The sequence below is a fragment of the Brachybacterium atlanticum genome, from assembly GCF_025669985.1.
GTDB classification, from domain to species: domain Bacteria; phylum Actinomycetota; class Actinomycetes; order Actinomycetales; family Dermabacteraceae; genus Brachybacterium; species Brachybacterium conglomeratum.
This window is the reverse complement of sequence record NZ_JAKJJW010000002.1, coordinates 113,095-168,596: the sequence shown is the minus strand read 5'-3', so window position 1 is coordinate 168,596 and position 55,502 is coordinate 113,095. Positions and strand designations below refer to the sequence as shown.

General features: G+C 73.7%; 54 protein-coding genes (2 of these 54 only partly in view). 34 read left to right on the top strand and 20 right to left on the bottom strand.

What is annotated here, in order from left to right; all coding sequences use genetic code 11:
* The 3 genes from L3K22_RS01880 to L3K22_RS01870 all read right to left on the bottom strand — a co-directional run.
* On the bottom strand, window positions 1–305 hold the beginning of the coding sequence (locus L3K22_RS01880; RefSeq protein WP_263309896.1) for a carboxylesterase/lipase family protein. It extends 1,582 nt beyond the left edge of the window; 305 of the gene's 1,887 nt are visible here — the first part of the coding sequence; the start codon lies at window positions 303–305; the stop codon falls past the left edge of the window.
* A 125-nt stretch (window positions 306–430) separates the two neighbouring features.
* Window positions 431–1,075: a dihydrofolate reductase family protein gene (locus L3K22_RS01875; protein WP_263309895.1), complete on the bottom strand. Its 645-nt coding sequence runs from the start codon at window positions 1,073–1,075 to the stop codon at window positions 431–433.
* 136 nt (window positions 1,076–1,211) lie between these two features.
* The gene (locus L3K22_RS01870; protein WP_263309894.1) at window positions 1,212–1,421 is read right to left on the bottom strand and encodes a CsbD family protein; all 210 of its coding nucleotides are present in this window, start codon (window positions 1,419–1,421) and stop codon (window positions 1,212–1,214) included.
* Window positions 1,422–1,764: 343 nt separating this feature from the next.
* Between L3K22_RS01870 and L3K22_RS01865 the strand changes: the two genes are divergently transcribed.
* On the top strand, window positions 1,765–2,841 hold the full coding sequence (locus tag L3K22_RS01865) for a 3-deoxy-7-phosphoheptulonate synthase (protein ID WP_263309893.1): 1,077 nt from the start codon (window positions 1,765–1,767) through the stop codon (window positions 2,839–2,841).
* 21 nt (window positions 2,842–2,862) lie between these two features.
* On the opposite strand, the gene L3K22_RS01860 is transcribed toward L3K22_RS01865, so the two are convergent.
* Window positions 2,863–3,618, bottom strand: a complete 756-nt coding sequence (locus L3K22_RS01860; RefSeq protein ID WP_259812653.1) for an SDR family oxidoreductase — start codon at window positions 3,616–3,618, stop codon at window positions 2,863–2,865.
* A 149-nt stretch (window positions 3,619–3,767) separates the two neighbouring features.
* On the opposite strand from L3K22_RS01860, the gene L3K22_RS01855 reads away from it, so the two are divergent.
* From L3K22_RS01855 to L3K22_RS01825, 7 genes are all read left to right on the top strand, one after another.
* The gene (locus L3K22_RS01855; protein ID WP_259812654.1) at window positions 3,768–4,529 is read left to right on the top strand and encodes a DUF5701 family protein; all 762 of its coding nucleotides are present in this window, start codon (window positions 3,768–3,770) and stop codon (window positions 4,527–4,529) included.
* Window positions 4,530–4,571: 42 nt separating this feature from the next.
* Complete coding sequence (locus L3K22_RS01850; protein WP_259812656.1) at window positions 4,572–5,381, top strand: DUF6226 family protein; 810 nt, start codon at window positions 4,572–4,574, stop codon at window positions 5,379–5,381.
* Window positions 5,378–5,518 (top strand): hypothetical protein, encoded by a 141-nt coding sequence (locus L3K22_RS01845; protein WP_259812658.1) that lies wholly within the window; start codon window positions 5,378–5,380, stop codon window positions 5,516–5,518. The genes L3K22_RS01850 and L3K22_RS01845 overlap by 4 nt, the downstream gene beginning before the upstream one ends.
* 113 nt (window positions 5,519–5,631) lie before the next feature.
* Window positions 5,632–7,335, top strand: coding sequence for a carbon starvation CstA family protein (locus tag L3K22_RS01840; RefSeq protein ID WP_263309892.1), 1,704 nt, complete (start codon window positions 5,632–5,634; stop codon window positions 7,333–7,335).
* Window positions 7,332–7,595, top strand: a complete 264-nt coding sequence (locus L3K22_RS01835; RefSeq protein ID WP_010549912.1) for a cory-CC-star protein — start codon at window positions 7,332–7,334, stop codon at window positions 7,593–7,595. Before L3K22_RS01840 ends, L3K22_RS01835 begins: the two co-directional genes overlap by 4 nt.
* Entirely contained in the window at window positions 7,586–8,629 is a 1,044-nt protein-coding gene (locus L3K22_RS01830) for an ArsA family ATPase (RefSeq protein ID WP_263309891.1), read from the top strand. Before L3K22_RS01835 ends, L3K22_RS01830 begins: the two co-directional genes overlap by 10 nt.
* Window positions 8,630–8,684: 55 nt before the next feature.
* On the top strand, window positions 8,685–9,725 hold the full coding sequence (locus L3K22_RS01825) for a LacI family DNA-binding transcriptional regulator (RefSeq protein WP_263309890.1): 1,041 nt from the start codon (window positions 8,685–8,687) through the stop codon (window positions 9,723–9,725).
* Window positions 9,726–9,729: 4 nt separating this feature from the next.
* Here the strand turns inward: L3K22_RS01825 and L3K22_RS01820 are convergent, their stop codons facing one another.
* The 3 genes from L3K22_RS01820 to L3K22_RS01810 form a co-directional block, all read right to left on the bottom strand.
* Window positions 9,730–11,214, bottom strand: a complete 1,485-nt coding sequence (locus L3K22_RS01820) for a DHA2 family efflux MFS transporter permease subunit (protein WP_263309889.1) — start codon at window positions 11,212–11,214, stop codon at window positions 9,730–9,732.
* 161 nt (window positions 11,215–11,375) lie between these two features.
* Window positions 11,376–12,089 carry a response regulator gene (locus L3K22_RS01815; RefSeq protein WP_263309888.1) on the bottom strand — a complete coding sequence of 238 codons (714 nt, stop codon included), beginning with the start codon at window positions 12,087–12,089 and terminating at the stop codon, window positions 11,376–11,378.
* Window positions 12,086–13,369 carry a sensor histidine kinase gene (locus L3K22_RS01810; protein ID WP_263309887.1) on the bottom strand — a complete coding sequence of 428 codons (1,284 nt, stop codon included), beginning with the start codon at window positions 13,367–13,369 and terminating at the stop codon, window positions 12,086–12,088. Before L3K22_RS01810 ends, L3K22_RS01815 begins: the two co-directional genes overlap by 4 nt.
* A 102-nt stretch (window positions 13,370–13,471) precedes the next feature.
* Between L3K22_RS01810 and L3K22_RS01805 the strand changes: the two genes are divergently transcribed.
* The 5 genes from L3K22_RS01805 (at window position 13,472) to L3K22_RS01785 (ending at window position 19,811) form a co-directional block, all read left to right on the top strand.
* Entirely contained in the window at window positions 13,472–14,221 is a 750-nt protein-coding gene (locus L3K22_RS01805; protein WP_263309886.1) for a GAP family protein, read from the top strand.
* A 113-nt stretch (window positions 14,222–14,334) separates the two neighbouring features.
* Window positions 14,335–15,234, top strand: coding sequence for a substrate-binding domain-containing protein (locus L3K22_RS01800; RefSeq protein WP_263309885.1), 900 nt, complete (start codon window positions 14,335–14,337; stop codon window positions 15,232–15,234).
* A complete protein-coding gene (locus L3K22_RS01795; RefSeq protein WP_263309884.1) occupies window positions 15,224–16,531 on the top strand; it encodes an alpha/beta fold hydrolase in 1,308 nt (435 codons plus the stop codon). Before L3K22_RS01800 ends, L3K22_RS01795 begins: the two co-directional genes overlap by 11 nt.
* Window positions 16,532–16,689: 158 nt before the next feature.
* Window positions 16,690–18,030 carry an exo-beta-N-acetylmuramidase NamZ family protein gene (locus tag L3K22_RS01790; RefSeq protein WP_263309883.1) on the top strand — a complete coding sequence of 447 codons (1,341 nt, stop codon included), beginning with the start codon at window positions 16,690–16,692 and terminating at the stop codon, window positions 18,028–18,030.
* 35 nt (window positions 18,031–18,065) lie between these two features.
* Window positions 18,066–19,811, top strand: coding sequence for a glycoside hydrolase family 3 protein (locus L3K22_RS01785; protein WP_263309882.1), 1,746 nt, complete (start codon window positions 18,066–18,068; stop codon window positions 19,809–19,811).
* A gap of 55 nt (window positions 19,812–19,866) precedes the next feature.
* On the opposite strand, the gene L3K22_RS01780 is transcribed toward L3K22_RS01785, so the two are convergent.
* Window positions 19,867–21,141: an MFS transporter gene (locus L3K22_RS01780; RefSeq protein WP_263309881.1), complete on the bottom strand. Its 1,275-nt coding sequence runs from the start codon at window positions 21,139–21,141 to the stop codon at window positions 19,867–19,869.
* A 131-nt stretch (window positions 21,142–21,272) separates the two neighbouring features.
* Between L3K22_RS01780 and L3K22_RS01775 the strand changes: the two genes are divergently transcribed.
* From L3K22_RS01775 to L3K22_RS01760, 4 genes are all read left to right on the top strand, one after another.
* A complete protein-coding gene (locus tag L3K22_RS01775; RefSeq protein ID WP_263309880.1) occupies window positions 21,273–21,893 on the top strand; it encodes a helix-turn-helix domain-containing protein in 621 nt (206 codons plus the stop codon).
* Window positions 21,890–22,447: a DUF488 domain-containing protein gene (locus tag L3K22_RS01770; protein WP_263309879.1), complete on the top strand. Its 558-nt coding sequence runs from the start codon at window positions 21,890–21,892 to the stop codon at window positions 22,445–22,447. Before L3K22_RS01775 ends, L3K22_RS01770 begins: the two co-directional genes overlap by 4 nt.
* Window positions 22,444–22,659, top strand: coding sequence for a hypervirulence associated TUDOR domain-containing protein (locus L3K22_RS01765; RefSeq protein ID WP_053916486.1), 216 nt, complete (start codon window positions 22,444–22,446; stop codon window positions 22,657–22,659). Before L3K22_RS01770 ends, L3K22_RS01765 begins: the two co-directional genes overlap by 4 nt.
* A 352-nt stretch (window positions 22,660–23,011) precedes the next feature.
* Window positions 23,012–23,512, top strand: a complete 501-nt coding sequence (locus L3K22_RS01760; protein ID WP_263309878.1) for an FBP domain-containing protein — start codon at window positions 23,012–23,014, stop codon at window positions 23,510–23,512.
* Here L3K22_RS01760 and L3K22_RS01755 read toward each other — a convergent pair.
* The 7 genes from L3K22_RS01755 to L3K22_RS01725 all read right to left on the bottom strand — a co-directional run bounded on the left by L3K22_RS01755 (window position 23,496) and on the right by L3K22_RS01725 (window position 33,913).
* Complete coding sequence (locus L3K22_RS01755; RefSeq protein ID WP_263309877.1) at window positions 23,496–24,149, bottom strand: nucleoside/nucleotide kinase family protein; 654 nt, start codon at window positions 24,147–24,149, stop codon at window positions 23,496–23,498. The two genes, L3K22_RS01760 and L3K22_RS01755, sit on opposite strands and share 17 nt — an antisense overlap.
* Window positions 24,139–27,435 (bottom strand): UvrD-helicase domain-containing protein, encoded by a 3,297-nt coding sequence (locus tag L3K22_RS01750; protein ID WP_263309876.1) that lies wholly within the window; start codon window positions 27,433–27,435, stop codon window positions 24,139–24,141. The genes L3K22_RS01755 and L3K22_RS01750 overlap by 11 nt, the downstream gene beginning before the upstream one ends.
* Window positions 27,432–30,107, bottom strand: coding sequence for a PD-(D/E)XK nuclease family protein (locus L3K22_RS01745; protein WP_263309875.1), 2,676 nt, complete (start codon window positions 30,105–30,107; stop codon window positions 27,432–27,434). Before L3K22_RS01745 ends, L3K22_RS01750 begins: the two co-directional genes overlap by 4 nt.
* A gap of 24 nt (window positions 30,108–30,131) precedes the next feature.
* A complete protein-coding gene (locus L3K22_RS01740; RefSeq protein WP_263309874.1) occupies window positions 30,132–31,190 on the bottom strand; it encodes a DoxX family protein in 1,059 nt (352 codons plus the stop codon).
* Window positions 31,191–31,283: 93 nt separating this feature from the next.
* Complete coding sequence (locus tag L3K22_RS01735; protein ID WP_263309873.1) at window positions 31,284–32,429, bottom strand: SPFH domain-containing protein; 1,146 nt, start codon at window positions 32,427–32,429, stop codon at window positions 31,284–31,286.
* A gap of 46 nt (window positions 32,430–32,475) precedes the next feature.
* A complete protein-coding gene (locus tag L3K22_RS01730; protein WP_263309872.1) occupies window positions 32,476–32,964 on the bottom strand; it encodes a glutathione peroxidase in 489 nt (162 codons plus the stop codon).
* A 37-nt stretch (window positions 32,965–33,001) separates the two neighbouring features.
* Entirely contained in the window at window positions 33,002–33,913 is a 912-nt protein-coding gene (locus tag L3K22_RS01725) for a PfkB family carbohydrate kinase (RefSeq protein ID WP_263309871.1), read from the bottom strand.
* Between the two features lie 29 nt (window positions 33,914–33,942).
* Between L3K22_RS01725 and L3K22_RS01720 the strand changes: the two genes are divergently transcribed.
* On the top strand, window positions 33,943–35,817 hold the full coding sequence (locus tag L3K22_RS01720; RefSeq protein WP_263309870.1) for a penicillin-binding transpeptidase domain-containing protein: 1,875 nt from the start codon (window positions 33,943–33,945) through the stop codon (window positions 35,815–35,817).
* Here the strand turns inward: L3K22_RS01720 and L3K22_RS01715 are convergent.
* Together L3K22_RS01715 and L3K22_RS01710 are read right to left on the bottom strand one after the other, a co-directional pair.
* Complete coding sequence (locus tag L3K22_RS01715; protein ID WP_263309915.1) at window positions 35,811–36,260, bottom strand: nucleoside deaminase; 450 nt, start codon at window positions 36,258–36,260, stop codon at window positions 35,811–35,813. The genes L3K22_RS01720 and L3K22_RS01715 overlap by 7 nt on opposite strands.
* A 59-nt stretch (window positions 36,261–36,319) precedes the next feature.
* Window positions 36,320–38,377 (bottom strand): NADPH-dependent 2,4-dienoyl-CoA reductase, encoded by a 2,058-nt coding sequence (locus L3K22_RS01710; RefSeq protein ID WP_263309869.1) that lies wholly within the window; start codon window positions 38,375–38,377, stop codon window positions 36,320–36,322.
* A 71-nt stretch (window positions 38,378–38,448) separates the two neighbouring features.
* Between L3K22_RS01710 and L3K22_RS01705 the strand changes: the two genes are divergently transcribed.
* On the top strand, window positions 38,449–39,069 hold the full coding sequence (locus L3K22_RS01705; RefSeq protein ID WP_263309868.1) for an isochorismatase family protein: 621 nt from the start codon (window positions 38,449–38,451) through the stop codon (window positions 39,067–39,069).
* Here L3K22_RS01705 and L3K22_RS01700 read toward each other — a convergent pair.
* Window positions 39,020–40,684 carry an HNH endonuclease signature motif containing protein gene (locus tag L3K22_RS01700; RefSeq protein ID WP_263309867.1) on the bottom strand — a complete coding sequence of 555 codons (1,665 nt, stop codon included), beginning with the start codon at window positions 40,682–40,684 and terminating at the stop codon, window positions 39,020–39,022. The two genes, L3K22_RS01705 and L3K22_RS01700, sit on opposite strands and share 50 nt — an antisense overlap.
* A 551-nt stretch (window positions 40,685–41,235) precedes the next feature.
* On the opposite strand from L3K22_RS01700, the gene L3K22_RS01695 reads away from it, so the two are divergent.
* On the top strand, window positions 41,236–42,402 hold the full coding sequence (locus L3K22_RS01695; protein ID WP_263309866.1) for a DUF8462 domain-containing protein: 1,167 nt from the start codon (window positions 41,236–41,238) through the stop codon (window positions 42,400–42,402).
* Window positions 42,399–42,899, top strand: a complete 501-nt coding sequence (locus L3K22_RS01690; protein WP_263309865.1) for a DUF1648 domain-containing protein — start codon at window positions 42,399–42,401, stop codon at window positions 42,897–42,899. Before L3K22_RS01695 ends, L3K22_RS01690 begins: the two co-directional genes overlap by 4 nt.
* 7 nt (window positions 42,900–42,906) lie before the next feature.
* On the opposite strand, the gene L3K22_RS01685 is transcribed toward L3K22_RS01690, so the two are convergent.
* Window positions 42,907–43,974 (bottom strand): MerR family transcriptional regulator, encoded by a 1,068-nt coding sequence (locus tag L3K22_RS01685; RefSeq protein WP_263309864.1) that lies wholly within the window; start codon window positions 43,972–43,974, stop codon window positions 42,907–42,909.
* 145 nt (window positions 43,975–44,119) lie between these two features.
* On the opposite strand from L3K22_RS01685, the gene L3K22_RS01680 reads away from it, so the two are divergent.
* The 8 genes from L3K22_RS01680 (at window position 44,120) to L3K22_RS01645 (ending at window position 49,471) form a co-directional block, all read left to right on the top strand.
* A complete protein-coding gene (locus L3K22_RS01680) occupies window positions 44,120–45,160 on the top strand; it encodes a GNAT family N-acetyltransferase (protein ID WP_263309863.1) in 1,041 nt (346 codons plus the stop codon).
* 93 nt (window positions 45,161–45,253) lie between these two features.
* Window positions 45,254–46,474, top strand: coding sequence for a YncE family protein (locus tag L3K22_RS01675; RefSeq protein ID WP_263309862.1), 1,221 nt, complete (start codon window positions 45,254–45,256; stop codon window positions 46,472–46,474).
* On the top strand, window positions 46,471–46,923 hold the full coding sequence (locus L3K22_RS01670; protein WP_263309861.1) for an SRPBCC family protein: 453 nt from the start codon (window positions 46,471–46,473) through the stop codon (window positions 46,921–46,923). The genes L3K22_RS01675 and L3K22_RS01670 overlap by 4 nt, the downstream gene beginning before the upstream one ends.
* Complete coding sequence (locus L3K22_RS01665) at window positions 46,920–47,471, top strand: DnaJ family domain-containing protein (RefSeq protein WP_263309860.1); 552 nt, start codon at window positions 46,920–46,922, stop codon at window positions 47,469–47,471. Before L3K22_RS01670 ends, L3K22_RS01665 begins: the two co-directional genes overlap by 4 nt.
* Before the next feature lie 42 nt (window positions 47,472–47,513).
* Window positions 47,514–48,245 carry a VOC family protein gene (locus tag L3K22_RS01660; protein WP_263309859.1) on the top strand — a complete coding sequence of 244 codons (732 nt, stop codon included), beginning with the start codon at window positions 47,514–47,516 and terminating at the stop codon, window positions 48,243–48,245.
* Complete coding sequence (locus L3K22_RS01655) at window positions 48,242–48,613, top strand: DoxX family protein (protein WP_263309858.1); 372 nt, start codon at window positions 48,242–48,244, stop codon at window positions 48,611–48,613. Before L3K22_RS01660 ends, L3K22_RS01655 begins: the two co-directional genes overlap by 4 nt.
* 48 nt (window positions 48,614–48,661) lie before the next feature.
* Entirely contained in the window at window positions 48,662–48,859 is a 198-nt protein-coding gene (locus tag L3K22_RS01650) for a hypothetical protein (RefSeq protein WP_263309857.1), read from the top strand.
* Between the two features lie 18 nt (window positions 48,860–48,877).
* Complete coding sequence (locus tag L3K22_RS01645; protein WP_263309856.1) at window positions 48,878–49,471, top strand: carbohydrate ABC transporter permease; 594 nt, start codon at window positions 48,878–48,880, stop codon at window positions 49,469–49,471.
* Window positions 49,472–49,499: 28 nt separating this feature from the next.
* Here the strand turns inward: L3K22_RS01645 and L3K22_RS01640 are convergent, their stop codons facing one another.
* Window positions 49,500–50,999 (bottom strand): amidohydrolase, encoded by a 1,500-nt coding sequence (locus tag L3K22_RS01640; RefSeq protein WP_263309855.1) that lies wholly within the window; start codon window positions 50,997–50,999, stop codon window positions 49,500–49,502.
* Between the two features lie 97 nt (window positions 51,000–51,096).
* On the opposite strand from L3K22_RS01640, the gene L3K22_RS01635 reads away from it, so the two are divergent.
* The 5 genes in view from L3K22_RS01635 to L3K22_RS01615 are tightly spaced (at most 33 nt apart) and all read left to right on the top strand, a layout consistent with a single transcriptional unit that may run on beyond the window.
* On the top strand, window positions 51,097–52,026 hold the full coding sequence (locus L3K22_RS01635; RefSeq protein WP_263309854.1) for an ABC transporter ATP-binding protein: 930 nt from the start codon (window positions 51,097–51,099) through the stop codon (window positions 52,024–52,026).
* Entirely contained in the window at window positions 52,023–52,850 is an 828-nt protein-coding gene (locus tag L3K22_RS01630; RefSeq protein ID WP_263309853.1) for an ABC transporter permease, read from the top strand. Before L3K22_RS01635 ends, L3K22_RS01630 begins: the two co-directional genes overlap by 4 nt.
* Window positions 52,851–52,873: 23 nt before the next feature.
* Entirely contained in the window at window positions 52,874–54,034 is a 1,161-nt protein-coding gene (locus L3K22_RS01625) for a sensor histidine kinase (protein WP_263309852.1), read from the top strand.
* Window positions 54,031–54,654, top strand: coding sequence for a response regulator transcription factor (locus L3K22_RS01620; RefSeq protein WP_263309851.1), 624 nt, complete (start codon window positions 54,031–54,033; stop codon window positions 54,652–54,654). The genes L3K22_RS01625 and L3K22_RS01620 overlap by 4 nt, the downstream gene beginning before the upstream one ends.
* Window positions 54,655–54,687: 33 nt before the next feature.
* Window positions 54,688–55,502: the 5' portion of a Na+-dependent transporter gene (locus L3K22_RS01615; RefSeq protein ID WP_263309850.1), read on the top strand. It continues 124 nt past the right edge of the window; the window shows 815 of its 939 coding nt (coding positions 1–815); its start codon is at window positions 54,688–54,690; the stop codon falls past the right edge of the window.

Sequence of the window (55,502 nt, the reverse complement as noted above, 5' to 3'; positions counted from 1 at the left end):
CCCGCCGGCGGGTGGGCAATCACGGCCGTGGTGAGGACGAGGGCGGCCCCGGCCAGTCCCGCGAGAACGCGCACGAGGGCCCGTGATCTGCGCAGGCCGTGCAGCAGCGCCGCCAGGCACAGGAGCGCCGTCAGGGTGAGGAGCCCTCCCCACCACGGCGTCCGGTTGAGCCAGCCCAGCGCGGCCGCACCGAGGGCGGCCGCGACGAGCAGGGCGACCTCCAGCGGAGACCGCGCGATCGGGCGCAGCAGCTCCCGCGGGCGCCGCGCCGTCGGGGCGGGCCCTCCGTCCTCTCGCTCGTGCATGGCTCGCCCTCCTGGTCGGTGCGCTGGCCTCGGTGTGAGGCGCGGACCCCTCAGTGAAGAGCCTGTTGCGAGAACAGGGTCAACTCGAGCAGGAGGTCTGCTCCACCCGTGCTCCGGGCAGCTCGTCACCGGCGCCAGAAGAAGCAGTGCTCGACCCCGCTCGGCGCCGCGATCCGTTCGAGGTGGAAGCGGTCCGCGAGCTCCTCGGGCCGCTCCCACAGACGCAGCCCGTGGACGTACTCGATCGGTGAGATCGCCACGTGCATCTCGTCGACGAGATCGGCGTCGAGGAACTCCCGCACGGTCGTGACGCCTCCGCCGATCCGCACGTCCTTGCCGGCCGCGAGCTCGAGCGCCCGCTCGAGGGCCTGCTCCGGGCCGGCGTCGAGGAAGTGGAACGTCGTCGCGCCGACGGTGAGCGGCTCCCGCTCGTGATGGGTGAGCACGACGACGGGGGTGCGGAAGGGCGGCTCCTCGCCCCACCAGCCGATCCAGCCGTCGTCGGTCCAGGGGCCGCGCTGGGGCCCGAACTTGTGCCGACCCATGATCTCGGCCCCGATGCCAAGCGAGAAGGCGCGGGTCAGGTGGTCCTCGAGGCCGCGGGACCCGCCGGGCTCGGTGCGGCCGGGGAAGCTCGCGGTCTCGAAGGCCCAGCCCATGAGCTCGCCAGGGTCGACGTGGCCGAAGGGTCGCTCGAGGGTCTGCTCCTCACCGGCACCGATGCCGTCGAGGGAGACGCCGAAGTTCTGCACACGCACGCGCGGGGTCATGGGGAATCCTCTTCGAAGGGGTCTCCATGGTGCGCGGTGCGACGAGCCGTGTCACCCCCGCCCCGAGGCACGACACCGGCGGCTCCCCCGCGAGGGAGCCGCCGGTGCTCTCAGCGCGAGGTGGGCGCCGAGCAGATCAGTCCCGCTCGTCCTTGCCGAGCAGGCCGTCGACCGCGCCCTTGACGGTGTCCCGGGCGTCCTGGAGCTTGTCCTTGACGTCGGCCCTGCCCTGCTGGGCCTGACCCTCGGCCTCGGTCGCCCTGTCGCCGGTGAGCTTGCCGAGACCCTCCTTGGCCTGGCCGCCCAGCTTGTCCTTGGCATTCTCGAACTTCTCGTCGGTGCTCATCGCTGACCTCCTGTGTCGAGGGGGCGCACTCGATCTCGTGCGTCGTGCCGAGTCTAGAGCGGCGATGCCGCGCAAGGCCGACCTCCTGGTCGGAACCCCGAGGCCGTACAGGGCGCGGTCCGTCGGCGGATCCGTCGACCACCACGGTCCCATGCCGTGTACGCTTCCCCGCATGCAGAAGCGTTGGCAGTTCTATGCGATGTCGGCTCCGGAGGGGCCGGCCGCCGTGTAGCGCAGCCAACCCTCTCCAGAGCCGACAAGGGCAGAGCATCCGCTCTGCCCTTCGCCGTTCCCGGCGGGCTCTGCACAGCGGGTCCGCCCCTCCCAGGACAGGACCCCACCGATGACCCTTCTCACCGCCGCTCCCGCCGTCGACCGCCACGTCGCGTCCATCACGGCGCTGCCCTCCCCGTCCGATCTCCTCGCCGAGCAGCCGCTGGACCCTGTGCTCTCCGCCCAGGTCGCCGCGCACCGCGAGCAGGTCCGCGACGTGCTCAGCGGGGTCGACGACCGTCTGCTCGTGGTCGTCGGACCCTGCTCGATCCACGACCCGGAGGCCGGGGCCGACTACGCGAGCCGTCTCGCCACGCTGCGCGCCGAGCTGCAGGACGATCTGCTGCTGGTGATGCGCACCTACTTCGAGAAGCCGCGCACCACCGTCGGCTGGAAGGGACTGATCAACGACCCGCACCTCGACGGCTCCCACGACATCGCGGCCGGGCTCCGCGCCGCACGTGCGTTCCTGCTCGAGGTCACCGCCCTCGGCCTGCCCTGCGCGACCGAGTTCCTCGAGCCGATCAGCCCGCAGTACATCGCGGACCTGGTCAGCTGGGGCGCGATCGGGGCCCGCACCGCCGAGTCGCAGATCCATCGCCAGCTCGCCTCGGGACTGTCGATGCCGATCGGGGTCAAGAACGGCACCGACGGCGGGATCCAGGTCGCGCTCGACGCGCTCCTCGCCGCCTCCGCCCCGCAGTCCTTCCTCGGCATCGACGCCGACGGGAGGGCCGCGCTGGTCGCCACGACCGGCAACCCGGACCTCTCCCTCATCCTGCGCGGCGGGGCCGACGCACCGAACTTCGCCCCCGCCCAGGTCGCGGAGGCCGCAGGTCGGCTGGAGGCGGCAGGGCTCCCGCAGCGCCTGATCATCGACGCCTCCCACGCCAACAGCGGCAAGGACCACGTGCGCCAGCGGGAGGTCGCGGGGCTGCTGGCCGAGCAGGTCGCGACAGGCGGCGCCGCGATCGCCGGGATCATGCTCGAGAGCAACCTGCTCGGCGGCGCGCAGAAGCTCGACCCCGAGGTCGGCCCCATCGGGCTCGTCCGCGGCCGCTCGGTGACCGACGCCTGCATGGGCTGGGACGCGACCGAGGAGGCGCTGCGCGAGCTCGCCGCCGGGACGCGCCGCCGTCGGGGCTGAGCGACTCGGCCTCCCGGCCCCTCAGCCGCGGCGGTCCTCCGAATCCAGCCACTCCTCGAAGGTCGTCGCGCCGATCCGGGCCGTCGCGGGGTCGCCGCGCAGCGCCCCGGAGGCCAGTCCCCGCCAGTAGGTGCCGGGCAGGCGCAGCTCGAGCACGCGCCGGGAGATCCCGTCGTGCGCGTACTGGCGGCGGATCATGCCGGTGAGGGTCTCCTCCTCGGGACCGATCAGGTCCGGGGCACGCCGGGAGGGGCCGTCCTCCGCGAGATCCACCAGGTGGTGCCCGACCTCGCGGGCGGCGACCGGCCGGGAGAGCATCCGCGGTGCGAGGGTCAGCGGGCCGAGGGTGGTCTGCGCGATGATCTGGCCGGCGAACTCATGGAACTGGGCGGTGCGGGCGATGGTGTGCGGCAGCGCGGAGGCCTCGACCAGACGCTCCTGGGCGAGCTTTCCCGCGTAGTAGGCGGCGTCGGCCGCCTCCAGCCCGACGATCGAGAGCAGCACGTGATGGCCGACGCCGGCGCGCTGCTCCGCCTTGAGCAGGTTCCTGCTGGTGGCGGTGAAGAACTCGGTCGCCTTCCGCGCGTTCTGGGTGGTGATGTTCAGGGCGTCGATGACCACGTCGGACCCCTCGAGCGCGGCGTCCAACCCCTGCCCGGTGAGCACGTCGACGCCCTCGCGGCGGCTCAGCACCGCCGTGTCGTGCCCGCGCTCGCGGGCGGCCTCTGTGATGCGTCGTCCGACCATGCCGGTGCCCCCGGCGATCGCGATCCTCATCCTGACCCTCTCCTCGCTCCCGGCGCTGCCGCCCACTCTTCCCTACCCGGCCCCGCCCGTCGAGGGGACCGAACCCCCGCGCACACTTCGGCGTCCTGTGCGTGACCTCAGTCCGCCAGAGGCGCTGAGGTCACGCAGGGAGCGCAGAAGTGTGCACCGCCTCCCGCCGACCACTGCCCGGCAGCATCGCGGCGGGGAACAATCCCGTCATCGCCCGCGTTGATCCCTGCTCGCCTCATCCCGCCCGCCGCGTCCTCCGAGGAGCTCCCATCACCGTCTCCACAGCCCTGCCCACCCTCGCCGCCCAGGCCGAGCGCCTGATCGCGCTCGACCTCCACACCCTCGCGGGACTCCCGGCCGACGCGCTGCGCGAGTTCGCCGCCCGCGCCGGCGCCGATCGCACCGACGCCCTCCTCGCGATCGACCCCGCCCTCGCCCCGCCCTCGGCCCTCGCCCCGCTCATCCGGCGCGGCGAGAAGTCGGGCTTCGTCGTCGAGGACATGACCGACGTCGACGCCTTCGCGCCCACCGACGTCGACCTGCCCGAGGCGCCGATCTACCTCGCCGAGGCCCCGGACCGCGGAGACGAGTTCGAGAACGCCTCCCCGGCCGAGGCGCTCGAGGCCATCACCGCCGCAGGACGCAGCCCGCTTCTGCTCACCGAGGGGCTGCTCTGGGTGCTGCAGATCCCGGAGGTCCTCGAGCGGAACCACTGCTTCATGACGATCGGCTCCCGGATCCGGAAGGCGAGCGGTCAGCTCGACTCCCGCACCCCCGCGCTGTGGATCTCGGGCGGCACCGGCCGCGACGGGAAGGAGCGGAAGGACGCGCCGAAGCTCGGCTGGTGCTGGTGGAACAACCGCCACACGTGGCTCGGCATCGCCTCGGCGGGCGGACGCACGGCCGGCTGAAAGACGTGAAGCCCGCCCGGTGCGGTGCGTAATATCCGCCCCATGACCGACGACGAGACGCCCACCTGGTGGCAGGAGCATCACGCCTTCCTGCAGGAGGGCGCCGAGGAGGGCGAGGTCGACGCCGGCCCGCCCTTCTCACCGCAGCTGCTCGACCTGCTCGCCGACGTGGAGCGCGCCTTCGCCGTGACCGGCGCCGACACCCCGCCCTGGCCGGATCCGCACCTCGGGCCCGACGGCGAGGACATCCCCGTGCGCGAGGAGGAGTACAGCCGCTGCCTCGACCCCGGCAAGCACAGGATCCTCGCCGCCCGTGCCGAGGCCTGGGCCCAGGTGCTCGTCGCGAAGGGCTGGGCCGAGCGCGAGGAGATCGCGGACGGCGCTGCCCTGTCCTGGCTGACCGACCCGCTGGTCACCATCCACCGAGCGACGGTTCTGCGCCCGCACCGACCGGGCGCGCAGCCCCTGCTGCTGGTCCGCACCGCGCCCGAGGAGGCGCCGGGAAGCGTCGACCTCACCTCCGGCGACGCGGTGCTGCACAGCGTCGTCGTCGGCCTAGGCGATCCGCCGCTGGCGGTGGAGACCGTTCCGGACTGCGGCTGCGACGCCTGCGACACCGGCTCCCGCGACCTTCTCCAGCAGCTCGACCAGGCGATCCTCTCGATCGTCGACGGCTCCTACGAGGTCGAGATCTCCCCGCACCGCCGGCGGGAGCGCACTTCCTTCCATGCGTCGTCGGGATGGAGCGCCGACCAGCCCACCGTGTCCGCCCACCTCACCGCCGGCCCCTGGGCCGAGAACTGGACTCCGCGACCGATGGACCCGATGCTCGAGCCGGAGGACCGCGCATGAGAGCAGGAGGAGCGGAGGTCACCGTCCCCCTCGACGCCCTCGAGAATCCGCCGGCAGGGCTCCGCCGTCTGCACCGCAGCACCGTGCTGCCCGGTGCGGAGCTCGAGCTCCACCCGTCGGCCGGGCCCCTGCCCTAGAGTGGACCCACGCGCTCGACGAGGACGCGGAGGAGCCGGAGGCCGAGGGAGGTCGCCCGTCCCCGCACCACGGCGGCCGCGCTTCCCGCCCCCGCCCCGAAGGACGACTCCTCGTGAACTCCCTGGTCCTCGCCATCGTGGGAGTCGGCATGATGATCGCCGGCTACCTGCTGTACTCGCGCTATCTCTCCAAGAAGGTGTACCGGCTCGACGCCGACTTCCGCACCCCCGCCCATGAGCTGCAGGACGGGGTCGACTACGTCCCCACCAACAAGTTCGTGCTGTGGGGCCACCACTTCACCTCCGTCGCCGGCGCCTCGCCGATCGTCGGCCCCGCCGTCGCCGTGATCTGGGGCTGGGGCCCCGCCTTCCTCTGGGTCACCCTCGGCACCGTGTTCTTCGCGGGCATGCACGACCTCGGCGCCCTGTGGGCCTCGACCCGCAACCGCGGCCAGTCCATCGGCACCCTCGCCGCGAAGTACATCGGCCGCCGCGGCAGCCGGCTGTTCCTCGTGGTGATCTTCCTGCTGCTGCTCATGGTCAACACCGTCTTCGCCGTGGTGATCTCCGGCCTGCTGGTCTCCACCCCCTCGGCCGTGATCCCCACCGGGGGCGCGCTCGTCGTCGCGGTGCTGGTGGGCCAGGCGATCTACCGCCTGAAGTGGAACCTGCCGATCGTGTCCGTGGTGGGCGTGGTCGCCCTGTACAGCCTGATCCTGCTCGGCGACCGGTTCCCGCTCGCGCTGCCGGAGGGCTTCCTCGGCATCGGGGCAGAGCCGTTCTGGATCCTGGTGCTGTTCCTCTACGCGGGCATCGCCTCGATGCTGCCGGTGTGGGTGCTGCTGCAGCCGCGCGACTACATCAACGGCCTCCAGCTGTTCGTCGGCCTGACCCTGCTGTACGGCGCAGTGCTGATCTTCCGCCCCGAGGTCGTCGCCCCCATGCTCAACCAGGCCGTGCCCGAGGGGACCCCGGGCATGATGCCGCTGCTGTTCGTCACCGTCGCCTGCGGCGCGATCTCCGGCTTCCACGGCATCGTCTCCTCCGGCACCTCCTCCAAGCAGCTGGACAAGGAGACCGACGCGCGGTTCGTGGGCTACTTCGGCGCCGTGGGCGAGGGCCTGCTCGCGCTCGGCGCGATCATCGCGACCACCGCCGGCTTCCGCACCCTCGCCGACTGGGAGGCGGTCTACTCCGCGTTCAACGAGGGCGGCGTCGAGGCGTTCGTCGCCGGCGGCGGCTCCATCCTGAACGCGGGCCTCGGCATCCCGACCTCTCTGTCCGCCACGATCCTCGCCACCATGGCGGTGCTCTTCGCCGCCACCACCATGGACACCGGCGTGCGCCTGCAGCGCTTCGTCGTCCAGGAGATCGGGCAGATCCTGGGCCTGCGGCTCGGCACCTTGGTCGCGACCGTGATCGTGCTCGTGGTGTGCCTGGCCCTCGCCTTCGGCGCCGGCTCCGGCGGCACCGGCGGCATGGTGATCTGGCCGCTGTTCGGCACCACCAACCAGATCCTCGCCGCATTGACTCTGGCGATCCTCGCCGTGATGCTCACCCGTAAGCGCCGCCCGGTGCTGCCGATCCTGCTGCCGCTGCTGTTCGTGCTCTTCGTGAGCGTGTTCGCGCTGCTGGTGCAGGTGGGGCAGTACGCGGCCGAGGGCAGCTGGCTGCTGCTGGTGCTCGACGTCATCATCCTCGTCGCCGCGGTGTGGGTGATCGTCGAGTCCGCGATCGCGCTGACCCGCGCGCGGACGGAGCCGCCCGAGGTCGAGGGCGCCGACGAGGAGCCGCTCGAGGACTCCTCGGCCCGATGACGGCCTCGTCCCGCCTGCGCGCCCTGGCCGAGGGGCTGCACGAGTTCTACGTCGGCCCCTACCGGCGCACCTTCGCCCGCGCGCAGCGGGACGAGGACGACCTGTTCCGCATGCTCGTGATGAGCGAGATGCTCGGCGTCCCGAACCCCGCCTCCTACTACACGGCCGAGCTGCTGCCGGTCCTCTACGACGGCTTCCACGACTGGCACCGCAGGATGGGGATGGAGCGCTCGCCGCTGGAGGAGTACCGATGCTGCTGAGCCTCGCGCAGTCCCGTCGCGTGCTCTTCCTCGGCGGGAAGGGCGGGGTCGGCAAGACGACCCTCGCCTCGGCGGTCGCCCTCGACGCCGCCCGCTCCGGCAGGCGCGTCCTCGTCGTCTCGACCGACCCCGCCCACAACCTCGGCCATCTGTGGGAGCGGCGCATCGGCGACCGGGTCACGCCGCTGGCCGACGGGGCGGGCTCGGGCTCCCTGCACGGCATCGAGATCGACCCCGACGCGACCACCGACCAGCACCTGCGCGACGTCGCCACCACCCTCAAGCGGCTCATGCCCCGCACCCTCCACGGCGAGGTCGACAAGCACATGGACCTCTCCCGCCGCTCCCCGGGCACCCACGAGGCGGCGGTGCTCGAGCGGATGACGGAGCTGATCGAGCGGGGGCGGGAGGAGTTCGACCTGGTCGTCCTCGACACCGCCCCGAGCGGCCACACCGCCCGCCTGATGGCGCTGCCGGAGGTGATGACCGCCTGGACCGACGGGCTGCTCACCCGCCGGGAGAAGTCCGCCCGCCTCGGCGCGGCACGGCGCGGACTGGAGCGGCGCAAGCCCGACCTCGGTGCCTCCGTGCTCGGCTCCACCGCGCCGCGGGACCCGCTCGAGGAGCGGGACGAGGAGATCCGTGCGATCCTTCTGCGCCGCCGCGACCGGCTCGCCGGACTGCGCGAGACCCTCACCGACCCGTCCGTCACCTCCTTCGCGATCGTGCTGGCCGCCGAACGGCTGCCGGTGCTGGAGACGATCGAGCTGCACGAGGAGCTCACCCGGGCCGGGGTCCACGTCGGCGCGCTCGTGGTGAACAAGCGCTCGCCCGCGGACCGCGGGGACTTCCTCGCCCGCCGCCGAGCGGTGGAGGAGCAGCACCTCGCCACCCTCCGCACCGCCCTGCCCGAGGTGCCCTGCCAGGAGATCCCGCTGGGGGAGGAGGACGTCGTCGGCCCCGCGGCGCTCGCTCGTTTCGCCGAGCTGCTCGACCCCGCCACCGCCGACGGCCCCGGGTCGCGTCGCGGCTAGACTCGCGGGGCCCGCGCCGGACGGCGCCCGGAGCAGGGCCGAGGAGGACCGCCGCATGACCAGTGACGACGGTGGTCGGCGGCCGCGGAGTCCCGTGACCCTCGCGGACGTCGCCCGCGAGGCCGGCGTCTCGATCGCGACCGCCTCCTTCGTGCTCTCGGGCCGCGGCGGACTGCGCTCGGCGGGCTCCGCCGAGACGAAGGCGAAGGTGCGCGCCGCCGCGGAGCGGCTCGGCTACGTCCCCAACCGTCACGCGCAGGCGATGCGCACCGGCCGCGGCGGCGGGATCGTGCTGGCGCTGGGCACGCTCGAGGACCCCCGGGGCGTGCAGCTCGCCACCCGGGTCCGCGACCGGGCCCTGGCGCACGAGCTGTCCACCCTGGTCCTCGCCGACGAGCGCTGGTACGAGTACCTCCTCGGCGCCTCCGCCGACGCCGCCCTCGTCACCAGCATCGACTTCGTCCCCGAGGGGCCCGAGCAGATGCGGCGCCTGGCCCGCTCGACCCAGACGGGGCTGGTGGCGTTCAGCGCGCAGATGGAGCCCGAGGGCTTCGACGTCGTCTCCTCCTCGCCGCTGCCCGCCATCGGCAGCGCCTACGCGCGGCTGCGCTCACGGCACGAGCGGGTGCACCTGCTCGCCCCGGAGGTCGACCGGCCCGGCGGCGTCCTCGCCCATCAGCGCACCCTTGCCTTCCTCGAGGCGGCCCACGCCCACGGCGACGACGCCGAGGCGCTCGTGCACGTCGTCCCCGAGGGCAGCCACGACACCTACCGCGCGGCGCTGGACTGGCTCGCGGGCCCGGAGCGGCCCGAGGCGGTCGTCTGCTTCACCGGCTACCAGGCGGTGGCGCTGCAGCTCGCGGCCGAGCGGGCGGGAGCGTCGGTCCCGGACGACCTCGAGTTCGTCGCGATCGGCGACATCCCCGCCAGCTCCGAGTTCTTCGGCCCGATCAGCGTCTACGGCGTCGAGGACGTCTTCTCGCGGCTGGCCGGGATCCTGGTAGACCGGGCGGTGGACCGCACCGACCGGTCCGGGACCACGCACGTCTTCGACTGGCGCTTCTTCCCCGGCACCACCACGGCCGACGACGCCTGAGCGGTCAGGCGGCCTGCGGCCGCCGCAGCGTCGTCGCGAGCAGCGCCGCGATCGAGCACATCACGCCGCCGGCGACGAAGGCCCAGGTCGCGCCCGAGGCCTGGGCGAGCTCGGCGCCCGCCCCACCCTCCGCGGCGACGGCCGCGCCGAGGGTAAGAAGCGCGATGAACACCGCGGTGCCGAGCGCTCCGGCGAGCTGCTGCAGGGTGTTGAGGATGGCGGAGCCGTGGCCGTACAGCTCCTTCGGCAGCGCACCGAGGGACAGCGCCATCAGCGGGGTCATCACCATGGACATGCCGATCCCGAGCGGCACGTTCAGCGCGATGACCAGACCCTGGGTGGCGTCGCCGTCCAGCAGCAGCATCGACGCCCAGCTCACCAGCGCCATCAGCGCCGCGCCGGGCAGCACCAGCGGCAGCGGGCCGACCCGGTCGTAGAGCGCGCCGACCAGCGGCCCGAGCAGCCCCGAGGCCGCCGCGCCGGGCAGCATCGTCAGCCCTACGGCGAGGGTCGACATGCCGAGCGCCCCGGTCATGTACAGCGGCAGCGCCACGACGGTGCCGAGCATCGTGGCGAAGCACAGCAGGATCACCAGCAGGGAGACCAGGTAGGTGCGCACGGTCAGCGGGCGCAGGTCCAGCAGCGGCTCCTGGCCCCGGGCGCGCATCCGCACCTGCCGCGCCGCGAACACCGCGAGGGCGAGCAGGCCCGCGGCGGCGGCGAGCAGCGGCACCAGACGCGCATGCCCGTCGACGATCGCGCTGATCGAGGCGAGGGCGTAGATCACGCCGCCGAAGCCGATCGCGGAGAGCACCACGGAGAGCACGTCCAGGCGCACCGCGCGCGGCTCGGTGTAGTTGCGGATGAACAGCAGCCCGATCACCAGTGCGACCACGATGATCGGCACCATCATCACGAACAGGTAATGCCAGGAGCCGCGAGCGAGGATGGCGCCGGAGATCGTCGGCCCGAGCGCGGGCGCCGCCGAGATCACCACGCCCACCAGACCCATCACCAGGCCGCGGGAGCGCAGCGGGACGAGCGCGAGGACGGTGGTCATCAGCAGCGGCAGCACCATCGCGGTGCCCGCCGCCTGGATCACGCGCGCCCCGAGCAGCACGGGGAAGCTCGGCGCGATGACGGCCAGCGCCGTCCCGGCGAGGAACAGCGCCATCGCCAGGAGGAACACCGTGCGCACCGACAGGCGCGTCATGAGGAATCCGGTGGTCGGGATGACCACGGCCATGGTGAGCATGAAGCCGGTGGAGAGCCACTGCGCGGTCACGGCCGTGATCGACAGGTCCTCCATCAGCACCGGCAGCGCGACCGAGAGCAGCGTCTCGTTGAGGATCATGACGAAGGCGGAGACCACGAGCACGGCGATGATCGGCGTGACCCGGGTCGTCGCGGCGGGCTCGGGGGCGGAGGTCGAGGGGCCGGCGTCCACGGCGGGCAGCTCACCGGTCGGGGTGGGGGAGGGGGCGTGCATGGCTGGCGCGCTTTCGTCGAGTGCGGTCCGGCGGGCCGGGACCGGAAGGCCACCCGTCGGAGGGGCGGCGGACGAGGTCCGGGCCCGCACCGATCGTCCCATGCGGCCCTGTTTCTCGTCACCGTGATATCAGGGACAGAGGGGCGGCTGGGCAGGGGCGATCAGGAGCCCCGGTGCTGCTGCCACCACAGTGCCGCCTGCACGCGGGAGTCCAGGCCCAGCTTCGTCAGCGCATGGGAGAGATGGGACTTCACGGTCGTGATCTCGACGAACAGCTCGCGGGCGATCTGCTGGTTCGTCAGCCCCTGGGCGACCAGCGTCAGCACGTCCTCCTCCCGCCCGGTGAGCGCGGGCTCCGGGGCGGTGGGCGCCGGGGAAGCGGGCGGGGCCTCGTCGGGTGTGCCGCCCTCCCGCCCCCGCAGCGCCGCGAGCACGGTGCGGGTCGCGGCCGCCGAGAGCACCGCGTCGCCGCGGTGCACGTCCCGCACCGCGGCGAGGATCCGCTGCGGGTCCTCGGACTTCACGAGATAGCCGTCGGCCCCCGCCGCGAGCGCGCCGAGCACGAACTCGTCGAGGTCGAAGCCGGAGATCACCAGCACGCTCGCCCCGGTCTCCCGCAGCTGTGGGGTGATCTCGATGCCGGTCGCCCCGGGCATCCGCACGTCGGTGAGCACCACGTCGGGGCGGTGGGCGCGGGCGGCCTCGAGGGCGGCGGGCCCGTCGGCCGCCTCGGCCACCACGGTGATGTCCGGGGCGGAGCGCAGCAGCGCGACCAGCCCCGAGCGCACGGCGGGATGGTCCTCGGCGACGACCACCCGGATCGGGGCGGAGGAGGGGCGGTCGGACGCCGCAGGGGAGGGGGACGGATCGGTCATCGCGGCGAGGCCTCCGTGGCGGTGAGAGTCGTGCCGGTCAGGGGCGGCTCGGCCGGCGGGTCGCCCGATGCGTCGAGCGGGAGCACCGCCTCCACGCGCCACCCCGGGGACCCGTCCGCGTCCGGGACCGGACTCGAGCTCGCCGTCCCGCCGACCGCGAGCGCCCGGTGCGCGAGGGCCGCACGACCCATCCCGGCCCCCAGCGGCTCCGCACCGTCGCGGCCGTTGACCAGTTCGATCCGCACCGCGCCCTCCTGGATCCCCGCCGTGAGCCGGATCGGCGCCCGGCCGTGCCGTACCGCATTGGTCACCGCCTCCGCCCCGATCCGCAGCGCCGCGGCCTGCACTGCGGGCCCCACCCGGGCGGGTTCGGTGAGCGCGGGCGCGATCTCGACCTCGGCCGACGGGTCCCGCGCCCGCAGCCGTGCGGCGAGGGAGGGCCAGTCCAGGGTGGCGCTCGGCAGGGTGCCGGTGCCCTCGTCGGCGAGAACCCCGATCATCGAGCGCAGATCCCGCAGCGCGGCCTGGGCGGAGGAGCGGGAGGCGGCCAGGGAACCCTCCCTCGCCTCGCGGTCCTCGAGCGAGGCGGCGAGGGAGGAGTGGAGGGCGACGGCGCTGAGATGGCCGGCGATGACGTCGTGCAGGTCGTGGGCGATCGAGCGCCGCTCCGCCTCGACGGCCTGCGCGGCCCGGCTCTCGGCGAGCTCGTGCTCGAGGCCCGCCAGCCGCTCGGCGGCGCCGCGCGCCTCCCGGTGGTGGCGCACCTCCCAGCCCCACAGCAGCGGCGTGCTCGCCATCAGCCCGGAGATCATCGCCACCAGGAACACCGCTGGTCCCGGCAGGCCCCCGAGCAGCGCCGCGAGCATCGCGGCCGCCGCGGCGGCGATCGAGATCGCGGTGCAGGTGCGCGCCTCCCGCCGCGAGCCGTGCATGACGGGCACGAACAGGGCCTCGAACAGCAGGAAGTAGGCGGAGATCTGCCCGCCGCCGATGATCTCGGCGGTCGCGAGCGGCCCGGCGACGACGAAGGGCACCAGCGGGCGGCTGCGTCGCCAGCTCAGGCTCGCGCACGCCGCGAGCAGCAGCGCGACCGAGACTCCTCGGGACCACTGCGGGCCCTCGCCGAGGAACCCCGAGTTCGAGATCCCGGAGAGGGCCAGGCCGACGACGAGCGCCGCATAGATCCCGGCGGTCAGCAGGTCGCGCCCTGTGATTCGTGGCGCGCCGACGGCGGCGGTGTCGGGGGCGGCGGAGGCGTCGGCACGGACGTCGGCGGGCATGGTGCGAGCCTACGCGGCCGCGCCCGCCCGGCCTCGGGCCTCCGCCGGGTCTCGTCCCAAGGGAGGAGGACCGGCGCGCTGCCCGCCGCGCACGATGGAGCCATGGACCAGCTCGCCTCCCTCGCCGGCCCGCTCGGGCTCGTGGCGCTCGCCCTCGTCGACTCGACCTCGATGGGCACCCTCGTCATCCCTCTCATCCTGCTCGTGGTGGGGGAGGGCGGGGCCCGCCGCGTCGCCGGGCGCACGCTGCTGTACCTCGCGGTGATCGGGGTGTTCTACCTGCTGCTCGGCGTGGCGCTGCTCGCCGGCCTGCTCCCGCTCATGGAGCGCCTCGGCCACCTGCTCGCGGCCCCGCAGACCATGGTGCTGCTCGCCGCCGCCGGGGCGGCCCTGCTGTGGTGGTCCTTCCGCCTCGACCCGAAGGCCGTCGTCAAGCGCGGCGGGCACCCGGAGGCGTCCGCGCGGCGTTGGACCGCCCGCGCCCGCCGCGCCTCGGGGCGGCCCTCCGCGCTGATCACCCTCGCCCTCGGCGCGGGCCTGATCGAGGCGGCCTCGATGATCCCTTATCTCGCCGCGCTCGGGATCATCGCGGACATGGCCATCGGCCTGCCCCGCGGGGCGCTCGTGCTCGTCGGCTACTGCGCGGTGATGATCCTGCCGGCCCTCCTGCTGTGCGGGGCGCGGGTGCTGCTGGGGGAGCGCGGCGACCGATTCCTCGAGCGGGTCCACGACGGGGCGGTGCGCCGCGCGACCGGCGCCTTCTCCTGGACGGTGGGGATCATCGGCGTGATCCTGCTGCTGAACACCGCCGGTCCGGCGATCGGCTGGCTGAGCGGGGGAGCCATCGCCTGACCGTGCGCAAGAGCTCTGCGACGAAGAACGGGACATCGCCGTGACCAGCGTGTATTCTACTACCTTGTGGTCATTTCGGCCGCAATGTCCGTTCGGTGCGGAGGTGCATCCCGGTGGTCGCAGCGAACGACGCCACCATCGCGCCCCCGGCCGCCTCGAGCCGGGGCGGGGGCGTCGTCCTGGCGCTCAGCAGCCTGGGTGATCCGTGGGGCCTCCAGCTCACCAGCCAGGTGCGCCAGGACGCGCTCTGCACGGGCCTGTCCACCCTGGTCCTCACCGACCCGCGCTGGTACGAGCATCTCCTCGGCGCCGAGGCCGACGCCGCGCTGCTCACCGCGATCGACCTCGAGCAGGACGGCCCGCGCCGCGTGCGCAGCCTCTCCGACCGCACCCGCAGCGGCCTCGTCGCCTTCAGCGCGCAGATGGAGCCCGAGGGCTTCGACGTGGTCAGCTCCAGCCCCGTCCCCGCCGTGCACCACGCCTATGCCCGCCTCCGCGCCCGCCACGACCGCGTCCACCTCCTCGCCCCCGATCTGCGCTCCCGGCCCGGCGGCGCGCTCAGCATGCCGTGCAGCGCCGCCTTCGTCGACGCCGTCGCCGTCCACGACGACGCTCCGGCCGAGCAGCACATGCGCCTGACCCCCGAGGGGACCCGCGGCACCTTCGAGATCGCCCTGGACTGGCTGAACGGCCCCGACCGCCCCTCCGCCGTCCTCTGCTGCACCGGCTACCAGGCCGTCGCCCTCCGCCTCGCCGCGGCGCGGGCCGGGGTGGAGGTCCCGGAGGAGCTCGAGATCATCGCCATCGGCGACGTCCCCGCCGAGGCCGAGCTGCTCGGCCCGATCAGCTACTACGGCGTCGACGACGTCTTCGCACGCCTGTCCGGGGTGGTCGTGGACCGCGCCGTCGAGCGCGGCGACCGCCCGGGCCGCCTGCACCGCTTCGACTGGGAGTACTTCCCCGGCACCACCACCCGCGACGACGAGACCTCCAGGAGCACCGATGACCGCTGAGACCGCCCGCCCCGCACGCACCGACTGGACCCTGCCCGGCCTCGCGCTCGCCGACCTCACCCTCCCCGTCCCGCTGGACCACGCCGACCCCGCCGGGACCCGGATCGAGCTCTTCGCCCGCCTCGTCACCCGGCCCGGCGGCGAGGACCTCCCCGTCCTCGTCTACCTCCAGGGCGGGCCCGGCTCCGAGGCGCCGAGGCCCCTGGACCCCGCCTCCCCGCCCTGGCTGCCGCGCGCCCTGCGCGAGCACCGCGTGCTCATGCTCGACCAGCGCGGCACCGGCCGCTCCACCCCCGTCGGCGCCGACGCCCCGCTGCCCGAGGGTGCGATCCCCGGCGCCCGCACGCTGCGCGAAGCGAGCCCCGACCAGCAGGCCCGCTACCTGACGCACTTCCGCGCCGACGCGATCGTGGCGGACGCCGAGCTGCTGCGTGAGGTGCTGGACCTTCCGCGCTGGTCGCTGCTGGGGCAGTCCTTCGGCGGGTTCACCACCCTGCGCTATCTCTCCGCCGCCGCGGGCAGCGTCGAGAAGGCCCTGTTCACCGGCGGGCTCCCCACCGTCGGCCCCCACATGGACCAGGTCTACGCCACGACGTGGGAGGGCATGATCGCCCGCTCCGAGAGGTACTGGGCCCGCTTCCCCGGCGACCGCGACCGCTTCCGCCGCCTGGCCGACGAGGCCGCCGCGGGCCGGCTGTGCGCCCCGGGTGGGAGGCGCATCGGCGCCGAGTCCCTGCGCCGCCTCGGCCACCTGCTCGGCGCCTCCCAGGGCGCCGAGCGCCTCCACCTCCTGCTGGACCTCGACCCCGCCTCGCCGGCCTTCGCCCACGACCTCGCCGCGGCCCTGCCCTTCTCCGGCCGGAACCCGCTGTACGCCGTGATCCACGAGAGCTGCTGGGCCGACGGGGTCGCCACCCGCTGGGCCGCGGACCGCACCATGCCCGCCGCGGTCGCGGAGGACCCGACGCTCCTGGCCGGCGAGCACATCCACCGCGACCTGTTCGCCGAGGACCCCGAGCTCGCCGTGTGGGCCGAGGCCGCGGACGTGCTCGCCGAGCACGAATGGCCCCGCCTCTACGACGAGCAGGCCCTGCGCGCGGCCGAGGTGCCCGGCGCCGCCGCCGTCTACTACGACGACGCCTACGTCCCGCGCGAGTTCTCGATGGCGACCGCCGCGCTGCTGCCCGGTGTGCGCACCTGGGTCACCAGCGAGTACGAGCACAACGGCCTGCGCGCGAGCGGCGAGGGCGTGCTCGACCACCTCCTCGACCTCGCCACGGGGCTCCGCGCCGCCTGACGCCCGCCCCGCCGACCCCGATCTGCGGAAAGGGCCGCCGAAGTCCTGTTTCCGCCGACGCCATCCCTCCGGAATCGGTTGTGACCCGCACCACGCCCCGGTAGCGTGGCTGATTGCGCCCGTGCGCCACGATCCGACGACGACGACGGAGGTCCCCCGTGAACCCTGCACCCTCGCCCCATCCCGCCGCGCAGCCGGCCCGTCCGGGACGCCGCCGCGTGCTCGCCTCCCTCGGCGCCCTTCCCGCCGGCGCCGTCCTCGCCGGTGCGGCCTCCGCCCAGGCCGCCCCCTCCCGCGGGAAGAAGAGGGCCGACGGGGACTTCCGCCTCGGCGTCGAGAACCTCCTCGAGCCCGCCGCCCTCGAGACCCTGCGCGACCAGCGCGTCGGCCTGATCACGAACCCCACCGGTGCCGATCGCGAGCTGCGCTCGACGATCGACCTCCTGGTCGAGGCGCAGGGGACGGCCGGGTTCACCATGACCGCCCTGTTCGGGCCCGAGCACGGGGTGCGCGGGGCGGAGCCCGCCGGAGGCGCCGTCGGCGACTACATCGACGAGAAGACCGGCCTGCCGGTCCGCTCCCTGTACGGCGCGACCCAGAAGCCCACCCCGGAGATGCTCGCCGACGTCGACGTGCTCGTCTTCGACATCCAGGACATCGGCGCCCGCTTCTTTACCTACATCTGGACCCTCTACTACGCCATGCAGGCCGCGGGCGAGAACGGCAAGCGGTTCGTGGTGCTGGACCGGCCGAACCCGCTGGGCACCGACATCGAGGGATTCGTGCTGGAGTCGGAGCTGTCCTCCTTCGTGGGGCTGCGTGAGATCCCCCAGACCCACGGCCTCACCGTCGGCGAGCTCGCCCGCCTGTTCAACGGCGAGTTCCTGAACGGCGAGGTCACCCTCGAGGTGGTCGAGATGAGCGGCTACGACCCCGAGGAGCCGCCCGTCCAGGAGCTGCCCTGGGTGCTGCCCTCCCCGAACATCCCCACCCCGGACACCGCCGTGGTCTACGCCGGCACCGGGCTGATCGAGTCGCTGAACATCTCCGAGGGCCGCGGCACGACCACGCCCTTCCTCTGGTTCGGCGCTCCCTTCATCACCGAGGCCCAGGTCGACCAGCTCCTCGAGACCCTCCGCGCCGCCGAGCTGCCCGGCGTGCTCTACCGGCCGATGTTCGCCACCCCCACCACCTCCAAGCACGCGGGCGTCTTCTGCGGCGGCCTGCAGCTGCACGTCACCGATGCCGCCGCCTACGAGCCCGTCCGCACCGGCATCCACGTGATCGCCGCGCTGCTGCGCACGGTGGAGGAGGTCGACTGGCGCGAGGGCGATGACTGCCGCACCGAGGACGACGTGTGCTGGATCGACAAGCTCACCGGCACCAAGCGCACCCGGGCGATGCTCGAGGACGGCGAGCCCCCCGAGGCGATCGTCGCGGCCTGGCGCCGCGAGGCCAGGCGCTTCGAGGTCACCACCAAGCGCTACCGCCTGTACTGAGCACGCCGACGTCCCGAGAACCCCAGGAGATCCCCATGTCATCCCTCTCCCGCCGCGCCTTCACCGCGGCCCTCGCCGGCACCGGCGCCGCCGTCGCCCTGCCCGTCGCCGCCCAGGCCGCGCCCTCGAAGGGGCACGCCGACCGGATCGAGGAGATCCTCGCCGGCATGAGCGTCGAGCAGAAGATCGGCCAGCTCTTCGTCGCCGTCGGCTACGGCTCCCGCGCCGACCAGGCGCATGCCTCGAACACCTCCACCACCGGCGTGGACACGATCGCGGAGATCGTTCGCACCCACCACGTGGGCGGGCTGATCTACTTCGTGTGGAGCGAGAACCTCCAGAGCATCGAGCAGGTCGCGACGCTCTCCAACGACGCGCAGGACGCGGCGCTCGAGAGCGGTGGGATCCCGCTGATCATCAGCGCCGACGAGGAGCGCGGCGTCGTCTACCGCCTCCCGGCCCCCGCGACCCCGCTGCCGGGTCAGATGGCGCTCGGCGCGACCGGCTCCCGCGCCCATGCCCGCAAGGCGGGGGAGATCGTCGGTGCCGAGATGCGCGCCGCCGGCCTCCACCAGGCCTTCTCCCCGGTGGTCGACGTGAACGTCGAGGCGCGGAACCCCGTGATCGGGGTGCGCTCCCTCGGCGCCGACCCCCGCGCGGTCTCCCGCCTCGCCAACGCCCAGATCAAGGGCTTGCAGGGGGCGGACTGCTCCGCCGCCGCCAAGCACTTCCCCGGTCACGGCGACACCGCGACCGACTCCCACCTGGGCCTGCCGGTGATCGACCACACCCGCGAGGAGCTCGACGCCCTCGACCTGCCGCCCTTCGTCGCCGCGATCGAGGAGGGCATCGACTCGATCATGACCGCGCACATCGTGGTTCCCGTGCTCGACGACTCCGGCGTCCCCGCCACGCTCTCCCGCCCGATCCTCACCGGGCTGCTGCGCGAGGAGCTCGGCTTCGAGGGCGTGATCGTCACGGACTCCCTCGCGATGGAGGGCGTGCGCACCCTGTTCGGCGACGACCGCGTCCCGGTCGAGGCGATCCTCGCCGGCGCCGACCAGATGCTCATGCCTCCGGACCTCGTCGTCGCGATCGGCGGAGTGCGCGACGCGGTCGCGAGCGGCGAGATCACCGAGGAGCGGCTGGATCAGTCCGTGCGGCGCATCCTCGCCCAGAAGTTGCGCCGCGGCCTGTTCGACGACGTGCACGTCGACGCCGCCCGGGCCGAGAGCGCGATCGGCACCTCCCGCGCGCTCGCGACCGCGGAGCGGATCGCCGAGGACTCGATCACCCTGATCACCGCCCAGGACGGCGCGCTGCCGCTCGCGGACGGCGCGACGGTGCTGGTCACCGGCTCCGCCACGGCGGCGAAGCTCGAGGTGGTGGTCGACGCGCTGACCTCGCTGGGCCATGCCGCGACAGCGCTGCCCGGCGCGACACCCGAGCAGGCCGCCGAGGCCGCCGCCGCGGTCGACGCGGTCCTCGTGCTCACCTCGTCCTCCGGCTTCACCACCCCGGCCGCCCAGGTCGCGCTGGTCGAGGCGCTCGCCGCGACCGGCACGCCCGTCGTTCACGCCTCCCTGCGCAATCCCTACGACGTGGTGCACGTGGGGGAGGTGGCCGCCTCGCTCGCGGCCTACGGCAACGCCGACGCCTCCCTGCGCGCGCTCGCCGGCGTGCTCGCGGGCGAGGTGAAGGCGCGGGGGAAGCTGCCGGTCGCGATCCCCACGGCCGACGGGACGGGGGAGGCCTTCCCGCTCGGCCACGGGCTCGGCTGAATCACGCTCCCGACTGCAGGATCGGGACTCCAGCGGCACGGCGCGGCGCTGAGCCTCAGCGCGTGCCGCTGGAGGCCCCCTTCTGCTGATCCATCGTGTTCGCGGCCTCGCCGTGCGCCCGCGCCTCGGCGGCCTCGCGCGCCAGGCGCCGGCGGCGGGCCTTCACCCAGCCGGAGGTGAACACCGCGCCGGTCACCGCCAGCACCACGGCCATCACCGCGATCACCACGGTGAAGGTCGCCTGCAGGGAGACCAGCGAGATCAGCGCCGAGGAGGTGATGATCCCGAGCGCGTTCGCGGTGCGCAGCAGGGCGAACACCTCCGCGCGGTGCTCGGGCGCGACGAGCCGGTCCAGCACCAGGGAGTAGTAGGTCGCCAGCGGTGCGAGCACCGCGCCGACCAGCAGCGCGCCGATGACGGTCGCCACGGCGGAGTGACCGAGTCCCACCACGGCGACGCCGAGCGCGGTCACGCCCAGCCACACCAGCACGGTGCGGCGGCGCGGCTCGCGGTTGTGGATGCTCACCCACACGCCGCCGGCGACCGAGGTCACGCAGATCGCGACGGGGAACAGCGCACCCCAGGCGGCCGGCATGCCGAAGGAGACCGCGAGGGAGACCGCGCCGATCTCGATCGCGGCGATCGAGGCGGCGCTCGCCCCGCCGCACACCAGCCACAGCACGATCATCGGGCTCAGGCGCAGCGCGCTGCCGCGCTGCTCGGGGCCGGGCGCGGTGGCCGAGGGGATCGACGGCAGCAGGAGCAGCGGCGCCGCGCCCAGCAGCACCATCGCCCAGGCGGCGAGCTGCGGGGAGATCCCGCCGAGGGCCGCGGCGATCACCGGCGAGGCCACGAAGGTGACCTCGTTCAGCGTGGCCGCGATGCCGAGGGCGCGGGGCAGGCGGCTGGCGGGCACGAGGTGGTTGAGCACCGAGCGCAGCGTGCCGTAGGCCGCGCCGTTGACGAGTCCCGCGAGCGCCGCGCCCGCGACGACCAGGGCGAAGGGGGCGCCGAGCCCGGCGAGCACCGCGATCGCGATCAGCGCCAGCGTGCGCAGGCCGATGAGCGCGCGGACGAAGGGGACCGGGGCGAAGCGTCGGCCGATCCGGGAGAGCGGGACCGCGCCGAGGACCTGCGCGATCGTCATCGCGAGCATCATCGCGGCGCCGGCGGAGGCGCTGCCGGTCAGCGGCAGGGCGATCAGGGAGAAGGCGATGGGCGCGGCGGCCTGCGGCACCGCGAAGGTCCCGTACGAGCCGAACCAGCGCAGCAGACGGGCCTCGGGCCGGGCGGTCGCGGGGGTCGCGGGCGCGGGAGCGGGCGCGGTCATGGGGAACCTCCTTCGGGGCGCAGGGAGAGGGGGCGGCGGGGCGCACCGGCCGCTCCTGCGCAACATAGTGCGCAACGCCGAGGGTGCGCAATATAGTTCCCGTCACCCCGGTGGGCGATAGGCTTCCGGGCATGGAACGCCCGAGCGACCAGGAGGCCCCGATGAGCGGTGGGATGCGCCCGGCCGTGGTCGAGCGGCTCGGTGAGCGGATCCGCGCCGCCCGCCAGGAGCTGGACCTCTCCGTCGGCGCGCTCGCCGAGGCCAGCGAGGTCTCCCGCCGCATGCTCACCCAGATCGAGCTCGGCCAGGCGAACCCCTCCGTCGCGATCCTCGACCGCATCGCCGCCGGGCTCGGCACCACCTTCGCCGCGCTGATAGGCGTCGGCGCCGACGACGCCCCCGACGGCGTGGAGATCTGGTCCACCGACTCGGGCAGCTGGGCCGTGCTGCTGGGCGCCGTGGACACCGACGCGCTGTCGGTCGAGACCTGGAAGTGGAAGCTGGTGGGCGAGGACTGCTACGAGGGCGGCTCCGGCATCGCCCTGCCCGGGATCATGCACCACGTCATCGAGGGCGCCCTCGAGATCGACGACGCCGACGGGCTGCAGGTGATCGAGTCGGGCGGCTCCGCGCGGATCGCCTCCCCGGGCCCCTACCGCTACCGCGCCCGTGACGCGCAGGCGGCCGTGTTCTTCTCCGTCGCCCTGCTGCCGCGGCCCGGGCGGGGCCGAGCCGGCGTGGAGGCGCGATGACAGGCACGATCTGGACCCTCGGCCACTGGACCAGCCCCGTGGACGCGGTGCTCGCGACACTCCGCGGCGCCGGGATCGACGAGCTGGTCGACGTGCGCCGCCTCCCCGGCTCCCGCCGCAGCCCACAGTTCGACGCCGAGGAGATGACCCGCTGGCTGGGTGAGGCGGGCATCGGCTACCGGCGCCTGGCCGAGCTCACCGGGCGCCGTCCGAAACAGCGGGACGTGGACCCGCAGCTGAACGCGGGCTGGCAGAACACGAGCTTCAAGAACTACGCCGACCACACCCTCGGCGAGGAGTACGAGGCCGGGATCGCGCAGCTCACCGCGCTCGCCGCGGAGCATCACGTGGCAGTGATGTGCGGTGAGCCGATGCCCTGGCGCTGCCACCGGCTGCTGATCTCGAACACCCTCGTCGCACGCGGCTGGGAGGTCGTGCACCTGCGCGCCGGCGCCGCCCCCGTCGAGCACGAGCTGGGCGCCTGGGGCGCCCGTCCCGTCGTCCGCGAGGACGGCACCGTGATCTATCCACCGGAAGCACAGGAGGAAGCATGAGCACCGAGTTCGCCGTCGGCGACCACGTCAGCTGGAACTCCGAGGCCGGCCGTGTGAGCGGCACGATCACGAAGGTCCACACCGCAGATTTCGACTACAAGGGGCATCGACGCCGCGCGAGCCAGGACGAGCCCCAGTACGAGATCGAGAGCGACCGCACCGACCATGTCGCCGCGCACAAGGGCTCGGCGCTGAGGAAGGTCGAGAGCTGACCGCCACGAAGGGCGGCATCACTCGCTCCCCGGGCGAAGTCTCGATCACCGACTCCGCCGAAGCGCTCACCCTCGAGCTGTCCGACGAGGAGCGCGCCGAGCTCGACCGCATCATCGCCTGAGGGTCGCCGGGTGACCTGAGGGATATCACCTCGCGTCCGGACGGCGGTGAGCGTACCGTGGCGACCGTCCACGTACGGAGAGGAGTCGGCATGCCCACCACGCATGCAGGGAGCGAGGCGGCCCGAGCGGCCTGCTCGGTCTGAGCCCGCGCGCTCTCGAGCGCGACGCGACGCCCCCCCCGACCCCAGCACGCCCCGACGCGGGAGCGTGCCCTCTGCGAGGACACCCCATGAACACCCCCACCGAATCCCAGCTCCGCGACGCCTTCGTCAACGCCTCCAAGGGCGAGGCGAAGCGCGCGATGATCCCCGACCTCGACCAGATCGACTTCTCCCGCCTCGACTACTTCGGCTGGCAGGACGCGAAGAAGCCGCGCCATCACTACGTCGCCCTCGAGCTCGACGGGGAGGTGGCGGTGCTGCTGCTGCGCGGCCCGGACAACCCCCCGGCGAAGAAGATGCTGTGCGCGTGGTGCGAGGACATCGTCGACGGCGTGCACGCGGCGAGCTTCGTCGCCCCGCTCGCCGGCGCGTCCGGCCGACGCGGCAACACCGTCGGCACCGCGATCTGCGCGGACTTCCGCTGCTCACGCAACGTGCGCCGGGAGCCGAGCTTCTTCGAGCTCCGCTCGGAGGATCCGGCGCTGCTGGCGTATCACCGCGAGCAGAGGATCGCCGGACTCCAGGAGCGCTCGACCGCCTTCGTGCGCACGGTCATCGAGCGGAGCTGACCCCCATCACGACGTCCGCCCGGTCGCGGGTCGCCGCGACCAGGCGGGCGTTGTCCTCGTCCGGCCCCAGCGCCCAGTCACGTGCCGCCCGCGGCGACTTCCCGAAGCGCTCGTGCCGGGCGATTAGCCGCTCGTGCCGCAGCCGCTCCGGCACCTCGACGAACCAGCAGGCATCCAGCATCGCGCGGACCTGCGCGAACGGCCCGTCCTCGAGCAGCAGGTAGTTCCCCTCGGTGATCACCAGCGGCACCTCGGCGCGCACCTCGATCGCCCCGGCGAGCGGCTGCTCGAGCTCCCGCTCGAACATCGGCGCCCATACCGGCGCATCCTGCGGCCGGGCGGTGCGCAGGCGCTGCAGCAGCGCCACGTAGCCGCCGGCGTCGAAGGTGTCCGGCGCGCCCTTCCGCGCGAGATGCACCAGGCGCGCGAGGGCGACGTCGGCGAGGTGGAACCCGTCCATCGGCACCAGCACCGCCTGCGTGCCGAGCTGCTCGGCGAGCCGCGCGGCGAGGGTGGACTTCCCCGCCCCGGGCGCTCCGGCGATGCCCAGCATCCGTCGGCTCCCGCTGCGCAGCGCCTCGTCCAGCAGGGTCCGCGCCGCGTCGACCGCCCGCTCGACGCTCAGCTCAGTGGGCATCGACCGGCTCCCCATCGGCTGTTCCGAGCTCCACCTCGACCACCTCGCCGCGCAGCGGCAGATGGATCAGCACGCGCGACGGCGCAATCCCCGCCGCCGCAAGAGCCTGCGCATAGGTCGCCATCTGCCCCAGGTACTTCTCCCGCACATGCTCCACCGGGTCATCGCCGGGATAGCTCTTGTGGTCCACCAGCACCACCTGTCCGTCCGGCAGGCGCAGCAGGGTGTCGATCCAGCCCTCCATCACCTGGTCGTCCTCGTTCCACCAGGTGATCGGCTGCTCGGTGAGCTCCTCCGCGCCGGGCAGCCCTGCGGCGAGGAACCCCGCCCAGGCCTCGCCCGCCTCGATCAGCACCGACGGCTCGACGGCCCGGGCGACCGCCCACCGCTCGACGAGCCGCGCCGCAGCCGCCCGGCGCTGCGCGTCTTCGAGGTGCGCGAGCGGCATCGCGAGATAGGCATGGATCGCCTCGCCGACGCGCTCCCACTGCGGGCCGCCGCCGGTGACGAGGCGCCGCCCGATCCGTCGCGGCTCCGAGACCGCGCCGGCGACCCCCTCGGACCCCACCCCGGAGGCCTGGAAGCGAGCGGCGACATGCGCCTCTCGCGGCCGCGTGCCGACGAGATCGCTCGCCGCGAGCGCACTTCGCCGCGCATCGAAGCGCTCCGCGCCCTCGGCGAGCACCCCGGCGGGGGCCCGCACCACGGCGGGCAGCACTCCGCCGCCCCGCACCGTGATCCCGTCGCCGCCGACGCTCCAGGAGAGCAGCGGCGAGGCGTCCTCGTGCGTCGCGGGCACCAGCGCGTCCAGCACCGGCGCCGAGCCGTCCCCGCTCAGCACGGTGACGTCGGCGGCGCGGGTGAGGGCGACGTACTGCAGGCGCCCGGACTCCTCTCGCTCCCGGTCCGTGCGCCGCAGCGCATGCTCCGAGGCGGAGAGCCCCTCCTGCAGCGCGGCCTGCGAGGTCAGCAGCGCGGGCCAGTAGCGCGGAGCCCGGCCCGCGAGCGGCGCGGCGACATCAAGCTCAGCGGCCGGCACCACGAAGCCGCCCGAGGTCTGCGACCGTTCGCTCGGGTCGTGGTCGAGCATGACCACGACGTGCGGCCACTCCAGGCCCTTCGCGCCGTGGATCGTGCCCACCCACACCGTGTCCGGGGTGCCGGTGAGGTCGGGGCCGCGGTCCACCGCGTCCACCGCGATCCGCAGCCCGGTCAGCGTGACCGGGGCGGAGTCCGCGCGGGCCCGGTCCGCGTACTGCCCGGCCACGGCGCGCAGCGCGTCGAGGGTGCGCAGGCGCTGATCGGGGGCGGGCCAGGAGCGGATCCGCTCGGGCAGGTCGAGCGCGTCGACGAGCGCGGTGATCATCTCGACGGGGGAGAGGGAGATGCACTGTTCGCGCAGGTCCCGCAGCCCGTCGAGCACCGGGTCCCGCCACCACCGCTCGAACAGCCCCTTCCGCGCCTCCCGGTCGGGCCGGGCGGCGAGGTCCGCGAACCAGGTGCCGTGCGCGGCGTGGTCCGGGAGCAGGTCCACCAGCTCGGTGAGGGCGAGGGTGTCGCTGAGGTCGAGGGTGACCGCGAGCGCGGCCCGGACGAGGCGCCCCTCGCGGGTGGCGAGGATCGGCCGGCCCTCGCCGGAGGCGGGGATGCCCCGCTCGGTGAGCGCGGCGATGACGTCCTGGGCCCGACGGTTCGAGCGGACCAGCACGGCGACGTCGGCGGGGGAGGTGCCCGGCTCACGCAGCAGCGCCAGCACCCCGTCGGCGATCGCGGTCGCGTGCTGCGGGTAGGTGAGCTTCTTCGGCACCTCCGGCACCCAGGCCTCGAGCCGCCCGGGACGGTGCCCCGTCTCGCTCCGGCGCGCCACCGCCTCCGGGGCCGCGGTGGTCACCACTCGCTCGCGCGGCAGCTCGGGGAACGCCTGCGGGAACACCGCGGTGACGAGGTCGAGGACCGGCTCCTGCGAGCGCCAGGAGTGCTTGAGGTCCAGCACCTCCGCGCCGCCGAGCCCGGCGGTGCCCGCCTCGATCCGCTCGATGATCCCGAGCATGAGGGAGGGGTCCGCGTCGCGGAAGCCGTAGATCGCCTGCTTCGGGTCGCCCACCCAGATCTTGTCGTCGATCAGCTGGGACAGCTCGAGGAACAGGGCGAGCTGCACGGGGGAGGTGTCCTGGAACTCGTCGACGGCCAGGAGGTGGAAGCGGTCGCGGATCACCTCGCGGGCCCGTCCGCTGCTGCGCACCAGCTCGAGGGTGCGCACCTCCTGGTCGATGAAGTCGATCAGCCCCAGCTCGTCCTTGAAGCGCTGGTACGCCTCGAGGGACTCGGCGGCGGTGTCCATGACCAGCGCGATCAGGGCGCGCACGTCCTCCTGCAGGGCCGGGTTCGCCAGCAGCTCCTCGGCGATCCTCGACGCGACCCCGACCAGGGCGAGGTCGACGTCCTTGCTGTACACGTACCCCTTCGCATCGGGATCCCCGGCCCTGCCCTCCGCGACCTTGGCGACCTTGGCCCACACGCTCCACGGCGCCCGCTCGAGCCGCGCCACGTCCCGCAGCAGCCCGTCGAGGGTCTGCAGGCGCTTGCGCACGGTCCCGGCGCCCTTCTCCGTGAACGGCCCGTCTCCGGCCTCGGAGCTGCGCACCTGCGCCCACAGCCCCCGCACCGCAGCATCGAGCTCGGACCGCCATGCCTCGCGCCGATCCGCCTCCGCGGCCTCCGGCAGCGCCGCCGCCCGGAAATCCTCGAACGACGCCTCCGCTCCGCGGCGCAGCGCCTCCGCATCGAGCAGGTTCGTCCGGGCCCGACCGGCGAGGTCCCGCACGTGGCCCCTCCACGAGGGCGAGGCGCCCCAGGGGATCTCGGGCTCCTCCTCGCCGTCGTGCTCGGTGCGGGCCAGCAGGTCCGCGGCCCGGGCCCCGGCCTCCGCGGCGGTCTCGTCGATCGCGGCGCGGAAGGCGGCCTTCTGCCGGTCCTCGTCGAGCACCTGCACGTCGGGCGAGATGCCGGCGTCGAGCGCGAACTCCCGCAGCAGCTCCCCGGAGACGGAGTTGACGGTGCTGATCAGGGCGCTGTCCACGGCGCGGGCGGCGTCGACCTGCCCGGTCTCGAGCAGGGTGCGGCGCACCCGGTCGCGCAGCTCGGCGGCGGCCTTGGTGGTGAAGGTCGTCGCGATGAGCTGCGAGGGGTCGAGCCCGCGGGCGATCCGGTCGGCGATCTGGTGGGTGAGGGTGTGGGTCTTCCCGGAGCCGGCCGAGGCGTTGATCAGGGTGAAGGTCGAGGTCATCGGATCGCTCCCGTCGTCCCGCACAGCTGTGCGTGCTCGCTGGTCCCGCAGTGCTCCTCGACGAGGAGCCCGCCGGCCTCCCGTTCGGCCGCGCGCGCCTTCGTGAGCGCGCTCGACCTCGCCGACCAGCTCGCCGAGGCGTCCAGACCCGTCCGCTCCTGCAGCTCCCGGCAGCCGCAGCGGATCCGTCCGTCGGCGACCTCGTCGAGCCGTGCGGTGACGGCGGCGAGCATGCGCCGCCAGGCCTCGCCGGTGTCCATCGGGGCGCGGTCGCGGGGGTCCAGCGCCGGATCGGCGGAGACGAACTCGCCGCTGCGCAGCAGGAAGTAGCCGACGTCGGCGGGTTGCTCGCCGGGGTGCTCCTGCGCGAGTGCCCAGGCGTAGGAGGCGAGCTGGATCGCCTCGGAGGTGTCGAAGAGGTCGCCGTAGCGGCTGCGGCTGCGGGACCACTTCAGGTCCAGCACGGTGCGCCGCCCGTCGGCCGCGATCGCGTCGACGTCGCGGCTGCCCACGAAGGGCACGGTGTGCTCACCATCGGCCAGCATCAGCGTCAGCGGGAGCTCGAAGCGGGTCTCGGTCCCGGTGATGCGCAGGCCCGCCTCCGCCGCCCCGGAGAACAGCGCCCCGACCGAGCGCATGGCCCGGTCGCGCACGTCTTCCCGCGCGGCCGCGCATCCGGGCAGGTCGAGCTCGGAGGCGAGCTGGGGCACCAGGCGGTCCAGCACCTCGCCGATCTCCTCGGCCGACGGGGCGTCGAGCGGGGTGCCGCCGAGGCCCGGGTCGTAGCGCTTCTCGACCAGCGTCTCGACCACGGCGTGGACGAGGGTGCCGATCATCCGCGCACCCGTCGGCAGCACCGCGACGTCGGCGGGCCGCACGTCCAGCGCGTACTCGAGCGCCCAGTGGTGCGGGCAGGCGAGCAGCGAGGAGATCTGGGTGAAGGACAGCTTCCGCGGCAGCAGGTGCGGGGCCGGCGCGATCCGGTGCTCCGTCGGCGGCGCGGCGGGCTCCTCCTCCTGCGGCGGCGCCACGACCTCCAGCGACCTCCCCGCGAGCGTCCACCGTCCGTCCTCGATCAGCTCCTCGGGCCGCAGCCGGTCACCCGCGCCGAGATGCGCGAGCAGGCCGCTCGGCCCCGGCACCTCCTCGAGCCGCCTCCCGGGCAGCACGACGACGATCTCCTCGGCCCGCCGCAGACCCCGCAGCGCGGCATCGACCTGCAGAGCCGCATGCTGCGCGGGGGAGAGCACGCGCCCCCCGCCCGCTGCGAGCGCGTCGACCTCGGCCGGGTCCCAGCGCTGTGTGCGAGGGGCGTCGTCGGAGCTCGGCCCCCACCACAGCACGGCACCGCCGCGCACCTGGGCAGGAGAGGTGGTGACCTGCCGATCCGACACCTCCCGCACCGCGCGCGGCGAGGGACCGGAACCGCCGCAGCTGTCGATGACCTGCTGGAGCGTGCGCCGGGTGAGGGACGCCTCGGGGGCGAGCATGCCGAGCACCCGCTGCAGCACCTGCACCTGGGTGAGGCTCGCCAGGAGATCCCCGTCCCCGCGCCCGACGGCGCGCAGCCGCTCCGCGAGCCAGTCCAGCCGCTCGGCGATCGCGCGAGGCCGCAGCGCGTCCGCGGGCAGGGGGTCGGAGACCAGCCGATCGATGATCCGCGCGGCCTCGAGAGCACGCTCGTTGTCGCCCTCCGCGATCCGTGCGAGCGCCGAGCGCCAGGCCGGTCCGCCGACGCCGGGCTCGGCGCCGAGCGCGCGCAGCAGCTCGCGCCGGGCGAGGGCGGGCACGAGCCCGACGGGCTCCGCCTCCGCCTCGGCGCCGGGCAGCACCCGCAGGTCCAGCAGCGCCGCGAGCTGGTGCACGTCCACGGGCGCGGTCGCGACGTCCAGGAACAGGCCGAGCACCTGGTGGTGGGCCCGGTCGCGGGAGGGGCCGACGGCGCCGATCGCGGGCATGCCCCGCCGGTGCAGCGCACGATCCAGCACGTCCGTGTCCGCCGAGGCGAGCACCGCGGCGGCGGGATCCGCGGCGAGGAACCGTGCGGCGGCATCCGCCGCCGTCCACTCGTCCAGCGCCTCGAGCACCGTCAGCTCCGGCGAGCCGCCGACGGCGCGTGCAGGCGCCCTGAGCCGCACCCCCGCCGCCTCCAGCAGCCCCAGCAGTCGCGGCCACATCCCCGGCAGCGCCTCCGGCTCCTCCGCGAGGGCGATCTCCTCGATCCCGAGCGGCCAGGCGCCGCCCGCCTCCTCGAGCAGCTCGATGACCTCGGCCAGGTCGTCGGCGCCCGACGGGGCGAGCGTCCCGGTCACCCCGACCTCCGCGACCCGCTCCAGCTCCCGCACCGTCGCGAGCCGCTCCGGCAGCGGACCCTCGCTGAGGGCGGGCCGCCAGCCCGTCTCGATCGCGGCATCCCGCCAGCGCAGCAGCTGGGCGGCGGTGCTCCACGGATCCACCGCGAACGATCGCGCGGGCCACGGCTGGGGGTGCTCCTCGAGCAGCCGCAGGTACTGCGCCACCCGCACCGCCGGCTCGACCGCGGGCCGCGTCAGCCCCAGCCGTCCCTGCAGCAGCTGCACCAGGCCGCGCGGGCCGAGCCGTGCGATGCCCGCGGCCCCGCCTCCGTCGGCCCAGGCCGCACCGTCCAGGGACCAGCCGAACTCGATACGCATGGAGCCACTGTAGGCGGCCGACGCTCACCGGTTGAACGGATCGTCCGGCCTGATCTCCCAGGAGAATCCGCGCTCGTACAGCACCTCGCCGGAGGGATCGGGCGCGAGCACGAGGTCCTGCCCCTCGCCGGTGACGTGCAGTGTCCCATCGGCCTGCTCCTCGACGCTCAGCGTGAACGTCTCGCCTTCGGCCTCGAGGTACTCCTGCACGGGCTGCCCCTCCTCGCGCAGGTCCTTCAGCGTCAACTCGATCGTGCCGTCCTCGCCCCGGGTCCAGGAGCCGGCGCGCAGCGTCCCGTCGGCCGTGCGCAGCTGCGCCTGTGCGGCCCCGCCGTAGGCGATCGAGCCGAGCGCGAGTCGGCTCCAGCGCGTGTCCTCGGAGAGCTGCGCGGCAGGCTGGGCGGTGTCCTCGGCGACGGCCCACACCCCGGCCGGCGCCGACGCGTCCACGCTGCGCGACGGGTACATCGTCGTCACGCCCCACAGCACCAGGCCCGCGATCACCGCGGCGGCGACCGGCCCGGCCACCGCCCCGACCCGCTCCGCCGGCCGCCACGGGACCAGCCGCGGCCGCGGCGCCTCGCCGATCTCCCCGCGCCCCAGCACCGCGCGCCACAGGCGCGGCATCCACGGGATCAGCACCAGCAGCGACATCGCGATGTACACCGCCGACGGGGTCTTGACCATCACGTCGTAGCCGATGTTCAGCACCAGCACGAAGCTCATGGAGGCCGCGCCGATCAGCGCGCCGAGCACGACCGTGCGCCGCCACAGCAGCGCGAGACCGGCCCCGAACTCGGCGAGGCCGGCGAGGAACTGGAAGACGGGGGAGAAGGCGACCATCCGCCACAGCAGCCCCATCGGGCTCATCTCCCCGTGGGCGATCAGGGCGTCTCCCGCATCGGAGAACCCGAACTGGCCGAACACGAGCTTCGCGGCGCCGTAGTACATCAGCACCAGCGCGAGGGCGAGCCGCACCCCGCCGTGCGCCCACCACGCGAGCGTCACCCCGGCGGTGCGGGCCAGGCGCTTCTCGGTGGAGTAGTCGACGGGGGCGGGCTCGTGGTCATCGGTTCTGGCCATGCCCCCAGCCCATCATCGCGGGCGGCGGCGCTGATCACCCGGCGGTCTCGACTCCGCTACGACCTTGGGCGGATGTCGCCGTCGCTCCTGCGATCAGCCCTGGTTCGCGCTGCCGGGGTGCGCCCACGGCGGCACGTCGCCGCCGGGGTAGCCGTCCGGCACCTGCTGCTGGGCCTGCCGCTGCGCCTCGCGCGCCTTCTGCTCGGCCTCCTGGCGGGCCCGCTGGGCGCGGGCCTCCTCGCGCTGGCGCTGCTGCTCGGCGGAGGCGCGCTGGCGCTGAACGGAATCCGCGGCGTCAGCATTCTGGCTCGCCTCGGCCGCGGCCTGCGACTGCAGCATCGCCGAGCGGATCTCCTCGCCCATGGAGCCGACGGAGCCGGGGTTGCTGGGCAGGTAGAGCACGTTGGAGCGGCCGTTGCGGGCCACGTCCTGCATGGTGTCGAAGTACTGCGTCATCAGCAGCAGCTGCTCGGCGGAGTTCTCGATGCCCACCTTGCGCAGCATCTCGTACTGCTCCGCGATGCCCAGCGCGATCGCCTTGCGCTGCGCGGCGACGCCCTCACCCTGGAGGCGCTTGGACTCGGCCTCGGCCTCCGCCTGGGTGACGCGCTTGATCTTGTCCGCCTCGGCGAGGGACTGGGCGGCGACCCGGTCACGCTGGGCGGCGTTGATGGAGTTCATCGAGTCGCGCACCCGCGAGTCCGGGGAGATGTCCTGGACCAGGGTGTTGATGATGTTGAAGCCGAACTCCTGCATCCGGGTCGAGAGGGTGTTCTCGACGCTGCGGGCGATGTCGTCCTTCGACTCGAAGGCCGCGTCCAGCTCGAGGCCCGACAGCGCGGAGCGGACGGTGTCGAAGACGTAGGAGCGGATCTGCGCCTCGGGGTTGGACAGCTTGTAGTAAGCGTCCACGACCTGCTCCTCGCGGATGCGGTACTGCACCGCGACGGGCACCGTCACGAAGACGTTGTCCTTGGTCTTGGACTCGATGTTGACCTCGAGCTGCTGGACGCGCAGCGAGACCGGCTTGGTGGTGCTGTCGATGAACGGCGTCTTGAAGTTCAGACCGGCGTGCGCGACGCGGCGGAACTTGCCGAAGCGCTCGACGATGATCGCCTCCTGCGTGTGCACCGTGAACATCAGAGAGGTGCGCAGGCCGCCGAACAGCAGCGCGGCGAGGATCGCGAGCACGACGAGAATCACGACGAGCACGATGATGGTGATGACGAGGCCTTCCACGGGGACCCCTTTCGAGTGGGAGGAACGTGTGAGACACGCTACCAACTCACCGGAGGGACAGCTCCGCCTCGATCCTGCGGGCGATGCGGACGGGCGGCACCGGCGGGGCGAAGCGGCGCACCACGTGCCCGTCGGCGGAGACGAGGAACTTGGTGAAGTTCCAGGCGATCCTCCCGCCCATCACCCCCGGTCTCTGCGCGCACAGCCAGCGCCACATCGGCGGGGCGTCGGGCCCGTTCACGTCGGTCTTCGCGAACAGCGGGAAGGTCACCGAGAACTGGGAGGTGCAGGTCTCCCGGGTGTCCTCGTCGCTGCCGGGGTCCTGGTGGAACTGGTCCGAGGGGAACCCCAGCACGCTGAAGCCGTGCGGGGAGAAGCGCTCGTGCAGCTCCTGCAGGCCCCGCAGCTGCGGGGTGAAGGCGCACTGGGTGGCGGTGTTGACCACCAGCACGGGGCCGCCGCGGAACTCGCCGAGGTCCACGTGCTCGCCGTCGATGCTCGTCGCTGAGAAGTCGTGGAAGGTGCGGTCGTCCATGATCTCCTTCCTGTGGCCGTCCTTACGCCATCGTAGGTCAGGAGAGGAACTCGTCCACCTCCGCCCGCGAGGGGGCGCTCTGCGGCCCGCGCCGCGTCACCGCGATCGCCGCGGCGGCGTTGGCGCGGGTCGCCGCGGACTCCCAGTCCGCGCCGAGAGCGCGCTCCGCGAGCAGCACCCCGGTGTGGGTGTCGCCGGCGCCGTTGGTGTCCACCGGCGTCTGCGGGAAGGCGGGGATCTCGGTGCCGCGCCCGTGATGGAAGACGTGGCAGCCCCGCTCCCCGTCGCGCACCACGACGACGGCGCCCGGCTGCAGCCGGCGCCGGATCGCCTGCGGCGTGTCCTCGAGGTGGTCGAGGTCGGTCAGCGCCCGCGCCTCGTCCGCATTGGAGGTCCACACCGTGGTGAGGGAGAGCATCCGGTCCTGCAGCGCGCGCGGGAAGGAGGCGAAGGGGTCGCCCGGGTCCAGCACCACGTCGACGCCCTCCTCGAGCCCCTCGAGGAACTCCAGCAGCGGTTCCCGGGTCGGTTCGAACAGGCTGTATCCGCAGACGCACACGAGGTCCCCGGGCCGGGGCGCCAGCCGCGCGAACGACTCCGCGGTCACCTCCCGCTCCGCCCCGTACACGGTGAGGAAGGTCCGCTCGGCCGACGGCTCCAGCAGCACCACGCAGTACCCGGTGTCGGCGTCCTCGCGCGGGACGTCCGAGACCGCGACGCCGTCGGCCCCCAGCACCTCGCGGATCAGGTCCCCGTTCGGGCCCGTGCCGTGCGCGCCCCCGTGGACGGCCTCCGCCCCGGTGCGCGCCGCGGCGAGCAGCGTGGTCACGGCCCCGCCGGCGTAGCGGCGCTCGGTGCGGGCGTTGGTGTTCCCGCCGCGTGCGGGCAGCGCGTCGACCTCCAGGATCACGTCGACGAGGGCCTGGGCGGTGTGGAGCACACGGGACATGGCGCGAGTGTAGGTGGGAGCATGGCCCGATGGCCCCCGCTTCCTCCCGCCGTCGCACGCCCGTCGTCATCGTGATCGCCGCGCTGGCGGTCATCGCCCTCGTGCTCGGCGGCGTCGCCTTCTGGCGCTCCACCGCCGACGACGGCACGGACGCCGCCGAGCAGCTCGCCGGCACCCTCGCCGAGGGCGGCTCCGACCTCGATGCCGAGGTGCTCGGCGCTCTCCGCGACGCGGGAGCGACCCCCGAGGTCACCCTCGCCGATGCCGGCGAGGCCCAGGACGGCAGCCGCACCGCCAGCTACGACTGGACCTGGACCCTCCCGGACGACGCCGGGACCTGGGAGTACACCACCACCGCCACCCTGACGAAGGGCGAGGACGGCTGGGCGCCGCAGCTCACCCCCGCGGCCCTCGGCCCCGAGCTCGAGGACGGCGAGACGCTCGCCGTGCACGCCGTCGACCCCGAGCTCGGCACCATCACCGACCGCAACGGCACCCAGCTGTACGGCCCCCGCGACGTGAAGGTCCTCGGCCTGGACAAGTCCCAGCTCTCCGCCGACCAGCTCGACTCCGCCGCCCGCGACCTCGCCGCCGCGCTCGGCACCGACGCGGACCGCTACGCCGAGAGCGTCGCCGGTGCGGGCGAGGAGGCCTTCGTCCCCGCCCTCACCATCCGCGTCAGCGACGAGGGGGAGTACGACCTCGCCAAGGCCGGCCAGGTCCCCGGCTTCCACGCCCTCGAGGAGCAGCGCCCCCTCGCCGTCGAGCGGGACTACGCCCCCGGCGTGCTCGGCTCCCTGCGCGAGGCGACCGCGGAGGACGTCGAGAAGTCCGGCGGCGAGATCCAGGCCGGCGACCAGGTCGCGACCGGCGGCGTCCTCGCCGCGGAGCAGGACGCTATCCTCGGCACCTCCGGCCTCGAGATCGTCGCCACCGGCGGCGAACAGGAGCGCCCGCTCCACGAGGTCGATCCCGTCGCCGGCACCACGGTGCGCACCACCCTGGACGACGACCTGCAGCGCCGCGCCACCGCCGCGATCGCCGACGAGGACTCCCCGGCGGCCGTTATCGCGCTCAGCGCCTCCACCGGCGACGTGCTCGCCGCGGCGCTCGGCCCGACCGGCCAGTCCTATCCCATCGGCCTCGTGGGCCAGTACGCGCCCGGCTCGACCTTCAAGACCGTCACCGCGCTGTCGCTGCTGCGCGCCGGCGTCACGCCCGACACCGAGCTGCAGTGCCCCGAGACCGCCTCGGTCGCCGGACGCTCCTTCAAGAACGCCGACTCCATGGACCCCTCCCTGTTCGGCACCATGCCGCTGCGCTCGGTGATCGCGCACTCCTGCAACACCGCACTGCTGCTGCAGCACGAGACCGTCTCCCAGGCCGAGCTCGCCGACGCCGCGACCACCCTCGGCATCGGCCAGGAGGCCCCGGCCGGGCTCGACGCCTTCATGGGCTCGATCGACCCGGCCGACGAGGGCGTCGAGCACGCCGCGGCGATGATGGGCCAGGGCCGCGTGCTCACCTCCCCGCTCGCCATGGCGACCGTGCTCGCCTCGGTGCAGAACGGCTCCACGGTCACCCCGCGCATCCTCGCCGACGAGGACCAGGCCGCCCCCGAGGTCCCGACCCCGCTCACCGAGGACGAGGCCGCGCAGATGCAGGAGATGCTGCGCGGCGTGGTCACCGACGGCAGCCTCGACGACTTCGCGGACCTGCCCGGGGAGCCGGTGATCGGCAAGACCGGCACCGCCGAGTTCACGAACGAGGAGGGCGAGCTCGCCCTGCACTCCTGGGTGATCGTCGCCCAGGGCGACCTGGTCGTCGCCGCCTTCGTCGAGGACGGCAGCTACGGTTCGGTCACTGCCGGTCCGATCGCTCGCGAGGTGCTCGCGGGTCAGTAGGCGGTGCGCCCCTTGTGGGCGAGCCACGCGTCGAAGGGCTCGACCGCGTCGGCGTGCCGGTGCTGCTCGACGGGCAGCACGGCGTGGCGGCCCGGCCGGGCGAAGTAGTCGTAGAAGGCGGAGTCGTCGAAGCCGGCCCGAGCGGCGTCCCCGCGGCCTGCGGCGAACACCACGAGGTCCAGCCGCGCCCAGAGCGCCGCGGCCAGGCACATCGGGCACGGCTCGCAGCTCGCGTACAGCACCGCGCCGCGCAGCTCCGGTGATCCGTTGCGCGCGCAGGCCGCCCGGATCGCGGCGACCTCGGCGTGGGCGGTGGGGTCGTTCGTGGCGGTCACCCGGTTCACGCCCTCGACCAGCTCCCCGCCCGGCAGGCGCACCACGGCGCCGAACGGACCGCCGCCGTCGGCGACGTTGGCGGTGGCCAGGGCGATCGTGCGCTGCAGGGTCTCGGTGGGATCGGGATGGTCCGTCGCGGGCCTCCTCGGGGCCGGGACCGCCGAGACTACAGCCCCGCCGCGACCTCCACGGCCTGGCGGATCGCCCGCTCCGCGTCGAGCTCCGCGGCGACGTCGGCCCCGCCGATCACGTGCACCCGGGGCGCCCGGCCGCGCCGCTCGGCGATCACCTCGTCGGCCAGCGCGTTCACGCTGACCTGCCCGGCGCACACCACGACCGTGTCCACGTCGAGCACCCGCGCCTCGCCGTCCTCGGTGATGTGCAGGCCCGCCTCGTCGATCCTCTCGTAGGTCACGCCGCGGTGCTGGATCACGCCGGCATGGCGCAGCTCCGCCCGGTGCACCCAGCCGGTGGTCCTTCCCAGCCCCGCGCCGATGCGCGTCTCCTTGCGCTGCAGCAGGTGGACTTCGCGTCGCGTCTCCTCGCGCGGACGGGTGATCACGCCGCCGCGTGTCGAGTCGGCGTCGACCACGCCCCAGTGCTCCCGCCAGCGCCCGACGTCCAGGGTGGGGGAGGGGCGCGGCGCGGTGAGGTACTCGGCGACGTCCACGCCGATCCCGCCCGCGCCGATGATCGCGACCTTCTCGCCGGCCTCGGCACGGCCCTCGAGCAGATCGGCGTAGCTGATCACCTCCGGCCCGCCGCTCCGTTCCAGCGCGATCTCCCGCGGCGCGACGCCGGTGGCGACGATGACGTCGTGGAAGCCCTGCAGCTCGGTCGCCGTCGGCCGCATCCCGAGCCGGATCCCGACGCCCGCCGCGGCCAGCCGCATCCGCCAGGACTGCAGCGCCTGCGCGTAGTCCTCCTTGCCCGGGATCCGTGCCGCGAGCCGCAGCTGCCCGCCGATCTCGTCCGTCGCCTCGTAGAGGGTGACGATGTGGCCGCGCTCGGCGGCGGCCAGCGCCGCCTCGAGCCCCGCCGGACCCGCGCCGACGACGGCGACCTTCCGGATGCGGCGCTCGATCACCGGCGTCAGCACCAGCTCGGTCTCGTGGGCGGCGCGCGGGTTCACCAGGCAGCTCGCCCGCTTCCCGTCGAACACCTTGTCCAGGCACGCCTGGTTGCAGGAGATGCAGGCGACGACCTGTCCGGCGCGGCCGTCCGCGAGCTTGTTCGGCAGCTGCGGATCGGCCAGCAGCGGGCGTGCCATCGAGATCAGGTCCGCCTGCCCGGAGGCGAGCACCTGCTCGGCGACGCCCGGGTCGTGGATCCGGTTCGAGGCGACCACGGGCACGCCGACCAGCTCGCGCAGGTGCTGGGTCTGCTCGGCGAAGGCGGCGCGCGGCACGGAGGTGACGATGGTGGGCACTCGGGCCTCGTGCCAGCCGATCCCCGTGGAGAGCACGTCCACCCCGGCGCGGACCAGGGACTGCGCGAGCGCGGTGGTCTCGGTCCAGGTCTGCCCCTCGGGCACCAGGTCCAGCAGGGAGATGCGGTAGCTCAGCAGTGCGTCGTCCCCGATCGCGTCCCGCACCGCGGCGGCGATCGCGAGCGGCACCGCGCGCCGGCCCTCGGAGGTGCGGCCCCAGCGGTCCCGGCGATGGTTCGTGGCCGGGGCGAGGAACTGGTTGAGCAGGTAGCCCTCGCTGCCCATGATCTCGACGCCGTCGTAGCCGGCGTCGACGGCGCGACGGGCCGCCTCGGCGAAGTGGTCGATGGTGCGCTGCACCCCGCTGCGGGTGAGCCGACGGCTGCGGAACGGGGACAGCGGCGACTTCCCGCCGCTCGGCGAGGCGGACAGCGGGTGGAAGGCGTAGCGGCCGGCGTGGAGGAGCTGCAGGACGATCCGTCCGTCGGCCTCGTGGACCTCGCGGGTGATCAGCTCGTGGGCACGCAGGGTGCGGGCGTCGGCCTGGGAGCCGCGCGGGGTGAGTCGGCCGCTGCGGTCGGGGGAGAAGCCGCCGGTGACGATCAGCCCCACGCCGCCGCGGGCGCGCTCGCCGAGATAGGCGGCGAGCTTCTTCGCGTCCGACGGGTCGTCCTCGAGTCCCGTGTGCATCGACCCCATCACGATCCGGTTGCGGACCTGGAAGGGGCCGAGGTCGAGCGGGGAGAGCAGGGATCGGTACCGCGACGCTGCGGCGGAGTGCTGAAGAGAGGACATGCCCGCGATTCTGCCAGCTCGCCCGCGTACACTGGAACGGACCGGTCCCACACTGCTGCGAGGAGCCCCCGATGACGACGCGCCTGCTGATCATCGTCGATGTCCAGAACGACTTCTGCGAGGGCGGTGCGCTCGGCGTCGACGGCGGCGGCGCGGTCGCGGAGCGGATCGCCTCGTACCTCCGCACCCGGAGCGGGGACTACGACCGGATCCTCGCCAGCCAGGACTGGCATCGCGGGGACACCGACAATGGCGGGCACTTCGCGGTGCCGCCGGCGGCGCCGGACTTCGTGGACACCTGGCCGGTGCACTGCGTGGCGGGCACGGAGGGTGCGGCGCTGCATCCGGCGATCGCGGCGGTGGAGGACCGGGTGGAGGTCGTGCACAAGGGGTACGGCGTCCCGTCGTACAGCGTGCTCGAGGGGACCGTGGTCGGCACGGGTGAGTCGGTGCAGGCGCTGGTCCCCGGCTGCGAGATCGACGTGGTGGGCCTCGCCTACGACTTCTGCGTGCGCGCCACGGCCCTCGGTGCACGGGAGGCCGGCGCGTCGGTGCGGGTGCTGCGGGAGATGACGGCCGCTGTGCATCCCTCGGGCGTCGCGGAGCTCGAGGAGGAGCTGGCCGCGGCGGGTGTCGAGGTGGTCAGAACGGCGGATCGCCGAGATCCGGCGGCGGGCTCCCGGGAGGGATGATCTTCCGGCCGGCGGCCTTCGCGAGAGCGGCCCGCCGGTCCTCGGCGACGCGTTCCGCGCGGGGTCGGGCCTGTTCCTCGGCGTGGAGGCGGCGGGCCTCGGCGGCGAGGCGCTCGTGCTCGGCGGCGGCATGCTCGAGGAGCCTGACCGTGTGAGGGGTGAGCAGGTCGGTGGCCTCCTCGGTGGTGGTGCGCAGGTCTTCGCCGAGGGTCCAGTGCGTGGTGAGCGGCCGCGTGGGCGCGCTGTCGTCGACCGGCTCGCGGGTCGGGTCGATCAGGCCGGCGGTCTTCATCTGGTGGTGCTGCCAGCACAGCCGATGGAGGTTCGCCAGGGAGGTCGGGCCGCCGCGTTCGGGGTGCTCGTGGTCGTACTCGATGATGTGGTCGTCCTCCGCGGCGGTCGCGGTGGGGCGGGTGCATCCGGGTGCCGCGCAGACGGGGTGGCGCAATCGGAGCTGCAGCCGCATCGCAGCGCTGGGCCGGTAGGTCTCGGGCGACACGGGAAGATGGGTGCCGCGTGCCGCATCGGTGAGGATCCGGGTCCAGACGCTCTCCCCGGCTGCGAGGTCCCGGGCGAGCTCTGCGGGGATCGGGGTGGTCCCCTCGAGCATGGCCGGGGCGTCGTCCCGTCCGAGCAGCGTCATCACCGGCACGGTGACCAGCAGCTTGTACGGCGAGGCCGTCTCCTGCACTGGGTCGGTGTCCAGCAAGGTGTGGGCCAGGAGCGCGTAGCGCAGGGTGCGCAGCGAGAGCGGTGCGCCGCGCTCGGCGAGGTCGCCGTCGAGGTCGAAGGGGAGCGGCCCCTCGGCACCGTCCTGGAGGGCGGCTCGCTGGGCGCGCTGCACGTCGCGGGCGGCGACGTCGAGCCGGTGGGCGAGCCCCTTGATCTCCAGGATCGGGCCGGTGACCAGCAGAGAGGCGGTGCCGGTGGTGGAGTCGACGTCGACGATCACCACATCGCGGCTCTGCGAGGGCGGGGCCGGCAGGGCGCCGGCGGTCGCGAGTTCGACGGCGAGGCGGAGGTGCCGGGAGAAGGTGTCGAGCGAGACGGAGGGCAGCTCGATCGTCGCCATGTGCGCGTCGACCTGGGCGGCCTGCTCGTCGGTGAGGCGCCGCACCCGGCGCAGGAGCATCTGGTGCATCGGCTCGGTGAGCTCCCCGCGGCGCAGGTACTCGAAGGTGAGCGGCATGATCTCGACCGCCCGGTGCGCATCGAGCACCTGGCTCCAGGCCTGGTTGTAGGTGCAGCGGAGTCCGGCCGCGACCTTCAGCGCGGTCATGTCCGCGTCCTCGGGACGGCCCTGCACCTCCGGGTCCTCGCGGAAGAAGGTCTCCAGCAGCCGCAGGTGGTGGGCGTACAGCCGGGCACGGGTCAGCGCGGTGCGGTGCAGCGCCATCACCCGCCCGGACTCGACGGTCCCCTCGCCGACCTCCTCGAGGATCCGCTCCGTGGTCAGCGGCCGACGGGCGCGAGCACGCCACGCGGGAAGATCCGGGACGGTCGCGGGCGGGAGGACGCGGGAAGGGCGCGCGGAGTCGGAGCGCGGGTCGGTCGACATCTCATCGGCAGAAGCGCGCGACGGCATATCCAGCTCGAGCTCGTCGAACTCACCCATCGTCACCACCCCCTTCCCTCGCCCGAGATAATCCCGGGTCGCTTCCTTTCGTGATGGGTCCAGCATATCCACCACAACACGTCGCCGGAAGGGCCGGAAGCGAATGGGGACGATTTTGTGGATAACCTCGGTGTGGGGAGGAATGGTCGGGGCTGGAGGGGTGGAAGCGTGGATGGACGGCGTCGACTGTCGGACCTGTGTGGTAGGGCGTGTCTGCTGGTGATGGCGATGTTCTGTAGTGCGGGGGGGGGGGAGGGGGGATGGAGTCGGTGCACGGAGTTGATGGCCTGACTCGAGAGCGTGCTGGTGACGGGCGGAAGATCGGGGTGGGAAAAAAGGGGGGGGCGAGTGGACTCGGGCTCCTCCTTGGAATTCTGACGAAAGTTCCTCGCTGAATTCGCGATTTCAATGAATGAGGAGGAGTGGTCCGTCGTCCAGTCGTCGTATCGTCGTCGGCCGCCCCTCGTAGCGCGGTCGGCCGCTCCTCGGGCCGAGCGCGACCGACAGGGCCCGCCCTGTACATACACCGACACACACGGAACGATGGCTCCATGACGAATCCCTTCACCCCGGGCTTCGGCCTGACGCCGATCATCCTCGCGGGCCGTGACATCGCGATCGAGGAGTTCACCGCGGCGCTCGCCGGCACCGTGCCCGAGGCGCGGGCGATCCTCATCTCCGGCCAGCGCGGCGCCGGCAAGACCGTGCTGCTCACCGAGTTCCGCGAGCTCGCCCTGGAGGCGGGCTGGGTGGACCTCAGGATGCACACGTCCTCGACCTCGCTGCTCGAGGAGCTGCGCGGCCAGGCCATCTCCCGGCTGCGCGAGATCGATCCCGAGGCGGAGACCTCCCGCCTCACCTCCGCGCGCGTCATGAACGTCTCCGCCCAGCGCGACATCGTCCAGCGCTACGAGGGGGAGGGGGAGCCGCTCGCCGTCGTGCTCGACCGCCTGGCCGAGCTCGCCGAGGCCGAGGGCGGCGGGCTGCTGATCACGCTCGACGAGCTGCAGTCCGTGGATCGCGACCAGCTCCATGCCCTCACCCAGCACGTGCAGGACCTCATCGGCTCCGGCCACGCCGTCGCCTTCCTCGCCGCCGGGGTGCGCGCCGGGGTCGATGCGCTGCTGGACCATGAGCGCACCACCTTCCTGCGCCGTGCGCACCGGCTCGAGGTGGGCAGCGTCGACGTCGGCACCGCCGCCGAGGCGATCCGGATGACCGTCGCCGACACCGCGAAGTCGATCACCCCGGAGGCCGCGGTGCTCGCCGGCGAGATCTCCCGCGGCTACCCCTACCTGATCCAGCTCATCGGCTCCAAGGCCTGGCAGAACAGCGGCGACGCCGACGTGATCGAGGTCGAGGACGTCCGCAGGGCGCGGGACACCGTCGTCGCCGCGATGATCAAGAACGTCCACGGCCCGGCGCTGCGCGGCCTCAGCGCCCGCAAGCGCGAGTACCTGAGGGCGATGCTCGAGGACGAGGGTCCGTCGGCCGTCGGCGACATCGCCCGACGCATGGGCATCGACCCGCGCAACCAGTCCACCTACCGCGAGCGGCTCATCGAGGACGACCTGATCCGCCCCGCCGGGCGCGGCTTCGTCGAGTACGCGCTACCCTATCTCGACGAGGCGCTGCGCCACGAGGAGCGCGAGGGGGTGGGGGCCGACGTCGAACCCGATCGCGGCGTCCGACGGTCCCATCGCGGGAGGCGCGCATGACGGGCACCTCCACGACGAAGGCCGACCGGCCCGCCCGCACCTATCGCACCGGGCCGGTCACACGGGTGCTGCGGTGGGTCTCCGTGCTGGCGACGATCGCGATCACCGCCTGGCTGCTGATCGCCTACCCGTCCCTTCCGGAGACCGTCGCGACCCACTTCGGCTCCGCCGGAGAGGCCGACGACTGGGGTCCGAAGTGGTCGCTGCTGGTCATCGCCGGTGTGATGGTTCTGCTGTCGCTCCCGCTCGCCGCGATCTCCACGCGGCCGCGCGGCTTCAACTATCCGGTCGAGATCACCGAGAGCAACGCCCAGACCATGTATCGCGAGGGTGAGCGGCTGATGGTCTGGACGCTGCTCGGGATGCAGGTGCTCTACCTCGGCATCGCGTGGTCGGTGATCCTCGGCGGTGGTGGTGCACTGCTCGTGCTCGGGATCGCCGGGCTGATCGGCGCGTCGGCGGTGGGGATCGTCCGCATGGTGCGGGCCGCCCGCTGAGGCCGGTTCACGCCCGGGCCAGCGCCACGGCCACGTTGTCCGGGCCGCCGGCGTCGAGGGCGAGGTCGATCAGGTGCTGCGCGAGCGCCTCGGGCTCCTGCTCGCCTCCCAGCGCCTCGGCCAGGGCCGACGGGTCGGCTACCGCGTGCAGCCCGTCGGACGCCACGATCACCAGGTCGCCGGGCTCCAGGTGACGGACCAGCAGGTCCGGGGCCGACGGCGCACCGGTAGCGAGGGCCCGGTTCAGCACCCGCCGGTCCGGATGGGAGGCGGCCTCCTCGGGGGAGAGCCGGCCCGCCTCGAGCAGGGAGCGCACGTGGGTGTGGTCCTGCGTGACGTGCTCGAGCCGGCCGGCGCGCACGAGCATCGCGCGCGTGTCGCCGAGGTGGGCGATGTGCAGGCGATCGCCGTCGAGCACGCCGGCGGTGAGGGTCGAGCCGGCGGCACCCTGTGTCGGCACCAGCGCCTCGGCGGCGGTCCAGGCGGTTTCGAGGGCCGGCAGCGGGGAGGCCGACGGAGCGGCGAGCGCCCGTTCGAGCGCGCCGGCGAACGCCGAGAGCATCCGGGCGGCGAGGTCGCCGGCGTCGTGGAATCCGTCGGCCGCCGCGAGCAGGGTGCGGTCGCCGGGCAGGGCCCGGACCAGCACCGCGTCCTCCTGGGCGGTGCGCTCGAGGCCGATGTGCAGCGCCGAGGCGCTGCGAGCAGGGGTGGTCGTGGTGGTCATGGCGTCCTCCGTGGGGTGCTGCCCGAGCGAGGAGGCGAGGTCGCGGACGGCGACGGCGCGGGAGAGGGCGTCGGCCTCCTCCTGCCGCCACCAGGAGCGCAGCTCCGTCGCGGCGGCCGCGCCGTCCAGGTTGCACAGCACCCGGATCCGGGCGAGCCCCATCCCGAGCCCCCGCAGGGCGGCGATCAGGCGGGCGCGGCCCACCTGGTCGGTTCCGTAGGAGCGGTAGCCGGTCGAGGGGTCGACGCGGCGGGGCACCAGCAGCCCCGTCTCGTCGTACAGCCGCAGCGCCTTGGGGCTCAGGCCGCTGCGCGCCGCCAGCTCCCCGATGCTCAGCAGGCTCTCGTCCATGCGTTCCTCCGTCGTGCCTCGCCCGGTCCCGGGCGCCGGGTCCGTCCCGGCGCGGACCACGCTGGGCCCTGCCCCGAGGGGAGGGTCAAGGAGGCTCGAGGATATTCCGTCGACCGGTGGTCCCGCGCCGTGGTGGACTGCGCGCATGCAGCTGACGATCCGTCCCCTGGACACCTCCTCCGACCTGGAGCTCGAGCAGTACCGCGCCCTTGAGCAGGCGCTGGACGACCACGTCTACGGCGGTCATCAGGAGGAGAGCCTCGCGCAGCTGCGCGCCGGCCTCGAGGACACCCCGTACTGGACGGTGCGGCGTTGGATCGCGCTCGCCGAGACGCTCGAGGGTGGGGAGATGCTCGTCGGCCGCGCGATGACCTTCACGCCGCAGCAGGAGAACCTCGAGTCGATCTCCGTCGGCGTCGCCGTGCATCCCGCGCACCGGGGGCAGGGCATCGCGACCGCGCTGGTGGAGGAGGCGCTGCTGCCCGCGATCGAGCAGTCCGGCCGCACGCTCGTCGAGGCGTACGGCGAGATCGAGGCGGGCGTCGACCCGGAGGATCCCGCCCACCCCGTGCACCGGATCGCCGCCCGGCTCGGCGTGACCCGCAAGAACCTCGCCGTGTGCCGGGCGCTGCCGCTGCCGCTGGACCCCGCCCGGCTCGACGCGCTCGAGGCCGAGTCGGCGCAGAAGCGCGGCGAGTACCGGATCGAGCAGTGGGTCGGGGAGATCCCCGAGGAGCACCTGAGCGCCTACGGCCGGCTGCTCACCCAGCTCGAGATCGACGAGCCCGACGAGGAGGTCGAGCACGAGCCCGCCGAGTACACCCCCGAGCGGATCCGCGTGAGCGAGCGGCGGATGCGCGAGGCGGGCACGATCCGAATCGTCGCGGTGGCTGTCGCGCCGGACGGCGAGTTTGTCGGCAACTCCGAGGTGCACGTGCACGAGGCGCCCGGCAGCACCCTCGGCTACCAGGAGAACACCCTGGTCATGCCCGAGCACCGCGGGCACAGGCTGGGCCTCGGGCTCAAGGTCGCCACCCACCGGCGCCTCGCCGAGCTCGCCCCGCAGCTGCGCTCGCTGGTCACCTGGAACTCGCACGTGAACCCGTGGATGATCCAGGTCAACGAGAAGCTCGGGTATGAGCTGCTCTTCCACGAGGTCGTGATGCAGGGCAGGCGGACGGGCTGAGCGACACGCCTGCCGTGCGCGCCTGACACCATCGCCCTGCTCCGCCCCGTAGGTTCATGCCTGAGGAATCGGGCAGAGCGGTCAGGGGGCGCTGTGGAGGCGAAGCATCGCAGGAAGCCGCCGAGCCGCGGCCGCAGCTCGCACCAGTTCACCGTGGCGATGGCGATCCTCTCGCTCGTGCTCGCCGGCGGTGCGGTCACGGGGCTCGGCACCTCGATGCTGCGTCCTGAGGACGCTGCCTCTCCCGCCGAGGCGGCCGTGCGGGAGCCGATCGGCGACCCCTCGAACGCGACCCGGCTCGTGCACCGCGACCGGATCACCGGGGACATCTCGCCGAAGTCCGTGGTCGCGAGCCCGGCCGGGGACGTCATCGCGAACAACATGATGTACAACCACACCTCCACGCTGTACGACGCGAGCAGCCTCGAGCTCGCCGCGACGGTCCCCGACACCGTGGACCTCGCCGAGTTCGGGTACCCCGACCGCGCCGGGGAGACGACGGGTGCGCCGGTCGAGGCGGTGTTCTCGCCCGACGGGAGGTTCGCCTACGTCTCCCAGTACTCGCTCAAGGGGCCCGGGGCGGGGGAGACCGCGACCGACGACTGCGCCGCCGGCGACGCGATCGGGAACAGCGCCGTGTACCGGCTCGACCTCGAGACGAAGGAATGGGACCAGGTCATCGAGGTGGGACGGGTCCCGAAGTTCATCTCCCTCTCGCCCGACGGATCCGTCGCGCTGGTCTCGAACTGGTGCGACTCGAGCGTCTCCGTCGTCGACCTCGAGCGGGGCGAGGAGGTGCGGCAGATCCCCGTCGACTCCGCACCGCGCGGCTCCGTGGTGCTGCCCGACAACCGCACCGCCTATGTCACCGCGATGTACGCCGACGAGCTGTATCGCGTGGACCTCGAGACCGGCGAGAGCGAGCTGGTGCTCGAGACCGGCCGCAAGCCCCGCCATCTGGTGCTCTCCCCGGACGCGTCCCGCATGTACCTCACCGAGTCCGGGGACGATCGGCTGCTCGAGCTCGACACCGCCACCGGCGAGGTGCTGCGCGAGGTCGCCACCGGCCGGGAGCCGCGCACCATGGCGATCTCGCCCGACGGGCTCGCCCTGTACGTCGTGAACTACCACGCGAACACCGTGACGAAGTTCGACGCCGAGACGCTCGAGGAGATCCAGACCGTCGAGGTGGGCCAGAACCCGATCGGCATCACCTACGAGCCCACCCACGGCCGGGTGTGGGTCGCGAACTATGCCGGGTCGATCGACGTCTTCGACGACACCGCCCCGCGTGATGGCACGATGGAGCCATGAACGCCCACGCCGTCGTCACGGCCTCCCGCGAGATCGCCGCCCCCGCCGCCACCCTCTTCGACCTCATCGCCGACCCGGCCGAGCAGCCGCGCTGGGACGGCAACGACAACCTCGCAGGCGCCGAGGCCGGCCAGCGGGTCCGCGCCGCCGGCGACGTGTTCGTGATGACCAATCGCAACGGCGGGGTGCGCGACAACCACGTCGTCGCCTTCGTCGAGGGGCGCGAGATCGCCTGGCGCCCCGCTCCCCACGGCGAGCGGCCGGCCGGCCACCAGTGGGGCTGGGTCCTCGAGCCGCTCGAGGACGGGCGCACCCTGGTCACCCACGTCTACGACTTCGCCGACCTGCCCGCCTCGCAGGAGGGGCGGCTCGCGAAGGCGCGGCAGATGACGCCGGAGAAGCTCATGGCCTCGATCGACCGGCTCGCGGAGCTCGCCGAGGGCGCGTGAGCACGCCGTCGATGGACCCGGGCGTGGCCCGCATCGAGTCGGCGATCGAGGCGGCCGCGCGGCGCGGCGACTTCGACGACCTGCCCGGCGCCGGTAAGCCCCTGGACCTGCCGGACACCCACGACCCCGACTGGTGGGTCAACCAGCGCATCGCCAGCGGCGACATCGACTCCGAGGCGCTGCTGCCCGTCGTGGTGCTGCTGCGCAAGGAGTACGAGCGCCGCGACGAGACCCTCGCCGCGCTGCCCGACGAGCAGGCTGTGCGCGAGTACGCCGCGGACTTCACCGAGCGCGTCCACGAGGACCGGCGCACGAACCCCTTCCAGCGGATGCTGGCGCCGGCGTGGGACGGGGACGACGCGGTCGCGCGCTGGCGTCGGGTGCGGGCAACGGGTCCTGCCGTGTCCTCGGACCCCTCACCGCCGGATGCCGCGCCGCCGACCCGGCGCCGGCGGTGGTGGTCCTTCGGCCGACGGGGTGGGCGGGTGTCCGGGCCGTGCGAGAGCTCACCCTCGACGCACGACTCGCACGCTCCTTCCCTGACCTGACGGTTCTTCCACCGTGAGCCTCGGCGGCCATAGGGTGGCGGGATGTTCCTCGAGAACCTCGGCATCGACGCCCTGGACCCGCAGCGCCTGGGCCGCTTCTGGGAGGCGGCCGTCGGCACCACCACCCTCACCGACGAGCCCGACATCTACGAGACCAGGCTGAGCATCCACGGCGATGCCTATCTCGACCTGTGCTTCGCGCGGGTCCCGGAGCCGAACCACTCCCCGCAGCGCCTCCATCTCGACGTGCTCGGCGGCGCCGCGCAGCAGGAGGTCGCGCAGCGGCTGCGCGGGCTCGGCGCGAGCGACCTCGACATCGGACAGGGCGAGGTCCCCTGGATCGTGCTCGGCGACCCCGAGCGCGGCGCGCTCTGCGTGATGGAAGAGCGCGAGGCGTACACCGGCACCGGACCGATCGCGGCCCTGCCGATGGACTCCGCCGACCCCGCACGGGATGCGGAGTTCTGGGCCTGGCTGAGCGGCTGGACGCCCGCGACGGGCGTCGCGCCGCGCACCCTGCGCCACCCCTCGGGACGAGGCCCCCTCCTCGAGCTGTGCCCGGAGCCGGCGCCGAAGCAGCCCGGGGCCAAGAACCCGATCCACCTCGACGTGCGGCTCGAGCCGGACGACGACCCGGACGCCGTCGCGGCTGGGATCTCCGCACGGGGAGGCGAGGAGTTCTTCCCGGACTGGGGCGAGCTGCCCTGGCGCGTGTTCCGCGACCCCTCCGGGAACGAGTTCTGCGTGCTGCCGGCCGTGGGCGCAGGCGCATGAGCCGCGGCCGCCGCACCGCTGGATTCCTCGGCGCCCTGCTCGCCGGGGCGGGGACGCTGCACATGCTCCGGCCCGAGCCTTTCGACACGATCGTCCCGCCCGCGCTGCCGGGACCCGCGCGCGGATACACCTATGCCTCGGGCGTCGCCGAGCTCGCCGTGGCGGGGCTGCTGGCCGCGCCCCGGACCAGGCGCCTGGGAGGAGCCGCGGCGGCGGCGCTGTTCGTCGCGGTGTTCCCCGCGAACGTGCAGATGGCGTACGACTGGCGCCGTGCCCGGCCGCGCCGTCGGGCGATCGCGTACGGGCGGCTCCCGCTGCAGGGCGTGCTCATCGCGCAGGCCCTGCACATCGTGCGGAACGCCGAGTGAATGGGTTGACGTTGGCGCTCGTGTGATCTGTCGGACAAAGGAGTTCACGTGACCTCCAGACGAACCTTCCCCGGCCTGGCCGGGGCGGCGGGCGCGGCGGCGCTCGCCGGATGCTCGTCGGACCCCGAGGTCGATCCCGCTCTCGGACCGCCGGCGACCGCCGACACCGAGGACGAGATCACCTTCGGGATCTGGGACAAGGCGCAGGAGCCGGCCATGATCGAGATCGTCGACGCCTTCCAGTAGCACTTCCCGGGCATCGGCGTGAGCATCTCGACCACGGCCTTCGGCCCGTATTTCGAACGGCTCCGCATCCAGGCGCAGGGCGACGACCTGCCCGACGTGTTCTGGATCAACGGCCCGAACTTCGAGCTCTACGCCTCCCACGAGATGCTGCAGGACCTCAGCGAGCTCGAGGGCTTCGACCCGGCGAACTACCCGCCGAACCTCGTGGAGCTGTACTCGTTCGAGAGCAGCGCCTTCGGCACCTTCCTGATGCGCCAGCACTACCTGGGCATGCCGCGCTCCCTCGAGGAGGCGGCGCGGCTCGACGGCGCGAGCCCCTGGCAGACCTTCTGGCGGATCATGTTCCCGCTGTCCGGCCCGGCGCTGAGCGCGGTCGCGATCCTCACGGCGCTCGCCTCCTGGAACGACCTGATGTGGCCGCTGATCGTGGCGACCTACGACGTCCGCACCACCCTCGCCGTGGGCCTGTCCACGCTGCAGGGCCAGTTCACCACCGACTACCCGGTGATGATGGCCGCGGCGTTCATGGCGATGCTGCCGCTGATGATCCTGTTCATCGTGCTGCAGCGCCGGGTGGTCGAGGGGCTCGCCCACTCGGGTATGAAGGGCTGAGGCATGGAGGGCTGAGCGTCGCTTCCGTCTACCGCTGCGACTCGAGGCGCCCGGCGACCACGGTCGCGAGCGGGTCCACGGCGCGCAGCCGCGCCGCCGCCTCGCGGGCCGCGGCCTCGTCCATGAGGCCGCCCGCGCCGACGGGGACGTCGGCGAAGAGCTCGTCCGCCTCCTCGAGGAGGACGATGTCCGCGGGGCCGCCGACGTCGAGCCTCCCGATCCCGTCGGTCGAGGCGGCCAGGGCCTCGCGCGGCTGGAGCTGCTGGGAGGGATGCCAGGCGGGGCGCTCGTCGGCGCTGCGGTGCACGGCCGCGGCCATCGCCAGCCACGGATCCAGCGGAGCGACCGGCGCGTCGGAGCCGAGGGTGAGCGCGACGCCGGCCTCCCGCAGGTCACGGAGGCGGAACGCCTGCGTGCCGTGGCCGGGCCAGATCGCCTCGGTCGCGTCCCGGTCGTCCAGCAGGTGCGCGGGCTGCACGGAGGCTGCCACCCCGAGCGCGGCCATGGCGTCGATGTCGTCGTCGGTGAGCATCTGGGCGTGCTCGATCCTCGCCGCGATCCCCACCTCGGCGATCGCGGCGAGGGCGACCTGCGCGGCGGCGTCCCCGATCGCGTGGACGGCGGCGCTCAAGCCGCGCCGCTTCGCCTCGGCGAGGGCCTCGCGCAGCGCCTCGGGGCCGACGCTGAGCACCCCGTGGCCGGCGTAGCCGTGCCCGTCGGTGTAGGCCTCGCGGGTGTACGCCGAGTGGGAGCCGAGCGCCCCGTCGACGATCACCTTCAGCGGGCCCATCGTCACCAGGCCCGACGAATCCAGCACCGTGCCCGTCGGTCCCGGCGCCGCGGCGAGCTCCTCGGGGTAGACGGCGGTGCGGATCCGCGTCCGCGGGCTGCGGCGCGGCCAGGACTCCCAGGGCCTGCCCCACTCCATGTCCACCAGGCCGACGACCCCGCGCTGCAGGGACTGGCGCTGCAGCATCGCCGCACCGGTCGCGACGGACTCGGCGACCCCCGGCAGCTCGGGCAGGCGCGGCGCGAGCGCGAACCAGTCCTCCTCGGCGACGATCCCGTCCCGCGGCGGCAGGCCCAGGGCGCGCAGCGCGGCGGAGTTCAGCCAGGCGTGATGAGCGTCGCCGCCGATCAGCACCGTCGGCACCGCACCGGTCGCCTCGTCGAGCGCCGGCACCGTCGGCGGGATCGCGAAGTCGACCAGGCGGTGCCCGAAGCCGATCAGCGCCGCGCCCGCCGCCCCGGTCTCGCGCCGCGCGGCGAGCTCGGCGCGCACCCGCTCCAGGAGCACTCCGACGCTGCCGGCGCCGGTGGTGTCGAGGCGGGCATGGGCCTGGGCGAGCTGACCGGTGTGCACGTGCTGGTCCCAGAGCCCCGGGATCGCGAGCGCACCGTCCGCGTCGAGGACCTCCTCGCCGGCGCGGCGCGGCAGCGACACACCGAGCTCGACGATCGCCCCGTCGTCGATCCGCAGGTCCGAGGTGACGGCGGCATCGAAGGGGAGCACCTGTCTGATCAGCACCGATCCAGCGTAGCCCGCCGCGCCCATGACGACTGTCATGGGGCGGACGTGATCGCGGGGGCTGGGGCGACGGCTCCCCCGACGGGATCGTGGAGCCATGACCACCATCGCCCCCGCCCGGACCGCGGCGCTCAGCCTGCGCGGCGTCACCCGCAGCTACGGCGAGGTCCGCGCCCTCGACGGACTCGACCTCGAGATCCGCCCCGGCGAGATCGTCGCGCTGCTCGGCCCGAACGGTGCCGGGAAGTCCACCGCCATGGAGATGATGGTGGGGCTCGCGGCCCCGGAGCAGGGCAGCGTCCGCGTGCTCGGCACCGATCCCACCACCGCGACCCGCACCGGACTGATCGGCACGATGCTGCAAGCCGGGGCGCTGCTGCCCGACCAGAGGGTCCGCACCATGCTGCGGATGCTCCACTCCCTGCAGGCGCATCCGATGCCGATGGCCGACGTCGTCGACAGCGCCGACATCGCCGAGCTCAAGCCGAGGCGGATCAGCGCCCTCTCCGGCGGCCAGTCCCAGCGGGTCCGCTTCGCGATCGCACTGCTCGGCGACCCGCAGGTGCTGCTGCTGGACGAGCCGACCGTCGGCATGGACATCAGTGCCCGCCGCGCCTTCTGGCAGCAGATGCGCCGGGTCGCCGCGAGCGGCCGCACCGTCGTCTTCGCCACCCACCACCTCGAGGAGGCCGAGCGGGAGGCGGGCCGCGTGGTCGTCATGGACCGCGGCCGCGTCGTCGCCGACGGGACCGGCGCCGAGATCGCCGCCGTCGTCGCCGGGCGGGTGATCACGCTGCGAGGGATCGCCCCGGAGCAGGTCGCGGCGCTGCCCGGCGTGGACAGCGCCGAGGTCGACGAGACCGACGACCGACGGGTGCGGGCCGTGTGCGCGGACTCCGACGCCGCCCTCTCCGCGCTGTTCACCGGCCCGCTCGCCGGCGACGTGCACGACGTGCTCGTGTCCGCCCCGGGCCTCGAGGAGGCGTTCCTGCGGATCACCGAGCACGAGGACGAGGCCGCGCGATGAGCGCCGCCGACCCCGCCGCCCGCCCTGCCCACGACAGGAGCCCCGCCATGACCGCCCCCGCACCCCGCACCGCCGCAGCGCCCTCGGCCGCGACCCGCACCCTGCGCTACGCCGCCCACACCACCGCCATGACGCTCACGAACGTCGCCTTCATGGTCTTCACCATCGCGCTGCCGGTGGGGATGTACCTGCTGTTCTCGATGATGTTCGGCGCCGAGGCCGAGGGACAGGCGCGCGGGCTGATCATGATCAACATGGCCGCCTACGGCGGTCTCGGCGCCGCAGTCACCGCCGGCACCCAGATCCAGGAGGACCAGCGCAACGGCTTCCTGCGCCAGCTGGTCGTCGCCGGGCTCTCGCCCCGCTCCTTCCTCGTCGGCTCCGTGATCGCCGCGAGCGCCGTGATCGTCCCCGCGCTCGCGGCCGTCGGCCTCGTGGGGCTCGCCACCGGGGTCGAGGCCTCGCCCGGCCGGTTCCTGCTCACCCTCGTGGTGCTGTGGCTGGGCCTGCTGCCCACGATCCTCATCGGGCTCGTGCTCGGCATGGTGCTCCGGGGCGCCGCCGCGATGGCCGGGGGCGTGGTGACGATGATGGCGATGGCGATCTTCGGCGGGCTGTGGATGCCGCTGGAGATGTTCCCGCAGTGGATGCAGGACCTCGGCCGCGCGCTGCCCACCTACTGGATCTCGAGCCTGGGGGAGTGGTCCCTGCAGGGGGCGGAGCTGCCGGTGACGGGCCTGGTCGTGATCGGGGTGTGGACCCTCGTGCTCGGGGCGCTGTGCATGGTGAGCATGTCCCGGGCGGTGGGTCTGCAGCGGCGATGAGGGACGCTGGCACAATGACCGCCATGAGCACCCCCGACGCCCCGGACTGGGGGCGGTGGGCCCGCGACCCCGCCGAGCCGGGGGAGGAGGCCGCCGCCCGGCCCCTCACCCCGCGCGGCGTGCTCCGGGCCGCGCGGGAGTCGGGCGGGCTCGCGTTCTCCCTCCCGCCGGTGATGTTCGTGCTGGTCCCGATCGTGGTCGGCTGGATGCAGGCGCCCGGGCCGACGATGGTGCTCGCCACCGCGCTGCTGCTCGTGTACGGGGCGATGTTCGCCGCCACCACTGGGATCGCGCTGTACCCGCGGCGGGTGCGGCTGATCTGGTTCGCGCTGTGCACCGGGATCCTGCTGGTGCTGATCCCGGTGATCGGCCTGAACGTGCTCTACATGGTGATGTTCCAGGCCATGACACATGTGCTGCTGCTGCCCTGGCGGTGGGCGGTGCCCTCGATGCTGCTGATGAGCCTCACCGTCATGGCGATCGCGCTCGTGGCCGGTCAGCCGATCGCGGCGGGCTTCGCCGTGATGGGCACGATCATGTCCTGGGGCATCGGGCACGGCATCCGCCAGCAGGTGCTGCAGGAGCAGCTCGAGGCCGCCCACCGCCGCAACGCCGTGCTCGCCGTCGCCGCCGAGCGGGAGAGGATCGGGCGGGACCTGCACGACCTCGTCGGCCACTCCCTCACCTCGCTGACGATCTCCGCCCAGCTCGCCCGGCGCCTGCTGGAGAGCGACCCCGAGGCCGCCCGCGCCCAGCTCGAGCACATCGAGACCACGACGAGGCAGGCGCTCGCCGACGTGCGCGCCACCGCCTCCGGCATGCAGACCGTGCGCGCCGCGACCGAGATCGCCTCCGCCCGCACCGTGCTCGGCACCGTCGGGATCCAGGCCGAGGTCCCCACCGCCCTGCCGCCCCTGCACGAGGACCTCGCCGAGCTGTTCGGCTACGTGATCCGCGAAGGGGTCACCAACATCGTGCGCCACTCCCGCGCCACGCGCGCCCGGATCACCGTCGAGGAGGACGCGGTGACCGTCGCCGACGACGGCATCGGCATCCCCCACGGCGCCTCCCGCAGCGGTCTGCAGGGCCTCGAGGCCCGCGTCGTGCTCGCCGGGGGACGGCTCGAGGTCGACTCCTCCGAGACCGGCACCACTCTCGTCGCGACCATGGACCGGGCGGCATGATCCGCGTCGCCGTCGCCGACGACCAGGCCATCCTCCGCGGCGGCCTCGCCGCCCTGCTGCGCCTGGAGCCCGACCTCGAGGTGGTGGGGGAGGCCGCGACCTGCGCCGAGACCCTCGAGCTCGTCGCGGAGCAGCACCCCGACGTGCTGCTGCTGGACGTCCAGATGCCCGCCGGGGCCGACGGTGCACCGGCCGACGGTATCGGCGTGGCCGAGAAGCTGCAGGGCACCGACGGCGCCCCGCGGATCATCGTGCTGACCACCTTCGGCAGGGCCGGCTACCTGCGCCGCACCATGGAGGCCGGGGCCGGCGGGTTCATGGTCAAGGACACCCCCGTCGAGCGGTTCGTCGACGCGATCCGTCGCGTCCACCAGGGACTGCGGGTGGTGGACCCCGAGCTCGCCGCCCAGTCCCTCGCCGTCGGCCCGAGCCCCCTGACCGCGAAGGAGACCGAGGTGCTGCAGGCCGCGGCCGTCGGCGGCACCACCGCCGCGATCGCCGGGCGGCTGTTCCTCTCCGAGGGGACGGTGCGCAACCACGTCTCCGCCGCGATCGGGAAGCTGGGGGTCGCGAACCGGGCAGAGGCGGTGAGGACCGCCTCGGACAACGGCTGGATCTGAGCCCCCGCCACGGGTGACGCGTAGTCTGCCGGGGTGGATTCGATCGAGGCCCTGCTCGGCGCGCTGATCGACATCAGCGTGCCCGCCTTCGCGATCGCCTCCATGCTCTCGATGGGGCTGCGCACCCCGCTGCGCGCCTTCCGCGACCAGCTGCGGGACCGGCGCACCGTCCTCGCCGTCCTCGGCGCGAACTTCGTCGTCGTGCCGGCCGTCGGCACCCTGCTCATCTGGCTGCTCGGCGGCCTGCTGCCCCACCACACGGGGGAGGGGTTCGTCATCGCGCTGTGCGCGGCCGGCGCCCCGTTCGTGCTGCAGCTCGGGGCGATGGCCCGCATCCCCTACGGCGAGACCGCTGGGCCGATGGCGGTGCTGCTGCTGGGATCGATCGCCTTCATGCCGCTGGTGGTGCCCTTCCTGCTGCGGGACGTCGAGGTGCACGGCTGGTCCGTCGCCCAGCTGCTGCTGGGCACGATGCTCTCCCCGATGACCGCCGGCATCGTCATCGCCGCGGTCTGGCCGGGACGCGCCGATCTCTTCGCCCGGATCGCGGGCGGCGTCGCCGCGGTCTCGGCGGTGCTGATGTTCCTCTCCGGCTTCGGCGCGAACTCCGGCCTCGTGCTGGACCTGCTGCTCTCCCCGGTGCTCCTCGTCGCTGCGGGTCTCGTCTCCCTCGCCTTCGTGGCGGGCCGCTTCGCCGGCGATCTCGCCGGGGACACCCTCACCGTCCCGGACGGACCCGCGATCCTCACCAGCCAGCGCAACATCGCCGCCGCACTGCTCGTCGCGCGCACCGGCGCCGAAGGCAGCGAGCAGACCGGCTCGATCGTCGTCGCGATCCTGCTGCTGAG

Excerpts from the sequence above, each read along its gene's own strand:
- L3K22_RS01625 (WP_263309852.1), top strand. The coding sequence starts at position 52,874 with ATGAGCACCCCCGACGCCCCGGACTGGGGGCGGTGGGCCCGCGACCCC.
- L3K22_RS01690 (WP_263309865.1), top strand. The coding sequence starts at position 42,399 with ATGACGGGCACCTCCACGACGAAGGCCGACCGGCCCGCCCGCACCTAT.
- L3K22_RS01695 (WP_263309866.1), top strand. The coding sequence starts at position 41,236 with ATGACGAATCCCTTCACCCCGGGCTTCGGCCTGACGCCGATCATCCTC.
- L3K22_RS01635 (WP_263309854.1), top strand. The coding sequence starts at position 51,097 with ATGACCACCATCGCCCCCGCCCGGACCGCGGCGCTCAGCCTGCGCGGC.
- L3K22_RS01860 (WP_259812653.1), bottom strand. The coding sequence starts at position 3,618 with ATGAGGATCGCGATCGCCGGGGGCACCGGCATGGTCGGACGACGCATC.
- L3K22_RS01795 (WP_263309884.1), top strand. The coding sequence starts at position 15,224 with ATGACCGCTGAGACCGCCCGCCCCGCACGCACCGACTGGACCCTGCCC.
- L3K22_RS01750 (WP_263309876.1), bottom strand. The coding sequence starts at position 27,435 with ATGACCTCGACCTTCACCCTGATCAACGCCTCGGCCGGCTCCGGGAAG.
- L3K22_RS01760 (WP_263309878.1), top strand. The coding sequence starts at position 23,012 with ATGAACACCCCCACCGAATCCCAGCTCCGCGACGCCTTCGTCAACGCC.
- L3K22_RS01780 (WP_263309881.1), bottom strand. The coding sequence starts at position 21,141 with ATGACCGCGCCCGCTCCCGCGCCCGCGACCCCCGCGACCGCCCGGCCC.
- L3K22_RS01730 (WP_263309872.1), bottom strand. The coding sequence starts at position 32,964 with ATGGACGACCGCACCTTCCACGACTTCTCAGCGACGAGCATCGACGGC.
- L3K22_RS01755 (WP_263309877.1), bottom strand. The coding sequence starts at position 24,149 with ATGCCCACTGAGCTGAGCGTCGAGCGGGCGGTCGACGCGGCGCGGACC.
- L3K22_RS01670 (WP_263309861.1), top strand. The coding sequence starts at position 46,471 with ATGAACGCCCACGCCGTCGTCACGGCCTCCCGCGAGATCGCCGCCCCC.
- L3K22_RS01830 (WP_263309891.1), top strand. The coding sequence starts at position 7,586 with ATGCTGCTGAGCCTCGCGCAGTCCCGTCGCGTGCTCTTCCTCGGCGGG.
- L3K22_RS01765 (WP_053916486.1), top strand. The coding sequence starts at position 22,444 with ATGAGCACCGAGTTCGCCGTCGGCGACCACGTCAGCTGGAACTCCGAG.
- L3K22_RS01700 (WP_263309867.1), bottom strand. The coding sequence starts at position 40,684 with ATGGGTGAGTTCGACGAGCTCGAGCTGGATATGCCGTCGCGCGCTTCT.
- L3K22_RS01720 (WP_263309870.1), top strand. The coding sequence starts at position 33,943 with ATGGCCCCCGCTTCCTCCCGCCGTCGCACGCCCGTCGTCATCGTGATC.
- L3K22_RS01710 (WP_263309869.1), bottom strand. The coding sequence starts at position 38,377 with ATGTCCTCTCTTCAGCACTCCGCCGCAGCGTCGCGGTACCGATCCCTG.
- L3K22_RS01680 (WP_263309863.1), top strand. The coding sequence starts at position 44,120 with ATGCAGCTGACGATCCGTCCCCTGGACACCTCCTCCGACCTGGAGCTC.
- L3K22_RS01620 (WP_263309851.1), top strand. The coding sequence starts at position 54,031 with ATGATCCGCGTCGCCGTCGCCGACGACCAGGCCATCCTCCGCGGCGGC.
- L3K22_RS01825 (WP_263309890.1), top strand. The coding sequence starts at position 8,685 with ATGACCAGTGACGACGGTGGTCGGCGGCCGCGGAGTCCCGTGACCCTC.
- L3K22_RS01845 (WP_259812658.1), top strand. The coding sequence starts at position 5,378 with ATGAGAGCAGGAGGAGCGGAGGTCACCGTCCCCCTCGACGCCCTCGAG.
- L3K22_RS01820 (WP_263309889.1), bottom strand. The coding sequence starts at position 11,214 with ATGCACGCCCCCTCCCCCACCCCGACCGGTGAGCTGCCCGCCGTGGAC.
- L3K22_RS01865 (WP_263309893.1), top strand. The coding sequence starts at position 1,765 with ATGACCCTTCTCACCGCCGCTCCCGCCGTCGACCGCCACGTCGCGTCC.
- L3K22_RS01810 (WP_263309887.1), bottom strand. The coding sequence starts at position 13,369 with ATGCCCGCCGACGTCCGTGCCGACGCCTCCGCCGCCCCCGACACCGCC.
- L3K22_RS01705 (WP_263309868.1), top strand. The coding sequence starts at position 38,449 with ATGACGACGCGCCTGCTGATCATCGTCGATGTCCAGAACGACTTCTGC.
- L3K22_RS01745 (WP_263309875.1), bottom strand. The coding sequence starts at position 30,107 with ATGCGTATCGAGTTCGGCTGGTCCCTGGACGGTGCGGCCTGGGCCGAC.
- L3K22_RS01770 (WP_263309879.1), top strand. The coding sequence starts at position 21,890 with ATGACAGGCACGATCTGGACCCTCGGCCACTGGACCAGCCCCGTGGAC.
- L3K22_RS01785 (WP_263309882.1), top strand. The coding sequence starts at position 18,066 with ATGTCATCCCTCTCCCGCCGCGCCTTCACCGCGGCCCTCGCCGGCACC.
- L3K22_RS01740 (WP_263309874.1), bottom strand. The coding sequence starts at position 31,190 with ATGGCCAGAACCGATGACCACGAGCCCGCCCCCGTCGACTACTCCACC.
- L3K22_RS01655 (WP_263309858.1), top strand. The coding sequence starts at position 48,242 with ATGAGCCGCGGCCGCCGCACCGCTGGATTCCTCGGCGCCCTGCTCGCC.
- L3K22_RS01835 (WP_010549912.1), top strand. The coding sequence starts at position 7,332 with ATGACGGCCTCGTCCCGCCTGCGCGCCCTGGCCGAGGGGCTGCACGAG.
- L3K22_RS01805 (WP_263309886.1), top strand. The coding sequence starts at position 13,472 with ATGGACCAGCTCGCCTCCCTCGCCGGCCCGCTCGGGCTCGTGGCGCTC.
- L3K22_RS01660 (WP_263309859.1), top strand. The coding sequence starts at position 47,514 with ATGTTCCTCGAGAACCTCGGCATCGACGCCCTGGACCCGCAGCGCCTG.
- L3K22_RS01775 (WP_263309880.1), top strand. The coding sequence starts at position 21,273 with ATGGAACGCCCGAGCGACCAGGAGGCCCCGATGAGCGGTGGGATGCGC.
- L3K22_RS01875 (WP_263309895.1), bottom strand. The coding sequence starts at position 1,075 with ATGACCCCGCGCGTGCGTGTGCAGAACTTCGGCGTCTCCCTCGACGGC.
- L3K22_RS01850 (WP_259812656.1), top strand. The coding sequence starts at position 4,572 with ATGACCGACGACGAGACGCCCACCTGGTGGCAGGAGCATCACGCCTTC.
- L3K22_RS01815 (WP_263309888.1), bottom strand. The coding sequence starts at position 12,089 with ATGACCGATCCGTCCCCCTCCCCTGCGGCGTCCGACCGCCCCTCCTCC.
- L3K22_RS01870 (WP_263309894.1), bottom strand. The coding sequence starts at position 1,421 with ATGAGCACCGACGAGAAGTTCGAGAATGCCAAGGACAAGCTGGGCGGC.
- L3K22_RS01630 (WP_263309853.1), top strand. The coding sequence starts at position 52,023 with ATGAGCGCCGCCGACCCCGCCGCCCGCCCTGCCCACGACAGGAGCCCC.
- L3K22_RS01685 (WP_263309864.1), bottom strand. The coding sequence starts at position 43,974 with ATGGACGAGAGCCTGCTGAGCATCGGGGAGCTGGCGGCGCGCAGCGGC.
- L3K22_RS01725 (WP_263309871.1), bottom strand. The coding sequence starts at position 33,913 with ATGTCCCGTGTGCTCCACACCGCCCAGGCCCTCGTCGACGTGATCCTG.